At 57.1% G+C, this 47,939-nt stretch carries 43 protein-coding genes; 26 read left to right on the top strand and 17 right to left on the bottom strand.

What is annotated here, in order from left to right; translation table 11 throughout:
* Positions 1–271 precede the first annotated feature (271 nt).
* Positions 272–3,082: a diguanylate cyclase gene (locus tag H6G62_RS13990; RefSeq protein WP_190496148.1), complete on the top strand. Its 2,811-nt coding sequence runs from the start codon at positions 272–274 to the stop codon at positions 3,080–3,082.
* 57 nt (positions 3,083–3,139) lie between these two features.
* On the opposite strand, the gene H6G62_RS13995 is transcribed toward H6G62_RS13990, so the two are convergent.
* The gene (locus tag H6G62_RS13995; protein ID WP_199324976.1) at positions 3,140–4,222 is read right to left on the bottom strand and encodes a formamidase; all 1,083 of its coding nucleotides are present in this window, start codon (positions 4,220–4,222) and stop codon (positions 3,140–3,142) included.
* A gap of 97 nt (positions 4,223–4,319) precedes the next feature.
* On the bottom strand, positions 4,320–5,333 hold the full coding sequence (locus H6G62_RS14000) for a LysR family transcriptional regulator (RefSeq protein WP_190496226.1): 1,014 nt from the start codon (positions 5,331–5,333) through the stop codon (positions 4,320–4,322).
* Positions 5,334–5,446: 113 nt separating this feature from the next.
* Between H6G62_RS14000 and patD the strand changes: the two genes are divergently transcribed.
* On the top strand, positions 5,447–5,839 hold the full coding sequence (gene patD, locus H6G62_RS14005; protein WP_190496150.1) for a heterocyst frequency control protein PatD: 393 nt from the start codon (positions 5,447–5,449) through the stop codon (positions 5,837–5,839).
* A gap of 84 nt (positions 5,840–5,923) precedes the next feature.
* On the opposite strand, the gene H6G62_RS14010 is transcribed toward patD, so the two are convergent.
* From H6G62_RS14010 to H6G62_RS14040, 7 genes are all read right to left on the bottom strand, one after another.
* On the bottom strand, positions 5,924–7,015 hold the full coding sequence (locus H6G62_RS14010; protein ID WP_190496152.1) for an ABC transporter substrate-binding protein: 1,092 nt from the start codon (positions 7,013–7,015) through the stop codon (positions 5,924–5,926).
* A gap of 147 nt (positions 7,016–7,162) precedes the next feature.
* Positions 7,163–7,435 carry a hypothetical protein gene (locus tag H6G62_RS14015; RefSeq protein WP_190496154.1) on the bottom strand — a complete coding sequence of 91 codons (273 nt, stop codon included), beginning with the start codon at positions 7,433–7,435 and terminating at the stop codon, positions 7,163–7,165.
* Positions 7,436–7,595: 160 nt separating this feature from the next.
* Positions 7,596–9,431 carry a serine/threonine-protein kinase gene (locus H6G62_RS14020; protein ID WP_190496156.1) on the bottom strand — a complete coding sequence of 612 codons (1,836 nt, stop codon included), beginning with the start codon at positions 9,429–9,431 and terminating at the stop codon, positions 7,596–7,598.
* Positions 9,432–9,444: 13 nt separating this feature from the next.
* Positions 9,445–10,107, bottom strand: a complete 663-nt coding sequence (locus H6G62_RS14025; RefSeq protein WP_190496158.1) for a V4R domain-containing protein — start codon at positions 10,105–10,107, stop codon at positions 9,445–9,447.
* 98 nt (positions 10,108–10,205) lie between these two features.
* Positions 10,206–10,727 carry a hypothetical protein gene (locus H6G62_RS14030; protein WP_190496160.1) on the bottom strand — a complete coding sequence of 174 codons (522 nt, stop codon included), beginning with the start codon at positions 10,725–10,727 and terminating at the stop codon, positions 10,206–10,208.
* Between the two features lie 97 nt (positions 10,728–10,824).
* Positions 10,825–11,148: a hypothetical protein gene (locus H6G62_RS14035; protein ID WP_190496161.1), complete on the bottom strand. Its 324-nt coding sequence runs from the start codon at positions 11,146–11,148 to the stop codon at positions 10,825–10,827.
* Entirely contained in the window at positions 11,145–11,828 is a 684-nt protein-coding gene (locus tag H6G62_RS14040; RefSeq protein WP_199324977.1) for a V4R domain-containing protein, read from the bottom strand. Before H6G62_RS14040 ends, H6G62_RS14035 begins: the two co-directional genes overlap by 4 nt.
* 515 nt (positions 11,829–12,343) lie before the next feature.
* Between H6G62_RS14040 and H6G62_RS14045 the strand changes: the two genes are divergently transcribed.
* The 7 genes from H6G62_RS14045 (at position 12,344) to H6G62_RS14075 (ending at position 18,537) form a co-directional block, all read left to right on the top strand.
* Positions 12,344–12,547 carry a photosystem I reaction center subunit IV gene (locus H6G62_RS14045; protein ID WP_190496164.1) on the top strand — a complete coding sequence of 68 codons (204 nt, stop codon included), beginning with the start codon at positions 12,344–12,346 and terminating at the stop codon, positions 12,545–12,547.
* 252 nt (positions 12,548–12,799) lie between these two features.
* A complete protein-coding gene (locus H6G62_RS14050; RefSeq protein ID WP_190496167.1) occupies positions 12,800–13,648 on the top strand; it encodes a DNA-formamidopyrimidine glycosylase in 849 nt (282 codons plus the stop codon).
* A 98-nt stretch (positions 13,649–13,746) separates the two neighbouring features.
* Positions 13,747–13,965 (top strand): NAD(P)H-quinone oxidoreductase subunit O, encoded by a 219-nt coding sequence (locus H6G62_RS14055; protein ID WP_190496168.1) that lies wholly within the window; start codon positions 13,747–13,749, stop codon positions 13,963–13,965.
* A 51-nt stretch (positions 13,966–14,016) separates the two neighbouring features.
* Positions 14,017–14,919 (top strand): hypothetical protein, encoded by a 903-nt coding sequence (locus tag H6G62_RS14060; protein WP_190496171.1) that lies wholly within the window; start codon positions 14,017–14,019, stop codon positions 14,917–14,919.
* Between the two features lie 924 nt (positions 14,920–15,843).
* Positions 15,844–16,815: a solanesyl diphosphate synthase gene (sds, locus tag H6G62_RS14065; RefSeq protein ID WP_190496173.1), complete on the top strand. Its 972-nt coding sequence runs from the start codon at positions 15,844–15,846 to the stop codon at positions 16,813–16,815.
* A 31-nt stretch (positions 16,816–16,846) separates the two neighbouring features.
* Positions 16,847–17,827 (top strand): carbohydrate kinase, encoded by a 981-nt coding sequence (locus H6G62_RS14070; RefSeq protein WP_190496175.1) that lies wholly within the window; start codon positions 16,847–16,849, stop codon positions 17,825–17,827.
* 242 nt (positions 17,828–18,069) lie between these two features.
* A complete protein-coding gene (locus H6G62_RS14075; RefSeq protein WP_190496178.1) occupies positions 18,070–18,537 on the top strand; it encodes a CYTH domain-containing protein in 468 nt (155 codons plus the stop codon).
* Positions 18,538–18,570: 33 nt separating this feature from the next.
* Here the strand turns inward: H6G62_RS14075 and cruG are convergent, their stop codons facing one another.
* A complete protein-coding gene (gene cruG / locus H6G62_RS14080) occupies positions 18,571–19,812 on the bottom strand; it encodes a 2'-O-glycosyltransferase CruG (RefSeq protein WP_242052013.1) in 1,242 nt (413 codons plus the stop codon).
* 66 nt (positions 19,813–19,878) lie between these two features.
* Positions 19,879–20,805, bottom strand: coding sequence for a gamma-carotene 1'-hydroxylase CruF (gene cruF, locus H6G62_RS14085; RefSeq protein ID WP_190496180.1), 927 nt, complete (start codon positions 20,803–20,805; stop codon positions 19,879–19,881).
* A 266-nt stretch (positions 20,806–21,071) separates the two neighbouring features.
* On the opposite strand from cruF, the gene H6G62_RS14090 reads away from it, so the two are divergent.
* The 8 genes from H6G62_RS14090 to H6G62_RS14125 all read left to right on the top strand — a co-directional run bounded on the left by H6G62_RS14090 (position 21,072) and on the right by H6G62_RS14125 (position 28,480).
* Positions 21,072–22,283, top strand: a complete 1,212-nt coding sequence (locus H6G62_RS14090; protein WP_190496182.1) for a GNAT family N-acetyltransferase — start codon at positions 21,072–21,074, stop codon at positions 22,281–22,283.
* A 33-nt stretch (positions 22,284–22,316) separates the two neighbouring features.
* Positions 22,317–22,745 carry a Holliday junction resolvase RuvX gene (ruvX, locus tag H6G62_RS14095; protein ID WP_190496184.1) on the top strand — a complete coding sequence of 143 codons (429 nt, stop codon included), beginning with the start codon at positions 22,317–22,319 and terminating at the stop codon, positions 22,743–22,745.
* A 90-nt stretch (positions 22,746–22,835) separates the two neighbouring features.
* A complete protein-coding gene (locus H6G62_RS14100; RefSeq protein ID WP_190496186.1) occupies positions 22,836–23,399 on the top strand; it encodes a DUF3727 domain-containing protein in 564 nt (187 codons plus the stop codon).
* 78 nt (positions 23,400–23,477) lie between these two features.
* Entirely contained in the window at positions 23,478–24,545 is a 1,068-nt protein-coding gene (mltG, locus tag H6G62_RS14105) for an endolytic transglycosylase MltG (RefSeq protein ID WP_190496188.1), read from the top strand.
* A gap of 30 nt (positions 24,546–24,575) precedes the next feature.
* Positions 24,576–25,106: a YqeG family HAD IIIA-type phosphatase gene (locus H6G62_RS14110; protein ID WP_190496191.1), complete on the top strand. Its 531-nt coding sequence runs from the start codon at positions 24,576–24,578 to the stop codon at positions 25,104–25,106.
* A 437-nt stretch (positions 25,107–25,543) separates the two neighbouring features.
* A complete protein-coding gene (gene proB / locus H6G62_RS14115; protein WP_190496192.1) occupies positions 25,544–26,671 on the top strand; it encodes a glutamate 5-kinase in 1,128 nt (375 codons plus the stop codon).
* An 83-nt stretch (positions 26,672–26,754) separates the two neighbouring features.
* Entirely contained in the window at positions 26,755–27,543 is a 789-nt protein-coding gene (locus H6G62_RS14120) for a tryptophan-rich sensory protein (RefSeq protein ID WP_190496194.1), read from the top strand.
* A gap of 76 nt (positions 27,544–27,619) precedes the next feature.
* Positions 27,620–28,480 (top strand): DUF1361 domain-containing protein, encoded by an 861-nt coding sequence (locus H6G62_RS14125; RefSeq protein WP_190496196.1) that lies wholly within the window; start codon positions 27,620–27,622, stop codon positions 28,478–28,480.
* Positions 28,481–28,766: 286 nt separating this feature from the next.
* Here H6G62_RS14125 and H6G62_RS14130 read toward each other — a convergent pair whose 3' ends face one another.
* Positions 28,767–29,990, bottom strand: coding sequence for a YbaY family lipoprotein (locus H6G62_RS14130; RefSeq protein ID WP_190496198.1), 1,224 nt, complete (start codon positions 29,988–29,990; stop codon positions 28,767–28,769).
* A gap of 292 nt (positions 29,991–30,282) precedes the next feature.
* On the opposite strand from H6G62_RS14130, the gene H6G62_RS14135 reads away from it, so the two are divergent.
* Both H6G62_RS14135 and H6G62_RS14140 read left to right on the top strand, forming a co-directional pair.
* Entirely contained in the window at positions 30,283–31,692 is a 1,410-nt protein-coding gene (locus H6G62_RS14135; protein ID WP_190496200.1) for a DICT sensory domain-containing protein, read from the top strand.
* A gap of 114 nt (positions 31,693–31,806) precedes the next feature.
* Positions 31,807–32,457 (top strand): pentapeptide repeat-containing protein, encoded by a 651-nt coding sequence (locus tag H6G62_RS14140; protein ID WP_347239356.1) that lies wholly within the window; start codon positions 31,807–31,809, stop codon positions 32,455–32,457.
* Between the two features lie 140 nt (positions 32,458–32,597).
* On the opposite strand, the gene H6G62_RS14145 is transcribed toward H6G62_RS14140, so the two are convergent.
* On the bottom strand, positions 32,598–33,848 hold the full coding sequence (locus tag H6G62_RS14145; RefSeq protein WP_347239357.1) for a histidine kinase: 1,251 nt from the start codon (positions 33,846–33,848) through the stop codon (positions 32,598–32,600).
* A 532-nt stretch (positions 33,849–34,380) separates the two neighbouring features.
* Between H6G62_RS14145 and H6G62_RS14150 the strand changes: the two genes are divergently transcribed.
* Together H6G62_RS14150 and H6G62_RS14155 are read left to right on the top strand one after the other, a co-directional pair.
* Complete coding sequence (locus H6G62_RS14150; RefSeq protein WP_190496205.1) at positions 34,381–34,959, top strand: hypothetical protein; 579 nt, start codon at positions 34,381–34,383, stop codon at positions 34,957–34,959.
* Positions 34,960–35,083: 124 nt separating this feature from the next.
* Positions 35,084–35,521 carry a hypothetical protein gene (locus H6G62_RS14155; RefSeq protein ID WP_190496207.1) on the top strand — a complete coding sequence of 146 codons (438 nt, stop codon included), beginning with the start codon at positions 35,084–35,086 and terminating at the stop codon, positions 35,519–35,521.
* A 291-nt stretch (positions 35,522–35,812) separates the two neighbouring features.
* Here the strand turns inward: H6G62_RS14155 and nrdJ are convergent, their stop codons facing one another.
* From nrdJ to H6G62_RS14170, 3 genes are all read right to left on the bottom strand, one after another.
* Positions 35,813–40,111 carry a ribonucleoside-triphosphate reductase, adenosylcobalamin-dependent gene (gene nrdJ, locus H6G62_RS14160; protein ID WP_190496209.1) on the bottom strand — a complete coding sequence of 1,433 codons (4,299 nt, stop codon included), beginning with the start codon at positions 40,109–40,111 and terminating at the stop codon, positions 35,813–35,815.
* A 258-nt stretch (positions 40,112–40,369) separates the two neighbouring features.
* Positions 40,370–41,647 (bottom strand): serine--tRNA ligase, encoded by a 1,278-nt coding sequence (serS, locus tag H6G62_RS14165; RefSeq protein WP_190496233.1) that lies wholly within the window; start codon positions 41,645–41,647, stop codon positions 40,370–40,372.
* A gap of 117 nt (positions 41,648–41,764) precedes the next feature.
* Positions 41,765–42,550 carry a hypothetical protein gene (locus tag H6G62_RS14170; protein ID WP_190496211.1) on the bottom strand — a complete coding sequence of 262 codons (786 nt, stop codon included), beginning with the start codon at positions 42,548–42,550 and terminating at the stop codon, positions 41,765–41,767.
* Positions 42,551–42,888: 338 nt separating this feature from the next.
* Between H6G62_RS14170 and H6G62_RS14175 the strand changes: the two genes are divergently transcribed.
* Positions 42,889–43,644, top strand: a complete 756-nt coding sequence (locus H6G62_RS14175; protein ID WP_190496213.1) for a MinD/ParA family protein — start codon at positions 42,889–42,891, stop codon at positions 43,642–43,644.
* A 75-nt stretch (positions 43,645–43,719) separates the two neighbouring features.
* Here H6G62_RS14175 and H6G62_RS14180 read toward each other — a convergent pair whose 3' ends face one another.
* Positions 43,720–44,925 (bottom strand): phosphoglycerate kinase, encoded by a 1,206-nt coding sequence (locus H6G62_RS14180; protein WP_190496215.1) that lies wholly within the window; start codon positions 44,923–44,925, stop codon positions 43,720–43,722.
* A gap of 224 nt (positions 44,926–45,149) precedes the next feature.
* Here H6G62_RS14180 and H6G62_RS14185 point away from each other — a divergent pair, with 224 nt between their 5' ends.
* The 4 genes from H6G62_RS14185 to H6G62_RS14200 form a co-directional block, all read left to right on the top strand.
* A complete protein-coding gene (locus H6G62_RS14185; RefSeq protein ID WP_190496218.1) occupies positions 45,150–45,554 on the top strand; it encodes a universal stress protein in 405 nt (134 codons plus the stop codon).
* Positions 45,555–45,660: 106 nt separating this feature from the next.
* Complete coding sequence (locus H6G62_RS14190) at positions 45,661–46,029, top strand: SH3 domain-containing protein (RefSeq protein WP_199324981.1); 369 nt, start codon at positions 45,661–45,663, stop codon at positions 46,027–46,029.
* Between the two features lie 84 nt (positions 46,030–46,113).
* A complete protein-coding gene (locus H6G62_RS14195) occupies positions 46,114–47,655 on the top strand; it encodes a UvrD-helicase domain-containing protein (protein ID WP_190496220.1) in 1,542 nt (513 codons plus the stop codon).
* Between the two features lie 35 nt (positions 47,656–47,690).
* The coding region (locus tag H6G62_RS14200; RefSeq protein ID WP_190496222.1) for a helix-turn-helix domain-containing protein at positions 47,691–47,939 on the top strand (249 nt) is incomplete at its 3' end.

Raw genomic sequence — 47,939 nt, forward strand, 5'->3', positions numbered from 1 at the left:
GAGCCAACTTTGATTCAATCCCATCCCAACTACCAGACCCTCCTGAACTACGGGGTTATCGCCGCATAGACTGGGATCACAGCCTCCTAAATCTGTCCGGAGTGTTGTCTATGGAGTCTTGCCAAGCACTACAGAGTAATCGCCCCCTAGCTGTAAATTTTACGCAAGCTAGCCATCACAGTTTTTTGATTACATTCAATTAAAGTTTATGAAGACTTATCCGCATAAATGCGTAGGCTTAGCAGTATCCTTTGACAGACATTTACTTAAAATGACCCAAGGTGGAGCTAAAAAATTGCAGGGTGGTCAGCATCTCCATAGCCGGATGCGGCCTTGGAGTTGGGATCAGGCCATTGCCGCCGTGGCCCAACAGATCCATCAATCTCGCGATTTGCCCACCCTTTGGCAGACCATTCTGGAGTCGATGCGGTGGCTTTTGGACTGTGATCGGACCTTGGTCTATCAGCTTTCGCCGGATATGGCGGGCCGGGTGGTTGCGGAGGCGGTGCGGGATCCGCAGTGGTCTATTTTGGATCAGGTGGTGCAGGACACCTGTTTTGAGGCGGACTGGCTGAAGGGTTACACAGATCAGCGGGTGTGGGCGGTCAGCGATGTGGCCCAGGCTCAGCTCACCCCGTGCCACGCCGAGTTTTTGGCGGAATTTCAGGTGAAGGCAAATTTGGCGATTCCGGTGCGGTGCGAGTCGCGGCTGTGGGGCTTGTTGATTGCCCATCACTGCACGACCCCTCGGCCCTGGCCCCAGGAGGACGTGGCGGGCCTGCAACAGATGGCCCTCTATGGCGGCATTGCCGTTCAGCAGGCGAGTTTAGCGGCGCAACTCTATGAGGCCAAGGCCCAGTTGGCAATCCAGGCCCAGGCAGAGCAGGGGCCAAACCGCGATGAACGGCTGCGGCTGGCGGCGATTGTGGATTCTTCCCAGGAGGCCATTCTCAGCAAAACCCTGGCGGGCATCATCACCAGTTGGAATCCGGCGGCGGAGCGGCTCTACGGCTATACCGCCCAGGAAATTATTGGCCAATCGGTAAACCGCCTGATTCCGGTGGATCGCCGCCCTGAGGAGGCCCAAATTACCCAAGCCCTGGCCCAAGGGCAGCGCATCGAACCCTACGAAACCCAACGCCAGCACCGGGATGGTCGCATCCTGGATGTGTCTATGACGCTGTCGCCCATTTTTGATGGGGAGGGACGGGTGATTGGCACCTCGACCATCGCCCGCGACATCACGGATAGTCGGCAGATTGAGCTTGACCTGAAAGCTGCCAAGGAACAAATTGATCTCGTCCTTCAGGCTTCTTCGGAGGGGTTCTCAGATTGGGATTTAGTCACCAACAAGATTTATTTTTCACCTCAGTTTAAGGCCATGCTAGGCTATGCCGATCACGAGTTTGAGAACTCCCTAGAAATGTGGAATTCCGTGATTCTCCCAGAAGATGGCGAAGCGTCCTGGCAACTTTTAGAGGATTATAACAATGGCAAAGTGGATCAGTTTTCTATCACCCAGCGGTATCGTCACAAAAATGGCTCCATTATTCATATTCTGACTCGTGCCATCCATCTTAAAAATGCCCAAGAGCAGATGATTCGAATTGTGGGTAGCTACCTCGATATTACCTCCTTGGTGACCACTCAGGAGGCCTTAAAAAAATCAGAAATACAGCTAGCTAGTGTCCTGAATAGTTCTCTGGATGGCATCATGGCCTTCCGTTCGGTACGTGATTGGCAGGGGAGAATCGTTGACTTTGCATGGCTGCTGAGCAACCCGGCGGCCTGTAATATGGTAGGCCGTTCCGGGGATTATTTAATCGGTAAACGCCTGCTGGAGGAAATGCCAGGAAACCGTGAGGAAGGGTTGTTTGATGGCTATGTTCGCACCGTGGAAACCGGAGAACCCTACCAGCGAGAGTTTTACTATAACTACGATGGCGTTGAGTCTTGGTTTGAGGCGGTGGCCGTTAAATTAGAGGATGGTTTTTCCGTGACCTTTCGTAACGTGACAGCCCTGAAACAATCGGAACAGGTGCTCTGCCAACTCAATGCTGAACTGGAAAATCGGGTGGCAGATTTAGCCCAGCGCCACGCCGAAATGGTGACGCTGAATGAGATTGGCGACTTTCTTCAGGCGGCGGCCACGGTGGAAGAAGCCTGCGGCACGATTGCAAATTTGGTGGAGGATCTGTTTCCCCATTGTGCCGGGGGCATTTTCATTACCCGCGAGTCGAACAATCGCCTAGAGAATATCAGCCGCTTTGGGCCATCTCTGCCTTCCCAAGCAGCCTTTGATCCGCACCATTGCTGGGGGTTGCGGCGAGGCCAAATTCACCATGTGGAGGCAGATCGGGCTAGCCTGCGCTGCCAGCATATTCCTGCCGATGCAGCCCTAGGGGCGACCTTCTGCCTTCCCATGATGGCCCAGGGTGAAACCTTGGGGTTGCTCTACATCGCTGCCGAAACCGCCGCCGCCCTGGATGAATCGAAGCAACAACTAGCCCGCACCCTGGCTGAGCAGGTAGGTATGGCCATTGCGAACCTCAAGCTGAAGGAAACCCTGAAGCACCAGAGCATTCGCGACCCCCTCACCGGGCTGTACAACCGCCGCTACCTGGAGGAGGCTTTAACCCAAGAAATGGCACAGGCCGAGCGCAACTCCCACAGTATCGGCGTAATTATGCTAGATATCGACCATTTCAAACGCTTAAACGACACCTTTGGCCACGATATCGGCGATTTTGTCCTGCAATGGGTGGCCAAGCTGCTGCGAGACAATGTGCGTAAATCCGATATCGTCTGTCGCTACGGCGGCGAAGAAATGACCGTGATTCTACCGGAGGCCACCCTGGCCGAAACCGTTGCCCGTGCTGAGCATCTGCGCCACGTCCTCAGCCAGTTGAATCCCCACCACCGGGGCCAAAGCCTGGGAATGCTCACGGCTTCCTTTGGGGTAGCGGCTTTCCCAATCCACGGCAACACCCCCGCAACCCTGATCAAAGCCGCCGATACGGCCCTCTACCAAGCCAAAGACGCCGGACGGAACCAGGTCTTAGCCGCCCAAGGCATAACCTGACTACCCCGCTATCGACGGTAGGGGCGCGGTTGCCGCGCCCATCCCATGCAATGCCAATCAATCCGAATTGAGCACCAATTCCGGCGGCAGTTCTTCCCCTTTGTACCCACGGGTGGGAACCGGAAAGCCGCAGGAGGTACCGTCGGTGTGGATCACCTGATCCTCCCAGGGCAGGCGATAGGCTCCATCTACCATGTCCTGCATGTAGGTGTAGGGGCAGTCTTGGGCACCGCCTTGCACCGCCACATAGCCCCGGTGGCCAAATTGGTAGATGTTGTTCTCCACGCCCCAGTGGATGCGGGCCTCGCGCACCAGGTCGGGCCGCACTTCAGCGGTGATGATTTCGTCGGGGCGGTGGCTGCCCATCACCAGGGGCACACCGTCAAAGTTGACGATCATGCCTTCGCCCATGGAATCAAAGCTGCCGTCGCTGCCGCACATGCACACCGAAGCTGTCACCATCAGGTTACAGAAGGCATTGGCCTGGTTGGTAATCTGCCAAGAATGGCGAATGGGGGCCGTGTAGCCTGCGGTGCGAATCATGATTTCGGCCCCTTTGTAGGCGCATTCCCGCGCCATTTCCGGGAACATGCCATCGTGGCAGATAATCAGCGCAATCTTGCTGCCGTTGGGGCCATCGCAGACGGGGATGCCTAGATTTCCAGGTTCCCAGGGTTCTACGGGCACCCAGGGATGCAGCTTGCGGTAGTAGAGCTTCAGTTCTCCGGTGTTGTCGATGATGAGGCCGCTGTTGTAGGGGTTGCCGTCGGGGTTGTATTCCATAATCGAAAAACAGCCCCAGATGTCGTTGTCGATGCAGGCTTGGCGAAAAGCGGCGACCTCTGGGCCATCCAGCCGACACATAATCGCTGGGTTGGTGTCCATGGAAAGCCCATGCAGGGAATATTCCGGGAACACCACCAAATCCATGGAGGGCATATTGCGGCGGGCTTTGCCGACCATCTCGCAAATCCGCTGGGTTTGGGCCGCGAGGTCTTCCGGCGTAACCACCGTGGGCAACTGCAACTGCACCATCCCCAGCACCACCCCATTGGGAGATTTGTTGAGACCACCCAGTCCGCTCATGCCTTTGACCTCGAAACGACAGCCTTCATCTTCCACCGGGGCTGATCCCGTCACTGTAGCCAATGCAACGATATTGGGGGCCGTATGCTGCGCTACTGATGGGTTGACTGACCGATTAGGAACGCGAATTCCCAAGGTCTTAGCAGATTCCTTAGCCCTTAACCGTTAGCTTTTCGGGGGTCGCGGCCCCACCGTTGGCGGGGTTGATGACCCCTGAGGCGGTGGCGAGTTGGGCCGAATAGTGGCTAATACCGGGGAGGCATTTTTCCACCATGGCGTGGCTTTCTTCGAGGAGGTAGGTCAAAAAGGCTTGGGAAACCACGGACAGTTGCTTACCCGCCAAACTGGCCACATACCAATGGCGCTCGATGGGGAAATGCTCGATATCAAGGATGGCGAATTCGCCGTTAGTGCCCTCGGAAATGATCGTGTGGAGGGACAGCACAGATACCCCTAATCCTCCGGCAATGGCCTGTTTAATGGCTTCATTGCTGCCCAGCTCCAGGCGCACTTTTACACCGACATCATGCTCGGCGAAGAGTTTTTGTACGGCGTGGCGGGTGCCCGAACCGGGTTCTCGCATGATGAACTGTTCGCCATTGAGGGCTTGGATGGGCACCTTGGTTTTGCCCGCCAGGGGATGGTCCTTTGGCCCAATCACCACCAGGGGATTTTCTAAAAAGGGATGAATGTTCAAGTCGGGCTGCTCTGGCGGCGAACTGATGATGTAGAGATCATCGTCGTTGTTGGCCATGCGCTCCTGGATATTTTGGTGGTTGGTCACCTTGAGGGAAATATCAATGCCGGGGAAGCGTTGGCAGAATGGCCCCAGCAGCCGGGGCACAAAGTATTTCGCAGTGGTGATCACAGCGAGGCGGAGTTGGCCCTGTTTCAGCCCCTTCAGGTCTGAGATGGCCATCTCAAATTGATCGAGGCCACTAAAGATTTCTTGGCAGGTTTCTAACAGTTTTTGGCCCGCTTGGGTGAGATAGAGGCGTTTGCCGATTTGCTCAAAGAGGGGCAGACCTACCGCCTTGGTGAGCTGCTTTACCTGGATAGAAACCGTGGGCTGGGTGAGGTAGAGTTCTTCCGCAGCGCGGGTAAAGCTGCCGTGGCGGGCCGTGGCTTCAAACACTTTGAGCTGGTGTAGCGTGGCATGGATCAACGTTCTGCCTCCCTGGTGGGCCAACGGACTTTTCTATAGAGCTGATTCTATCAAATTATTGGCATATGTCATAAATATTCTATGATTTTACGGTGATCTCCAGTCCTATATCAATGCCTTCACCCAGTCAGACCTTCCAGGCGTACCTCTCTGTCTTGATCGCCCTCTGCCAGGGGACAAACCCCGATGTGAGGGAGTTGCAGGGGAGATTCCTGACGGTTCAGCAATGGTTTCAGCAGCAGATCTTGCCCCTAGCCACCGACAGCCATCCCGCCCTTCAGCCCCTGATCACAGAGATGAACCGCACCCTTCGGTTGGTAGCCATGGATGTGGCCTTTTTGCAAACCGCCCGCCAGCCTATCACTCGCCAGCAGCGGCAGCGGCAGATGTTGACCAAACTTGCGCAGATTGAAACCTTTGCCACCTCGATCCAGCAAGCCCTTGATGGACAAAAAAGCCCCGAACCTTCAGGCCAGGGCTTTGATCAGGCATCCTCTAACGATTAGACGAATCCTCAGTAGGGCCATGCCAAATTCGAGTTGGCAACTTCCGATGACCTACCGAACAAACCGGAGGGGCGAGGGCTCCTCCTAGGGCATCCGATCCGCTTGGGGAGGCAGGAAGCTGGGGTCAAACACGGCCTCAACGCTGGGCGTGGTGGTAAGGCCAAAGCCCTCCGTGACCTGGGCAATGGTGGCTTCTAGACGCTCTGGATCTACGCCACCGAGGCCAATGGTGGCGGTTTCTGGCCCGGTGAACAGGCGCTCTATGGCAATCTGCATCCGCTCAGCCTCGATGGTGGTGTCAAAGAGTTCGTCATCGGCGTACTCAGTCACCACGGCCAAGGCGGCTTCGGGGTCAGCCAGGGTGTCCTTTAAGCCTTTGATGTAGGCAGCCACAAAGCCCCGCACCACCTCCGGGTTGGCTTCCAAGAACTCCTTACGCACAATTAGGGCGTTGCCATAGAGGTCTAGGCCATGGTCGTTGTAGTAGAACACATTGAGGTCTTCCTGGGGCAGACCTAGCTTCTGGTTCAGCACAGGCAGGCAGGAGATGGAGAAGCAGGAGATGCCATCTGCGTTATTTTGGGCCAGCATACTTTCCCGCAGTTGGGGTTCCACATTCGTCCAGGTCACGCTGTCGGCCTCTGCGCCTACTTCCTTAGCCAGCACGGGCCACAGTCGCCGTGGCCCATCCCCCGCCGGAGCCGCCAGATTAGCCCCACCCAGCTTGGCGGGTTCGCTGAACTCAGAATCGGCCTTGGTGACAATCACAAAGGGGGAACGGTTGAACTTAATCGCTACCGCCACCAGTTGTTGATCGGGGTTTTTCTCGTTGAATTCCATCATCGAGTACATATCCCCTTCGCCGATATCGTACTGTCCGGCGGCAACTTTGGTGATCGAATCGGCGGAACCAAAGCCGCGCTCGAAGGTGACATCAAGGCCTTCTTCGGCAAAATATCCCTTCTCTAGGGCAATGGCGAGGGGCGCATCCACCCCCTGAAACAGCCAAGACAGGGTGAACTTAACCGGGGTGAGGTCTTCGGTGCTGGGCGCGGCGGCTTCGGTGGTGGTCTCTGCGGTATCGGTGGTTGTCGCCTCTGGGGTGCCTGCACAGGCAGCCAAGGTCAGAGAAGCGGCCAGCAAAAGCGAACCCAGAAGGGGGCGAAATGGGGTCATTGTTCAACGATCTCCGTTACCAAAACGTGACTAAAAACCTTAACCTAATCTAAATCTGGTTCTAGATATAGAGGCTGTATGCGGAGAAATGAGTAGCCTGGGCTACGGATTCCCCCGCAGGGGTGCGGTGCCTGAGCCCAAACCCTACTAAGGGGCGGGTTGTTCGGGAACACCGATCAGGTTGAAATGGTGCATCACCCACACCACGCCCGTGGCCGTGAGGGCACCGATGATCAGGCCCGTGCCCAGCAAAATGAGGAAGGCCCGCTGAAGGTCGCGCTTCATGCCGGGGCTGGGGGCTTCCGTGGAAGGCTGTTCTGGGTTTTCCGGGCCTTTGGGCAGGCGATCCGCTAGGGGGGTGGGAGGGCGAGACCCATGGGTAGCGTCGTCGGCATCGGGGAACAGGGAGGGATCGGTCATGGGGAGATCCGGTATGGGGGCAGAGGGGAGACTAAATCCGGCTGGTTTATTCCCGGTATCATCAGCGGGCGAGGAGACCTCGCCCCTACGGTGGGTCAGGCCAGAAAGCGGGGTATTCCAGGGGGGAAATGGCCTTTCCCATCACCGCCCTAAAGTAGCCCTAAAAGACTAAATCTAGACCGAGGCGAGCCAAATCTAGGCTGTAGAGGCGGCTGTGATCGCCATCGGGCACCGCCCAGAGAAACTGACTGGGGGATCGCTGCACCATGGCCGTGGGACAGGGCAAGTCGGTGACCCGGTTAATAATTTGCCCTTCCTCGTTCATCAGCGACAGGTGCCCCTCGGTGTCGAGGAGGCCATAGCCCACGGAGGTTTCAAAAATCCAGCGCGGTTGGATGTCGGCTCGGTAGCGCACCATCCGCAGCGGTTTGAGATCGACCACAAGCAGTGACTGGGGCTGATCGACCTCCAGGGCCAAATAGCGGTAGGGACGGCGAGTGGGCACCAGGTTATAGAGGGGCACAGGCAGCGAGACTGGCCCTAGGTAATGCCCCCGCCGAGTGACCAGATAAACAAAGGTCTTTTGCGGTTGCTGCACCACCAGCCCTAGATGACGGGTATCGAGGGCTTGCAGGGCGACAATGCGGCCCTCGGCGATGGGGATAGACACTCGGCAGGCCGCTGAGATTTTAACGGGAGCCTGGGACGGACTGCGCAGATGGCGGATGAGGAGATCGGCGGTGGCGGGCTGGGGCTGTTGGACGGTGGCAAACCAATGCCCGTTGGGGGCCACGGCCACCTGGATGGGGCGGGTTTCCTGGGCGATGCGACCTAACCCGTGGGAAATGGAGAGGAGGTGGAGGGAGGTGGGGGTGGTCAGCATCCCCCCCTGGGGAATGGGGACAAATCGCTGCACTGGCCCAGAGAGCGTAAAGCCCTGGGTGGGGCCAGGGGGGGCAGAAATCCCCTGCTCTGGCCAGTGGTAAAACCAAACGTGATCCTGGTGGGCGGTGATCAGCAGGCGGGGCTGGGTCGTGGACGTATCGTCCGGGGTTGGGGGTTGAGGATCGGGAACGGGCAGGGAGGTCAACCCCATCACCGTGATGGGATGGGGCATGGCCACCCAGGGCAGATCGGGGGCGGGCACCGCATCGGGCAGCACCTTTCCCCCCAGGGGCATGGCCGCAATTTGCCCCGTTTGGCAGGCTTGGTAGACTTGCCCAATGGCTTGGCGCATGGCCTGGGCACTTTGGTAGCGTTTGGGGGCCAGCTTTTGGAGCGATTGGGCCACCACCGCCCGAATCGGGGCAGGCAAATCCTCAGGAATGTCGGGGACTTGGTTCATATGGGCCACCATCAACTCCATGGGCGTACCTGAAAAGGGGCGTTTGCCCAGCAGCATTTCGTAGAGGATAACCCCCACGGCATAGAGGTCGGAGGTGAGGGGGTGCTGGTTGTAGAAGCGCTCTGGGGCCATGTAGGCGGGCGATCCGGAATGGCCCATTTGCGACTCATTCACCTCCTGGCTGAGGCGGGCGATGCCAAAATCAGAAATTCGCGCCACCCAGCCCCGTGGGGTGAGGGTGAGTAGAATGTTTTCGGGCTTGATATCACAGTGCACAATGCCCTGCTGGTGGGCGTGGGCCAGCCCCGATAGAATATCCAGCACCAAGCCCAGCATCTCCTCCCAAGACAGCACAATGTCGCTCTCCAGGATGGATCGCAGGGTGCCCCCCTCGCAGTAGTCCATCACCAGGTAGCGCCCATTGGCGGAATGCTCTAGGGCTTGGCAGGTAACGATATTGGGATGCTCTAGGCTCAGCAAAAACCGTAGTTCCCGCAGAAACTTGTGGGTTGGGAACCGATCCTTATGCAGATACTTGAGAGCCACCATCTCACCCGTTGTGCGGTGGATGGCGCAATAAACCTGACCAAACTGCCCGTGGCCCACCAGCCCAAGCAGTCGATAGTGGGATCGTCGGATGGGGCGGGTCATAGCCACGCGATTCTCAGCCCTGCTGCACTAAGGCTTGCATAATACTTTGGTGGGATTGCCCATTGGCCACCAGGGCGGCGGCGGGTTGTAGGCGCTTTCCTAGCCCCAGCACAAAGCGGTTGGCATCATCGCCTCGGGTGGTGCAGCTCGTTTGCACACAGGTCAGCTCGCGCCCGGTCAGTTGGCTAAAGAAAATTTCTAAAATGCCCCGATCCAGATCGGCGGAGGGGGTTTGGCTGGCGGGGGCGGCGGCGGTAAAGGGGGAGTGGGTAATCTCAATACTCAGAAACCCCTGATCGCGGTAGGTAATATCAAGCTGAATTTGGCCCCAGCCGTGGGTCTTCCAGCACTGCTGAAGGGATTGCAGAAACTCAGCCATAGAGAGGTTGGCGAGGGGTTGGCTGTAGTAGTCGGCCAGTTCTTCGCAGAAGCGGGCATAGAAGTTCTTGCCCCACCAGCGACCACAGTTGTACAGCACCAGCTTTGAGGCTTGGCCCGTTTCCTTTTCCAGTCCGGCATAGATGGCTTGCAGCAGCGGTTCTGGAATGGCGAGGAGGCGATCCCCCCGGCGGTTTTCCAGCAAGCCTAGCTCAGTAGATCCGCGCACATAGAGATCCTGGGCAAAGTAGTTGCCCGGTAGGCGACCATCAACAAGTAGATCGGCAACGGAGACCATAGGATTGATTCCCTCACAGGTATGGTGGACGGGGATGGGGGGACGGGTTCAGACCAGCCTGACTCCCAGGGGAGACCAGAGCAAACGGCCCAGGGAGCCTAGAGCAACCCCGCCAGGGGATCGAGTTCTGGCACCGCCGCCGCTGGCACTGGGGCCGAGGAGGCATGGCCCAGCATCAAATCGCGAGCCTTGGTCATCCCTGGTTTCAGCAAGTTCATCTGGGCCGGGGTCAGCACCTTGGCCAGTTGTTGTTCCAGCAGTTGAAACAATTGCTGATCGAGAGCCTGGGTTTCGTGGGCCTGCACCATCTCCGGTAGCCACCCCTGCAACCGTCCTTCCACAAAGGCGCTGTCGTCGAGCAGCATGGCCATGGCCACGTAGCGCAATGCCATCAGGCCATGGCGCACACTGCGTTCCACCTTGGCCTCCGGTTCCTGGGTGCGCTGCTGAAGGGCGTCGGCAATGGGCTGCATAATGGCGATTTCCTGATCGCGCAGGATGCGATACACCGCAATGCGCTCCGGGATTGAGCTCACGTACTGGCTCAACATCGTCAGGGCGTTGGCATCGAGGTAGGGTTTCTCAGCGCTTTCAAACAGGCTGTCGAGTTTGAACGTCATGGTCCGATCCTTCAATGAGGCGTGAATGAGGCGAGGCGTGAATGAGGCGTGCAGGGCAGAAGACTAGGGACTAAGGGGGCCGATGCGGGCCATGGATCTAGCCAAACAAGCTAGAGAAATCGTCTAAGGTGAGATCGTCACTGGGGGTGTCGGTGGTGGGGGCCGGAGCCTCCATGGGGGCAATGGGCACGCCGATGGTGGGCTTGCCCTCCCAGGACATCATCTCGAAGAACTGGCCGACGGTCATTCTCAGAGGCGAGTCGCCCCCCAGCCCAGAACTGGCCGTGCCGCTAGTGCTATCGGCCCGGTGGGTGATCATGCCGTTCCAGTTCACCCCTTCAAAGAAGGCTTGGACGGTTTCCTTCATCCAGGGGTGGGGGCTATTGTGGCCATTGGTGGCGGTTAGGGTCGCGGAAATCATGCGCCACCTTCCCCGGCCCGTAGGCGCTTCTCAATGTCGCGGGCGTTGGCCCCTTCGTTCATCCAGAAGGCGGCGGCGTCAATGCGTTCGCGGCCCCCCAGCAGGAATTTGCAGTAGGTTTCGCCCATGGAATAGCACTGAATCTCGATGCAACTCAGTTGTTTGCGCACCATTTCGGTGAAAAATCCGGCAAACAGCCCCGCATAGATATGGCAGACGGGCTTACCCACATCTCCTAGGGTACGGGCCACCGCCGAATCGAACAGGTTGATGAACATAAAGCCCTGCTTACGGTCGCTCATGTCTACCTCCCAGCGGCCCCAGCCTTGGGAAATGAAGGGCCACCACCAGGTTTCTAGCAGGAACATCAGGTTGGCTCGCCGGGGGCTCATGGAAAATTCCTTCTCAAACCAGCGCTCAAAGTGCAGGGAGTCCAACTTACCCCACTCCAGGCCCACGGTATACATGATGGCGGCGGAGGCATCTCCCACTTCCTCCTGAAGCCCCTCCAACAGACCAATGATGAAGTCTTCACTGGTCAAGACATTGCGGGTGTCGTTCCAGTCTGTGATGGTGCCTTGATCGGGATTGAACTGGAAAAAATCCTTGAGCGCATAGTGGTTATGCTTCTTCGGAAATTTTTGGTGCAGACGGTGGGCGGTCTCTGGGGTCATAACCATGATCTATCCAGCCTTGAAGGACGGTTCTCACTGCTATAAGTAATGTGCCCACGCAGGGCCAGAATTAACAGGGGTTTTAATCATTATTGATGCTAACGCCCAATCTCCCATTCCGACCAATGCCTCAGAGTGAGGGGTATTTGGCGATCCCAGCCCCTTGCCCGTCCCCAGGTCATCCCCCATCTGACACAAAACTTATCGCGACCTGCCAGACTTAGCCCCCGGATGGCCCCCGCCCCCGCCCACCCCTCACATGGGGCAAACCCTAGTCAGATCACCCCGGATGCATGGGATTGGCCACCCGCTGCGACGACCTAGGGATCCAAACCTTGATGCTGCAACAAAACTTAAACCCCGCTGTCCCACGGGAACTGTGCAGTCGTAGTAATCTGTTGAACGTGGAAGTCAACCCTATTGAGGTTCTCGCTCGGTTCTTGTCGGTAGACCAAGACCAGTCAAGGGTTTGAACCTTAATAGATTGTCATAAATACTTGGTTTTCAAGAGGGCATTATTTATGGTTCAACGCGGTTCTAAGGTTCGGATTCTCCGCAAAGAGTCCTACTGGTATCGGGATGTGGGTACCGTGGCCACCATTGACCAAAGCGGCATCAAGTATCCCGCCGTGGTTCGCTTTAGCAAGGTGAACTACTCTGGCATCAACACTAACAACTTTGCACTCTCTGAACTGGAAGAAGTGGAAGCGCCCAAGGGTAAGTAAGCTTATCCCCGGATGGCGTCCCACGCTCACGATTACCCCATCACCCTTGCAGCCCACGCTCTATCCCACCCTTGGCCGATGGTCTCGGTGGGGCTGAGCTAACGCTGTAGGGGTGTTGTTTTTGAGAGGGGCAACCTGAAGGCGAGCCGATGGGGAACCCTTGCCCCTGCGGGGTTGGGGCAGGAGGGTGGAATTTGGATGGAGCCTAGGGTTAGGATCAACCTGGTTAAACCTTGTCTGCTGGAGAATCCTGTGCCCGAACTGCCGGAAGTTGAAACCGTTCGCCGGGGGCTGAATCGCGTTACCCTGCATCGGTCTATCGTAAGGGGTGATGTGTTGTTGGCCCGCACCCTCGCCTATCCCGACCGCCCAGAGGCATTTTGGGCCGGACTGGTCAACACCCATCTCACCGATTGGCAGCGGCGGGGCAAGTATTTACTAGGGCAGTTGGCTCAGAACGATGGCAAAGCAGCGGGCTACCTGGGGGTGCATCTGCGGATGACCGGACAATTGCTCTGGGTCGATCCGATGGAACCCGTGCCCACCCATTGTCGAGTGCGGTTTTTTTTAGCCGATCACCACGAACTGCGCTACATCGACCAACGTACCTTTGGCCGTCTGTGGTGGGTGCCGCCCGACCAGGAGCCCGCGTCGATCATCACCGGACTGCAAGCCCTGGGGCCAGAACCCTTTGACGAAACTTTTTCCCCCACCTACCTCAAGCAACGCCTTGCCCACAGCCGCCGCCCGATCAAAAACGCCCTGTTGGATCAATCCCTGGTGGCGGGCATCGGCAACATCTACGCCGACGAAGCTCTGTTCCTCAGCGGTCTGCGCCCCACCGTGCTCTCTTGCCAAACTGGCCCCCGCCGCCTTGCCCAACTGCACCAAGCCATCCTAGACGTGCTCACCACCAGCATCGAATCCGGCGGCACCACCTTCAGCGACTACCGCGATATCTACGGCGTCAACGGCAACTACGGCGGCGTTGCCTGGGTCTACGACCGAGAAGGACAACCCTGCCGCCGCTGCCAAACCCCCATCCAGCGCATCAAACTAGCCGGACGGTCGGCCCACTACTGCCCCCAATGCCAGCGGTAGAGGCGATACAATCAGGTAGCGCACTGATTGCGCCGACTGCGTCGATTGCGTCGATGACACCGATTACACTCATTATTCAGAACCATCCAGGACAGACCATGGCAGCCACTCTTAAACGCGGTGATTTAGTCAAAGCCCTGCGAGACAAACTGGAAAACAGTCTCGAAATCCAGGCCAGCGATCCTCGCCTTCCCCCCTACCTGTTTGAAACCAAAGGGGAAATTGTGGACATCAACGACGACTATGCCCTCGTCAAGTTTGGCCATGTGCCCACCCCCAACATCTGGCTGCGGCTCGACCAATTGGAGAAGGCTTAACCCAGTTACCCAACCCCATCGCCCAACCCTAGCTAGGAGTGTGGTCACACCATGCCGACCGATGCGACGTTTCCTCCAGACCTGCTCAAGGGCGACCTTCTGCGCCTAGTGCCCATCGATCTTGATACAGCGGACTCCCTCGGCCCGATCACCGAGGTCTGGGTCGATCCGCGCCGTCATCGGGTGATTGGGGTGGGCTGTGGGGGTGGGTTGGGCCGTCGCAGTACTCGATTCCCGTGGGTTCGGGTGCTGTCGATTGGTCACGATGGCCTGGTGCTGAGGGGATCTATCCCGCAAACACCCGATCCAGAAGACACCGCCCTAGAGGACGGGATAGCCCTCGGCGAGGTCGAAGTGTGGTCTGACCACGGAGATCGCCTGGGGCACCTGATCGACTATCGGTTTTCCCCCAGCGATGGGGCCATTCTGCAATACCACTTCAGCACCACGGCCCCTCAGGACTTAGCCCCCGGTCTCTATGCCATCCCGCCGGAATCCGTGATCAGTCTGGGCCGTCGCCGTATGATGGTGGCCCACACCGCCCTCGCCCAAGCCAACCGTTTAGGCGATCCTGTGTCACCCCATGCCGCCACGTCCCGATCTCCCCTAGAGGCACTGCCCCTCGATCAGGTGATGGATCACCTCCCCGACCCTAAACAAACCTGGGACGCCACCCTCGATAAAACCCGCCAAGCCCGCGCCCAACTGTCCGAGCAGTGGCAGGAACAAGGGCACCGTCTGCAATCGGAGGCCCAGCAGCGCCTAGGGCATTGGCTAGGAGATGTGAAAAAGCGCACCCGCCACCTGCGCCACCAGATTCGGGAAACGGTTTCCGATGTCACCGCTGGTCTGCCTACCCCACCCCAAACGCGGCAGAAAACGCCCCCACCCATTATTGATGTGGATGCCACAGAACTCTGGGAAGATGACGCTCCACCGCCGCCTAGCCACTAGAAACCGCTGCCAGGAAAATTTCAGGCTGCGGAGACTTGGCGATCTACAGGCAGGGATTGGGCGATCTACGGAACCTAGGTGCGACTCGATCCGGTTGAACGCCTAGACCACCACAGCAGCACACCATACACCAAGAGCAAATAGGCTACGGCCAGAACGGGAATCATCAAAGTAGTGGTATTCACGGCGATGACAGTCACAACGGATGAGTGAAATAGGGAGGAGCTAAGCAACAGCACAGAACTCAACTCAGGGAGGTCACCTATGGCCCGTTATCACCGTTATTGCAACGCCCAGAACTTACCGATTTCTCTGCATCGAAAAATCAGCCTGCGAAGATAGCAATGATCACAGGGTTGCCCAAAATCAGCCTCAGGGTCTTGGCAATGAACGCCAGACCTCAGGCTCCCTTGAGCGCATAGCACCTATGAGTTGTAGCGGCATTTATCCATCGCATGAAACACCTGACAACCTAAGGACAGTCTGCACTGCCGCAAATACGGCTGAGACCGACGAGCACTTAGATCGCAACGCTGGCAACCCGTGGCTGAAACACCCAAAAGCTACCCAATATCAGGTTGACGACAATGGAAAAATAAGAAACCTAAGCCGCTTACTTTGGAAAAGTCTTACTTTGTATCCTAACACGCGATTCCCTCACTGGGAGCGACATTGAGGAATTCGATGCCAGGTATTGATCAGGGTTGGATATCCCATTAGATATGGCCTAAATTGAGGGGTGGAACTCTCCACGGATCGTGCTTTTTTCCCATTTTGACGGACTTTAGGGAATAACCCCCGAATCTGGGCAAAATTGCCTCCACTAAAATCGAGGCGCAATCCCACCACATCTCCAGGGGTTAGCTTAAAATAACGGTAGACTATGTTAAAAAACGTAACTATATTCGCCTCCCTCGGCTGTCCATGACTTCAGTAACCTCCCTTTTCGCGCCGGTTGAGACCGATCTTGACCTCCTCACCCACAACCTCAAGGGGTTGGTGGGGGCACGGCATCCGATTCTGTCCGCCGCCGCTGAACATCTCTTTGGGGCCGGGGGCAAGCGTCTTCGTCCGGCCATTGTGCTGCTGTTGGCTAAAGCCACCATGGCCAATCAGGAGATTACGCCGAAACATCGACGACTGGCCGAGATCACCGAGATGATCCACACCGCCAGCCTAGTACACGATGACGTGGTGGACGAGTCTAGCGTGCGGCGGGGGGTGCCTACCGTCCACAGTCGGTTTGGCAATCGCATTGCGGTGCTGGCGGGGGATTTTCTCTTTGCCCAGTCCTCTTGGTACCTGGCCAACCTGGACAACCTGCGAGTGGTAAAACTGCTGTCCCAGGTGATTATGGACTTGGCTGAAGGGGAAATTCAGCAGGGGCTGAACCGCTTTGATACCAGCCTTTCCATTGAGGCTTATCTCGAAAAGAGCTATTTCAAAACAGCCTCATTGCTGGCCAATAGCGCCAAGGCGACGGGGGTGCTCAGCGATATTTCCGAAGTCACCATTAACCAGCTCTATGCCTACGGTCGTCACCTGGGGCTGGCCTTCCAAATTGTGGACGACATCCTCGACTTCACCAGTTCCGACGAGGTGCTGGGCAAACCCGCCTGTTCCGACCTCCGTAGCGGCAACCTCACTGCCCCCGTGCTCTACACCATGGCCGAGCAACCCTTCCTCGCCACCCTGATTGAACGGGAATTTGCCGAGGCTTCAGACTTTGACCAGGCCATTGAGCTAATTCACCAGGGCAACGGCATCCAGAAATCGCGGGATTTGGCGGCAGAGCAGTCCCGTCTGGCGGTGGAATGTTTGGCTTCCCTGCCCCCCTCGGCGGCCAAGCAAGCCCTCCAGGATATTGCCGACTACGTGCTGCGGCGGGTATTCTGAGCCCTAGGGCAACCCTTTACCACCCTGTACCATGGCCCCACAGGTCGTTTGCTTGGGCGAGGCGCTGATTGACCGGATTTTTGACCGTCGCGAGGGTCAAAGTCCTGAGGTTCCCTTTTGGGCCGACCACCCCGGCGGGGCTCCGGCGAATGTGGCGGTGGCCCTAGCTAAGTTGGGCACCCCCTCAGCCTTGGTCGCCTGCCTGGGCACCGACCCCCAGGGGCAGCAGGTGGAAGCGGCTTTGCAGGAAGCTGGGGTGGACTGTGCCGCGTTGCAATGGACATCGGCCCACCCGACCCGTGTGGTGCTGGTGAACCGAGATGCCCAGGGAGAACGCACCTTTGTGGGGTTCAGCCTGCCCGACCCCAGCCGCTTTGCCGATGCCTACCTAGAGGCTGAGCAGATTGACTTCGCCAGCTTTGAATCCGCGCAATACCTCGTCATGGGTACCCTGGGGCTGGCCTACGGAAGCCTGGGACAGAGTATGCGAACCGCCTGGGCCTGGGCCAAGCAGAACGGCGTCATCACCGTGATTGACCTCAATTGGCGACCGATGTTTTGGCCCCAACCAGAGCAGGCGATTCCCCTAATCCAGACCTTTTTAGCTGGGGTAGATATTCTCAAGCTGAACCGGGAGGAGGCAGATACCCTGTTTCAGACCGATCAGGTGGAGGCGGTTCAAGCGCGTCTATCGGCCAAATTGGTACTGCTGACCGATGGGGCCAAAGGGTGCCACTACGCCACCGCCACCCTCAGCGGCTACGTCCCAGCCTATATTGTGGATTGCGAAGACAGCACTGGGGCGGGAGATAGCTTTCTCGCCGGATTTCTCCACCAACTGACCCATCAAGGAATGGATCTCTTGGAAAATGAAGATCCCTTGCGATCCGCCGTGCAGTATGCCAGTGCCGCCGGAGCGCTTACCGCCACCCAGCCCGGAGCCATGACCGCCCAACCCAACGCCAGAGCCGTGGAAGCGTTTCTGTACCTCCACAATCAACTGATGACCTAGGACAATCCAGGAAAGATCGGTTCAGCAATTCTCAGTATGACTAGGCTGGCGAATAAAATACCGCTCAGGCTGAGCTGTGAGCCTGTCGAACAATCGAAGCCTTTTCACCCTTCGACAGGCTCAGGGCGAACGGCCAATTTGCCAAAATGAGAATTGCTGAGATCGGTTAGATCGCCTGGTTTCTCTGCTCAATGGCGGCTACCCACATTCCATAATGGGGGTGAACGCGGTGGAGCAAATCCATGGGACAGGAAATTGAGCGGAAATTTTTAGTCGTCAACCATCACTGGCGTACCGATGACCCCGGCCAGCGACTGCGCCAGGGCTATATTCCCACCCAAGATGCCCGCACCGTCCGGGTTCGGGTGGTGGGAGAACAGGGCTATCTTACCCTAAAGGGGCCATCAGTGGGGATGGTGCGCCCAGAATTTGAGTACCCGATTCCCCTAGAGGATGCCGAGACAATTTTGTCTACCCTCTGCCAGCCGCCGCTGATTGAAAAGCAGCGTTATCGCATTCCCCTGGGCGATGTGGTGTGGGAGGTGGATGAGTTCTTTGGGGCCAACGCAGGGTTAATCGTCGCCGAAGTGGAACTAGCTTCTCCTGATCAGCCCGTGCCCCTGCCCGATTGGATTGGGGAAGAGGTGACCTATGATCTACGCTATAGCAACTCCAACTTGGCCCGCCAGCCCTTTACCGAGTGGAGCTAGCTTAGATCACGAACACGACTCTCCAGATCGTCGCTAGGCCGAGTGATTGGGTGAGGTAGAACGTGAGTCGGAGGCTGGGTATTGCCGTCCACGCCACTGAGTAGGACGTTGCCAGGACGACAGGGCAATGCGATAGACCGCCGCTACATCGGCCAAGGGAGACAGCCAAAAGGCCCATTTCCCGGTGGCGTCATTGAGGTCATAGGCGGATAGAACAGCAGCCTGCATCCCAAAGCGAATGAAGAGTAGAGATGTGTTGATCGCTAACAGCAGTTGCAGAGTCAAAGACCATTCGGTGATCGGTAGTTCCTTCACCGCAATCAATAAAGGTGTCAGCAGCCAAGGAAGCCCTTGCACTAGGGCCAGAAAAGCGACATCCCACCAGGTTTGCTCCGGGGTGGCGGCATCCTTGAGATCGAGGGAGCGACCCCATTCTTGCCAGGTTTCGGCGATTCCTTCGTACATCCGCACCTTCAGCAAGCGGCTACCGTCCCAAAAGCCCACCTTGGCCCCCTGGGCAGCGGCATTTCGGGCTAGGGTCACGTCATCGCAGAAGGAGGCACGGGCGGAACTGTAGCCATCGAGGGATTCCAGCAGGGATCGCCGCACCATGAAGCACTGCCCATTGGCCATCACCCGCTGGGGCTGGGAACCTCGATTTCCGGCGGGGCCAAAGCGATAAATTAGGGTCATCAGCAGGGCGGGTTGCAGCCACATTTCCCCAGCGGTTTTGAGAATGAAACGGGGAGCGAGGGACACCAAATCGTAGCCTTCCCGATCCACGGTCTGCACCAAGGCAGCGATCAAGCCGGGTTGGGGTTGGGTGTCGGCATCAATGCCCAAGACCCAGGTGCTAGCGGGGGAACTGTGGCGAAAACCGTAATCGAGCGCCCAGGGCCGTCCTACCCAGCCCGACGGTAGCGGATCGTCGGTGAGTAGCCGTATCCGTGGATCTTGGCGTTGATAGGTGGTCACCACATCCTGGGTGCCATCGGTGGAACGACTATCCACCACCAGCACCTCCCGCAGTTCGTAGCCTTGGCGAGTCAGTCCCTCCAGGCAGGGGGCAAGGCGATGGGCTTCATTTAAGGTAGGTACGACCACCGAAACCGTTCCCAACTCCTTGAGGGTAGCGGATTGGGGAGCCAAGGGTGGCCTACGCAAAGGGCCAGTCACCAGTCGCGACAGCAAGACCAGCACCATGGGCAGTTGCAAGGCCAGCAGCACTAGGGCCAAACCGCTCAGCCAAGGGAAGGAGAATAATGCATCGAACAACGGACAAAACTCCCATAGGACTTGGAGGGCTTAGGAACCTAGGACTGAGATTGGAGGTTTAGCACCTTACTTGAGGGCCGCATTAGCGGGCGGGGTAATGGACGGATCAAGGGCTGCATCCCCATCGATATCCCCTTGGTTGGCGGTGCGCCAGCAGAGAATGGCCGGAATCAGCCCGGTGATCATCCCCATGGCGATGGGCACATAGAACCCAGCGGCGAGGCTCATCACCATGGCAAAGGTGAAGTTGCCAATGTAGACAATCAGAGGAATTGTTACGGACTTGGGCGGCTCTAACCGCACACCCAAAACCCGCCAGAGGGACAAGCCAACGGAGATAAAGACCACCCCGGTACCCAGCCAACCCGCAAAGTTTTGGTAGGGCATCCCAAAAAAGGCACCGGGTTCATGCCAGTACCAGAAGGGCAGTGCGGTTTGACTCATGGCTGGATCGAGGACAAAATCCCAGGAGGTGAGCAGCACAGAACCCAGGAAAATCGCCCCTAGAGAACGCAGCCAGCCGTAGCTCGACTCGGCCTGGGCGGATTGAGACCCAGTGGCCTTCAAACCACTGCGGGCCAAAAGGTAGGAGGACAGCCCTAGGTAAAACCAGGAAAGGGGAATAGTGAAGGGTACGAGTCCGCCAATCTTGTAGCCTAGGCCGTTGAGGTAGCTGTAGTGGCCGAAGGGAAAGCCCGTGCTGGTACCCAATAGTTCGCTAGATAAAGAGACGCCAATGGCCGCCGCCGCGAAGGCCAAAACCGCCTTCAGCCCCAGGGTGCGATAGCCGTAGAGCGCCATGGCCACGGTGCCCAGCAAAATGTAGCCAACGCCGCCCCCGGCCATACTCCAGCGGAACATCGTTTGTCCGGCGGGTAGGTATTCCAGGATGCCGGGGTGAGGCACGACCCAGAGTAATCCGGCCAGCCCAAAGGCCATGGCCACCAAATGTCCGTAAAGGCAATAGCGTTCAATCGTCAAAAGGCGTGTCATGGTGAATCTCAGATACCGCTTGCAGAATGGGGAAGTGGGCCGTGGAGCGATTGACTAAATACCAACCAATGATGAAATCGTGCCTCAAATTATAAGTTTTGTAAACGGTCGCCTTGGGAAATCGAGCTACTTCGCTCCAGATTCGGTGTGTCCGTAGCCTCCCCTGGAGCCTGGAAACGGGGAGCGGTCGGGGCCATGTGAAAATTTGGAAAAACGGCTAAGATAAGCTCAATAATTGGTCTCCTACGGTCTTGGTTATGGCCCGCATGACGACAACTGGCCCAATGCTCACGGTGCGGCCATTGCAGTACCGCGATCTTGACGATCTCATGCAGTGGCAACCCGAAGACATGGATGCGGGAGACGATAGCTTGTCCTCGGCCTCGGTAGTGTCCTGGCTGGATCATCAGCGCCGATGGTATGCCCCCCTCAAGCTTTTAAGCTGGATGCCCAGTCCAGTTGCTCAATCCTCCCTCACCTTTGTGGCCGAGCGTCAGGGTTGCCTGGTGGGCTTCATTCAGGTGGCTTCCTTCAACCGCACCCGTAGTACCTGGCAGGTGGAACGAGTGGTGGTCAACCGCGCCGTGGCCGCTAAGCTCATGATAACGGGCTATATGGATGTGGGGTCGCGCCTGCTGCGCCACTGCTTTGAGGCGGTGTGGGAAGCACGTACTTGGATGCTGGAGGTCAATATCAACCATAAGACCGCCCTTTCCCTCTATCGCTTCAACGGCTTTCAGCCCCTCGCCCAAACCACCTATTGGTCGCTAATGCCGGAGGCCATTGCCACCCTAGCCCAGCGGGAGCCCGATTTACCGAATCTGCTGCCCGTGAGCAATGCCGATGCCCAACTGCTGTACCAGCTCAATACGGCTTCCATGCCACCCTTGGTGCGTCAGGTGTTTGATCACCAAATCCAGGACTTCAAAAGCGGGGTGATTGGGACTGCCAACGCCACCGTAGATCGGCTGGTAAACAACCTGGAAACGGTCAGCGCTTACGTCTTTGAGCAGCAGCGCAAGGCCGCCATTGGCCAGTTTCAGCTCACCATCTCCCGCGATGGCCGCCAGCCCCACACCGCCGAACTCACGGTGCACCCAGCCTACACCTGGCTCTATCCAGAGCTGATGATTCAGATGGTGAAGATTTTGCAGCCCTTCCCGGCCCAGCCCCTGCATCTCACCTCGCGGGACTACCAGCCGGAGCGGGAAGAATGTCTGGCCCAGATGCAGGCCGTTCCGGAATCCCACACCCTCTTGATGTCGCGGTCGGTGTGGCACAAGGTGCGGGAAAGTAAGCCGATTTCCCTGGAAGGGCTGCAATTGTCTGATGTGCTCACAGGGTTGCAACCCGCCGCGAAGCCTATTCCTGGACGCATGACCTGGGCTGCGGATCTGCCTCCCAATCCCACGACTTCCCCCGACAGTGCCGAGCCTCCGGTCATTCGGCCCCAGCCCCCAGAAACCTCGGAGATGTAGGTTAACAATTGTGGTTGGGCGAGGAACGTTGGCTTGACTCAGGAAATTTCGGCATTGGGCCTCGACATTGGCCGCAAGCGCATCGGTGTGGCGGGTTGTGATCGGTTGGGGTTGATGGCCTCTGGCTTAACAACCCTCTACCGCCAGTCCTTTGATCAGGTGGTGGCGGAACTGGCGGAACTGGTGCAGGAGCGACAGGTGGCGGTATTGGTGATCGGGTTACCTCTGACTGTAGCCGGGGAAGAGGGTGCCCAGGCTAAACAGGTGCGGCGCATGGCCACGGGCCTCTCCAAAGCTCTGAACCTCCCGGTGGTTTACATCGACGAACGATTTACCTCCCTGGAGGCGGAGGAACTGATTCGGAACCAGGGGGGATCGGTTCGGGAGGACAAAGGACTGGTGGATCGCAAGGCGGCGGCGCTGATTTTGCAGCGCTGGCTAGATGAACGGCAACGGACGTAACAGGATGGGATATCCTGATAACACTGTTTTTTAACGCTCCCTGTTCGTTTTTTTGCAATTTGTCCACCCAGAATCTGTAGAGTAGCCTCCATGGCGGACGAGACCCAATCCTTTGACGACTCAGCCGTTGTCCTCACGGATGACACAGGCCGCTTTTTGCCCTGTCAGGTGGAGCAGCGCTTTGACCTAAATGGCCGTGAGTACTTGCTGCTGCTGCCCCTCGATGCCCCCATTGAAATCTTCGTGTGGCAGGAGGAGGACGATGAAGAGGTGCTGATGGACATTGAGGAGGAGGATGTTGATCAACTCTTCCCCACGGCCAAGGCGGTCTTGGCCGAGCAAAACCTGCTACTTCAGCGCACCGCTATCACCCTCACTGCCGCTGGAGAACTGCCCGATGTTGATGAGGAAAACTGCCTCACCCTAGAACTGGACGAGGTGGACGATACCGGGGAGCCCATCACGGAGGAGTTTCAAATCTTGGCTACCTGCTTCCACGATGACCAGGAATACACCCTCTGCACCCCCGTGGAGCCGCTGCTGATCTTTGCCTATCGCACCGCCGCAGGCACTCTGGATATCGTCACCCCAGAGGAGTTTCAGGCCATTCGCGGTAGCCTAGAAGAAAAGCTGTTTGATTTAGATGATGAGTAGATAATCGGGGATGGGTTCGATCTCAGGGTGATTGCTACCCAGGGCACTGATGACGTATAGCAACGTAATCCCAAGGCGATGACGAAAGGTTCAAAGTGGTCAAAGTGGGGCTTTTTGGCGCTGGTGGTGCCCGTGGCAGCGGGGATCGCGGCTTGGCAGGGGTGGGCCTGGTGGAGTTGGGCCACAAGCCCTGTGGTGACGGACGCCACCGAGCAAGGTGCCGATCAAACTGTCCAGATTCAAATTCCCCCCGGCACATCGGGCCAGCAAATTGGCCAAGACCTAGAGGCGGCGGGCTTAATTCGGTCGGCCCTAGCCTGGAAGTGGTGGTCTCGCTGGCAGGTGCGGCAGACCGACGGGGGCGGTTTCCAAGCGGGCACCTACGCCCTAGCCCCCACCAGTTCCATGACCGACATTGCTGAAACCATTTGGACGGGGCAGGTGGTGCAGACATCCTTCACCATTCCCGAAGGCTGGAACCTGCGCCAAATGGCCGCATACTTCGAGCAGGAAGGCTTCTTCTCCGCCGAGGAGTTTCTAGCGGTAACCGAGGAAATTCCCCGTGATCGGTTTCCGTGGCTCCCCGACGGCCTTCCTCACCTGGAGGGCTTTTTGTTCCCCAACACCTACCAACTCCCCGCCGAGGGCATCACCGCCACCCAGGTACGGGACATCATGCTTAAGCAGTTTGAGACCTTGGCTCTGCCCCTCTACGACCCCAGCGCCATCGATCTTTCTCTGCTAGAGTGGGTCACCCTCAGCAGCATTGTGGAAAAAGAATCCGTGGTGGAAGAAGAACGGGGTACGATTGCCGGGGTGTTCACCAATCGGCTGGAGCAAGACATTCCCCTGGGGGCCGATCCCACCGTGGAATACGGCCTCGGCATTACCCAAACCCCAGAGCAACCGTTGACCTGGGCACAGGTAGGCACCCCCTCGCCCTATAACACCTACATCAACCCCGGCTTGCCGCCCACGCCCATTGCCAGCCCCGGTCAGGCTAGCCTGGAGGCCGTGCTCAACCCTGAGGATACCGAGTATCTCTTCTTTGTGGCCCGCTACGATGGCACCCATGTCTTTAGCCGCACCCTGGCGGAGCATGAAGCGGCCAAGAATACCATTCGCGAAACGTTTAATAACAACTAGCGGGATTCAGCCTGATGGTGGGGCTTGGTGATGGTCTGGTCTAGCCTGTTTGAACCGAACCTGGTGCTGGGGGGCAGTGTGTTTGACCTCTCCCCCGATCTCATGCGTCGCCACAATCTTAAGGGGTTGATCCTCGATGTGGACGATACCCTGGTGCCCCTGCGGCAGGCTGAAAGCGACCCCGATCTGGCGGACTGGATGGCCAGTATCAAAGCAGTGGGCGACGTTTGGTTAGTTAGCAACAACGTCAACAGTAGCCGCATTAAGCGCATTGCCACTCCCCTGGAGGTGCCCTATCTCACGAGTGCGGGTAAGCCCTCTCGTCGCAAGCTCAAGCAAGCCCTGGAGGCCATGGCTCTCCCCCCGGAACAGGTGGCGATGGTGGGAGATCGGTTGCTCACCGATGTGTTGGCGGGCAATCGCCTGGGGCTCTTCACCATTTTGGTGGATCCCATGCCGACCCTAGATCAGGATCGCCCGCGCCACTCCTGTCTGCGCACCCTGGAGATCGCGATGCTCAGGCTGGTGGGCGTTTCCCTAGAGATCCCACCGCCGTCCTAGCCTATCTGACGGCCTAAGTTTCCTAGCCAAGCCCGTGGCATCTCAATCCCGTGGCCAATTCGTGGCACCCGCCCTTCGGCTGGACTTCAAATATTTTTGTAACGAAATACCAAGATGCTTCATAACGACGGGGAAAACGTTAGGGAGGAAAACATAAAGAAAAGATTACGGATTCCCCTAGGCCCGAAAAGTGGCGCGATAATTGAGAAAGATAAATAAAGGTCACACCTAATAAAGACCTTTAAGTTCAATAAACCCTTTAATAAACTCCTTCTGGGTGTCGGTTATCTCGGTAACTGGCACCCAAATTTTATTGGAAGCCCTGTTCCCAGGGCAACGGGCATCCTTCAGGGCATTCTCAGGGGCAATCGGCCTGATAGACCAAGCTGGATAGGTGAGGGCGTAGTATCGAAAGGGATCATGAGCAAAAGGAATCTATGACGGTGAGTGCGGCACAAACCCTGGTGGTCAAAATTGGCACGTCCAGCTTGGCGGGGCCGGGGCTGGGGCAATTTGCCCTGTCTACCTTGGCGAGTTTGGTGGAAACCCTGTGCCTGCTGCGGAGCCAGGGGCATCAGGTGGTGCTGGTGTCTTCGGGGGCGGTGGGGATTGGCTGTCGGCGGTTGGCCATGGCCGAACGCCCCAAGACGTTGGCCATGAAGCAGGCCGTGGCGGCGGTGGGCCAAGGGCGGCTGATGCGGATTTATGACGACCTGTTTTCGGCCCTAAACCAACCCATTGCCCAGGTGTTGCTCACTCGCAGCGATTTGGCCCAGCGTTCCCGCTATGTCAACAGCTATCGCACCTTTCGGCAGTTGCTTGCCCTGGGGGTGGTTCCCATCGTCAACGAAAACGACACGGTGGCGGTGGAGGAACTGAAGTTTGGCGATAATGATACGCTCTCGGCCTTGGTGGCCAGCCTGATTGGGGCTGACTGGCTATTTATTCTCACCGATGTGGATCGGATCTACTCCGCCGACCCCCGGTCTAACCCTGATGCCCAGCCCATTTCCCTGATTGAAGACCTCGATACACTAAAAGCCTTGAAGGGGGCGGCGGGGGGCCAAGGCACGACCTGGGGGACGGGGGGCATGGTGACCAAACTGGAGGCGGCCCAAATTGCCACCACGTCGGGGGTACGCACGGTGATCACGAACGGTAAGCAGCCGGGAAATATTCTGCGGGTACTGCAAGGCGAAGCCGTGGGAACTCAGGTGGTGGCCCAACCCCGCCCCAACCGAGGCCGTAAGCGCTGGATTGCCGCCAGTTTGCCCCCCAATGGACGGCTTTATGTGGATGAGGGCGCGGCCAAGGCCATTCTGGGCCGGGGCAAGTCGCTGCTGGCGGCGGGGGTTACCCAGGTGGCGGGGGAGTTCCAACCCCAGGATGCGGTGCAGCTTTGTACCCCCGATGGAGAGGAAATTGCCCGTGGCATCGTCAACTATGGCGATCAGGATCTAAAACGGATTATGGGGCGACATTCCGACGAAATTCCCCAGATTTTGGGCTACGTTGGGGCCGATACCGTCATCCACCGAGATAACCTGGTCGTCCTCAAGCCCTAGGACGATCCTCGTCTAGATTCACCGCGATCCGCCGTCTCCGGTTAACCGTTCCATCCCAGGTCTGTTCCTATTCCCCATCCCCTATGAACGCCATCCCCTCCTCCCCAAAGTCTGGTCTTGGCTGGGCCATCGGCACCATCGTCGCCATTGTCGCCACCCTGGCCGTCAACACCCTCTCCAACCTGTACCCACCAGGGGGGCAAAACGTGGGGGAAATTTCCAACACCGTCCTCGCTGGAGTGCTGATTACCCCGGCTAACTATGCTTTCATCATCTGGGGCGTGATTTACCTGGGGTTAATCGCCTACGCCGTCTATCAATTTCATCCAGGGCGGCGCACCGACCCCAAAATTCAGCGGGTCAACCAATGGCTGATCCTCGCCTGTGTGGCCCAGGTGGTTTGGATTTTCCTGTTTACCTTCCAGTGGTTCGCGGCATCTATCCTGGCCATGCTGGTCATTTTGGGATCGCTGATTCAGATCTACCTCACCCTCGCCATGGGCCGATCCCGAACCTCCCGCCAGCGGCGATGGATGGCCCACATTCCCTTCAGCCTCTATCTAGGCTGGATTGCTGTCGCCACCATCGTCAACATTGCCGCCACCCTCTACGCCGCCAACTGGGGCGGCCTAGGCCTCAATCCCCTGCTGTGGACAATCGTGATGATGGGCGTCGCAATTCTGTTGGGGGCGGTGGTGCTGTGGCAGCGGCGGGATGTCACCTTTGCCCTGGTCTTCATCTGGGCACTGGGGGCCATCGCTCAACGTCACGCAGATCAGCCCGCCCTGTGGATGACGGCCCTGGGGGGAATGGTCATTTTGGCCCTAGGCAGCTTGTGGAGCCTAGGCCGTCCCCGTCTGGGGAAATCCTAGCCTAGGGTAGGATCGTCAACCCTTAGGTCCCTGATCGGTTGTCAATAGGTCTACGCTCCTGGGAGGAAAGCATCGGATGGGATCACGACTCGCCGCCATTGCCACCGCCTTCGACAATGTCTACAGCGGCTGGATTTTGTGGAATTTGTTCCTCGCCTTTGTACCGTTGCTGCTCAGCTTTTGGCTGTTTCGCCCCCGTGCCCTTCCCCGCCGTTGGTTTCAGCTATTGATAGGAGTTGTGACCGCCATCGGGGTCATCGGGCTTTGGACTAGGGTGCCCAATGTGCTACGAACCTGGGGCCAAACCCTCGGCAATGCCCTGATAGGAGACATCAGTGCTCTCCTGCGATTGAGTTGGCTAGCGGTAGTGCTGCTGCTGGTGATAGGGCTGTGGCAGTGGGGGCTAAGTCCGAGGGATACGCGCCGTCCTTGGCTGTGGTGGCTGGGGGTAGTGGTGTTCATCGCCTTTTTGCCCAATGCCCCCTACGTCCTCACCGACATCATCCACCTCATTCGCGGCACTCGCACTGGCGCTAGCCCGACCTGGGTGATTGCCCTTGTCTTTGTACCCATCCACATCACGGCGATTGTTCTAGGGTTTGAAGCCTACGTGATTTCCATCCTCAACGTGGCCTACTACCTAAAACAACAAGGGGCCAAAGCCTTCATTTTGCCCATGGAACTCACGATGCACGCCCTCTCCGCCATTGGCATTTACCTAGGCCGCTTCATCCGGTTCAATAGCTGGGACTTGGTGACCGGGCCTCTCGATGTCCTCACCGATACCCTGAATATTCTCACCTCTAAGCGACCCCTGGCCGTCGTCATCGTCACCGTTGTGATTTTGACCGTACTGTATTGGCTGATGAAGCAAATCACCCTAGGGCTAAAGCTACGCATCCACTACGCCCGCCAAGGCATTGATGCCCTCAGCTAGACCTTCAGGCACTTTAACGGCTCTCAGGTTCCTAGTTATAGGCGTTTTTGATCAGAACGAGACCGCTTAAGCGTCTACAGCCCTAGCCCAGCAGATCCTGAATTGTCTCAAAGTTAGTCGGAATGACTATAACTGCCAAAACGAATCGGCAACGTAGTCCCAGGGTGGGCTCGGTGCATCCTTTCATGCCAACTCCGAGCCAGAAGACTCCGATTCCCAGGCCGACAAACCTGAGGGGTGAGGAGGTTTCGCCCCTGCGATGGGATGGAACTTGGGGTGCCCAGGCTTAGCGGCGGACGGGATCTACGACGACTTCTACTTGGTTGGGGTTACCTTGGCTAATGACCGGGAAACGGCGGGTGTTGATGAATTGTAGTTCGCCATCGATGGTGATGCGGGCCTGCACGGCGTAGGTCATGCGGGGATCGATTTGGTCGGGGTTGTAGATCAGTTCAAAGGGGATGGGCACTTGCCGTCCGCCGGTGACGATACTTTGGCTGGCCAGGGTGATGGCGGGGGCATCGGCGCGGCTAACGTCCACCAATTGCACCTCTAGGATGGCATTGGGGGGCAGGGCGATGCGGGGGCGATAGGTTACCGTGCCTGTAACTGTGGCCAGATCGGTTTGCTCCACATTGTTCACCTCAAAGGTTTGAGCACCATTGGGGGCGATGCTAATCTGCACCGAGGAGACTTCCCCGGTGCCGCTGTATCGGTATTGGATGCCGCCTACAGAGGAAATGGCCACCGCCCGTCCGCCATCTACCGCTAGGCGACCCGTTCTGCGATTAAACACATTGATGTAGGGCTGGCTCTCTTGGGTGAACACCCGCACGGCATAGGTGGAGGTGTTGGTGAAAACAAGGGTGCCGTCAGGAACGCCGCCAGGAACCCGCTCTGGAGTAGGCAGTTGGGCTAGTTCGCTGAGAATGCCGCCATCGGCCACAAAGGTGCGGTTAATCACCTCGGTTTGGGTGAGCTGGGACAGGAAAAGGCGTTGGTCACCAATGGCCATGGGACCGTTCATCATAATCCGTTCCCCCAGCGGCACTGGGTTGAGCGCTTGAGCCGATCCATCAATATCCATCAGGGCGACCACATAGGTGGAGAGGGATGTACCGTCCTCGGAGATCACGCCCAGAATCACCGCTGCATCATCCTTGTCGTCGCCATTGAGATCCCCAAAGGCCATCCAGCCCGGTTCGTTGGCCAGGGCCACGCCCCAACCCTCTTCGGCCCCATACTGGCCGTTTGTCAGGGTAATCTCGGTATACATAGCGTCTTGTACCCCGGTGGTGGGTACCAGGTAAGTCCCATTTTGGACGGTTTCCCAGCGATGACACCAGGCTCGTTTGGCTGGGCTAAACACCTCACGGGTGAGGCAGTTGTGCCATTCTGCCTCCATTTGGGCGCGGGCGAGTTGGCCAAAGTCCATCGCGCCGAGGCCAAGCCCTAGGGCCAGTAGCCCCAGTCCTGGTTTAATCCCACGGATTAGCGTATGTTTTGTCATGGGGTCACCTCACATCCACAGCATCAAGGGCGGTCTCATTTCTTTGCGGTCATCCCCACTGTACTGAGTGGGAGCCTCCCGGCGACGGAAGTTACGGTTTTAGTAACGATTTCATGGGAAGGGGGCGCACCTGATGGTTGGGCTATTCAGGAGGACGAAGGCCAGACCAAGGATCACGATCAGGGCTGCTGGGGTCGGAACGCATCGACGGACACACAAGATTATGGTGTGGCCCCGCAAGCTGCGTTATCATCCAGATTACATAGACTGATAGGCTATATCGAGGATTGCAATGCTGGAGGGGTCAATACTGCAACGGTTGGTAAAGGGCCGCACCGAGCCTGAGACCACTCCCCTCAATTATGGGGTGTACTACAAAAATACCCTGGTAGCCCTATGCCACGCCCTCGAAGACTTCATTTTGACCGCTGATTCTGGCAATGCCGCCCCCCTCGTGATCACAGCGTTTCAGCGGGGAAAGTGGTATCTCGAAGAAGCCGAACGCTATGCCGACCTTGCCGATCGGTCTGAGCAGATTGTGATTATGGCCTCCCCGGAGGCAGGGTTCCACGAACACCCTACCAGCCAGCGCCCCAATGTGGCCCTAGTAGACTTGGCCGATAGTGACCCGGTGGCCCAGGAATGGCATCTGATGATCCTGTCGCCCACCTACAGCGCCATGGTGCTGTGCCAAGAGCTTTCCGAGGCCGACTATGGCAAGGCTGGAACTCCCAGCAACGACCTAGAGCGCAAATTCTACGGCTTTTGGACCTTCGATGCGGCCCTGGTCTGTCAAACGGTGGAATTGGCCCTTGATCACATCGGTCAATACAATCCTGTCCTCCAGGCTCAGATCACCGAGCAACTGACCACCCTTCGCCAGCGCACCCCCACCCAGGCTTGCCCCGACGCCGCCACTGTGGGCCGCACCGTCACCCAGGTGGTGCAATATCTGCAAACCAGCCGCGATGACCTCAAGGGAAGCTTGGCGTTTAGGCTGGCGGATGACCTGGATCAAAATTTGGTCTCCAACGAGCTTCAGGCGTTTCTGCGCATGGCCCAACTGGTGGATCTGATCGACCCGATCAACCCCCTAGCGGCCAGCGAAGTGGTGGCCCTGATCGATATGATGGGCCAATTGCTGGATCTTCCGGCTTGGCAAATTCAACGCCTCCGTCTGGCCGGGATGCTGCACCGCATTGCCCCCATGGCGGATACCTCCACCCTGGTCAGCGAAGCCCCCAGTTGTCCTCTGGTGGCCGAAGTCCAAGCCCTGCGACTGATGCCCCGGATGCGGGCTGTCGCCGCCATCATTACCCACCAAAACGAGCGCTGGGATGGCCAGGGCTATCCCGCTGGGCTGGCCGGAGATAGCATTCCCCTAGAGTCCCGTCTGCTGGCCCTGGTGGCGGAGTTTCAGCGCCAGGTAGCCCTGACTCGACACCGCCAATCCACCGCCGAAGTCGATCCTGATCCCGACGCGACCCTAGTTTCTCTCTCCGAGGTGTTGGCCCGTTTCCAGCAGGAGGCAGGGCAGCGCTGGGATCCTAAACTGGTGGAAATGCTAGGTCTGATGGTGATGGGGTTGCAGCAGGGCATGAGTCTGCCCTCCATTCCCACTAGAATTACCCTGGGGGCTGGCTTGCTGAACCCCGAAGTCGCAGACGCGGCGACGGTCTTTACTGCGCCTGTGCTGTCCTAGCCTTGGCACCGTTACTGGGGTGGGTGCATCCCGGTCATCCGGCTGGTTTAATGTTGTCAATCTGCCTTCTGCCTCACTGTTCTTTCTGCCCCCTCCTGCTGAGTGATGTCCCCTGTGCCTACCGACTCTCTTGACCTAGCGGCCCTCAAGGCCGGAAAGCTGCGCCATCTGCCAGGGGCGGACTTGGCGGATGAGGATCTGGCTGGGGCGGATCTAGCCGGGGTTCAGTTGCCGGGGGCGAATTTAGTCGGGGCCAACCTTAGCCGTGCCAACCTGGCCAAGGCTCACCTGGAGGGGGCGAACCTGATGGGGGCCAGTCTGGTCGGGGCCGATCTACGGGCCAGCCTGTGGGGGGCGAACCTGATGCAGTGTGATCTATCGGGGGCCGACTTGCGGGGAGCCAATCTCCGGGGGGCGAACCTGATGGGGGCGCGTTTTGGCGGCGGCAGCTTGGCCGGGGCTTTCCTGAATGGCTGCACCCTCACCGGGATAAACCTGCAAGGGGTGGATCTGCGCGGGGCCGATCTGCGCGGGGCCAACCTCAGCGAGGTCAACCTGAAGGGGGCGGATTTATCAGGGGCCGACCTGCAAGGGGCCAGACTGGCCAATGCCAACCTGGAGGAGGCCGACCTGCGCCAAGCGAACCTGTCTGGAGCCGCTTTGACCGGAGCGAATTTGCTCTGTGCCGATCTCAGCCAAACCCGCCTAGAGGGGGCCAGCATGACTGGAGCTTGCCTAATTGGCACTGTCCTGGATGGGGCTTAGCCCTTTCTCGTCACCCAGAATCATTAGATCGAAAAGACGACGGTAGGGTAGGCATCCTGCCTGCCAGGGGACAGCCAAGATGGCTGTTCTACAATGGGGTTGGTGATGGGTTTGTGCTCTACTGAGGATTCGGTGTTCCCCTAGGCTCGATAGACAGGCAGGGTGAAGTAGAAGGCGCTTCCCTCGCCGGGGACAGAATCTACCCAAATTTGGCCATAGTGGGCGCGAACGATGCGCTGACACAGGGCCAGCCCTAGCCCGTAGCCCTCCTGGGTGGCGTCGCGCTGGAGCCGAAAGCTTTCCTCAAAGATGGTGTCGCGGTTTTCCACGGGAATCCCTGGCCCCGTATCGATTACCCCCACCTGTACCTTTTGGGTGGTGCGATGCAGGGCGGTTAGGGAGACATTGCCGCGTTCTGGAGTGTATTTAATCGCGTTGTCGAGCAGATTACTGATCACCCGTTTCACCTGGCTGCTGTCGGCATAGACGGGGGGCAGATCCTTGGGCAATTCGGTGGTGAGGTGGAGGGACTTCGCCTGAAGCCGATCCTGCGCCTCTTCCAGCACATCGTCACAAAGGGCCACTAGGTTGATCTCCTGGGGATGGATTTGCAGATCCATGGAGGCTCCCCTGGCGGTTTTGAGAATGTCGGTGATCATCCGGTTGATGGCCCGCACTTGGGTTTTGGCGTGTTTCAGCAGTTGGCCTGTCAACTCAGGACTGAGGCTGAGCTTGCGCCGCTGGTTGGGGGCATAGCCCAGTTCTAGGGTTTCAATGGCAATGGAGGCGGCGGTGAGGGGGTTGCGCAGATCGTGGGCCATCATGGCAATAATCCGATCCTTGAAGCGCAATTGGGCCTCTAGCTCTTCTTTAATTTGGTTGAGGCGAAAGATTTCGTCGGACAGTTTAATCAGCTCCGCAGAGTGGGTTAGTTGGCCGTTAATGTCCGCCAACTCCAGATCGAGGGCATGATTCTCCAGGGAAGGCTCCACCTCATACCCTATGGGCTGGTGTTCTTGCTGCCAGCGAGGCCACCAATGCTCTAGCTGGCTGACAATATCACTGCCCGCTAGGAGTTGCTGCGGCAAAGGCGAGACCTTCACCAAGGACGGGCTAGCCACCAGCTTATAGTGCTCGGCGAGGTAGGGCTGTTCGCCAATATCCACCACATCGAGGTGGAGCTGAAACCGATCCTCCAGGGTTTTCAGGTATTGCCGGATTTGCTGCACCTGCTTAGCCAAACTAGGGCGCTTGTCGATAAACAGTAAGAGCTTCAGCGGCACCCGACCCTGTTCTAACCTATCGGAGGCAATTTCCATCGCGTCTCCCTTCCCTGGACTGCGCCACTCATCCTGACTGAAGAATAGGCTATTGTGAGCCCATAACGCCATACATAGCCTAGCCTGAGCGGGTGGGGCGAAATGGTTCAAGGTCAGCATTTCTACCGTTCCCACGAATCTCACCTAGGGCTGGGGCCTGGGCGAGGTTTCTCTCCCAGGTATGACGCCAAACCTCCCTAGGGGAAGATGGACTGCGGTGGAACTTCCCTGACAATTTAGGAGGTGGCACCCTAGCCCTTTAGGAGCCTAGCCACTGCCCCTATAACAAAACCATGCCCAGGGAATAACCCCAGAGGCGCTGAGTATTCAGCTCGTAAATGTAGGCAATAGCGGGTTCAACGTCCTTGCTCAGAGCCCTTATTCAAAGAGTTGTTACGGTCAGGACGGATTCTCCCATGGGGATCAAGCGGGTCTACTACATTGAATTTAGGGGCTTTAAACTTAGGATTCTTTGAGGATTCTTGAGCTGGGAAGCTTCAATCTGGAGGCTAAAGTTAGCACCGCCTAGGCCAAAACGGGCCGAATATCAGCCTACTTTATAAAACTCAACAATCAGGCTTAACCATTTAAGGAGGGACATCAAATGATCGCACCCATCACCCTAACCAGATCATTGTTGTCTCCGCTCCATTGGCTGAAGACCAGCCCCCGCGTTTTGGCTGGCACGATGGCCGCCTCTGCCCTTGCCCTAGGGCTTAGCCTAGAGGCCCAGGCCCACTACGACCAATGGGTATCCCAGGCCCAATCCCCATCGGTGGCCGCACCCGCCTTGGCCCAGCAAGCTCCTCGTCCGTTCCCGGCTCCGGGGCAATATCTCTTTGGGCAGGCCTCCCAGCCCGACCAGCTTGGCCATGGCTACATTGTGCTGGAAAGCAACGGCCAGGATATCTATGGAGCCCTCTATTTTCCGGGTTCCTCCTTCGACTGCTTCCAGGGACGGGTGGAGAACAACGCCCTCGCGATGACCATCACCGACAGCTATAGCCAAGAGATCTACCCTTACGCCATTGCCCTAGTGCCCCAAAGCGCCATTGCCACGGAGCAGATGGGCCATACGACCGTCCCCCTTAATCTCGACGGCTTCCATGCCCTCGATCACCTCACGGAGAACGACCTGCGCATGCTGAATACCTGCAAGGCTGACCTGATGCCCGAATCCTAAGCCTCAGCCTCGGTTGGCAGGACAGGGGAAGCCCCCTGGGTTAAGCCATTTGGTTAACCAGTTAACTGTTGTAAACCAAGCGCTATCCTATTCTGAAAGCCAACCCACTTTTGTCGCAGGCAGCGTGAACGCATCAGAACAGGCCAACAGCATCGAATTCGCCAGCAAAATCGCCACCGTGGTCGGGTTATTTAAGGGCGAATTTCCAGACCTGCGGGTCGATCTCAAACCCTGGGCCAATGATCGCGAAACTCGCGACTTGGTCGATCCCGATTCTATTGATCTGGGATTTCACTTTCCGGGGGTGAGCCGTCTCTTTCGCTGCCGTAGCCTGTTGGTGCAAATTCGCCTCCATCCCGACCCCGACACCGACGAACGGCGCGTAATCGGCCTAGAGGTGGCTGGATTTGACCATCGCGGCAAACAATGGACTCTCTCCACCATCGACAATTGGGCCTTTGCGGGGCAAGCTGCCCCCGATCCCACCTGTGGCGAGCGACTGAAGCAATGCTGTCGCCAAACCCTAGCCCTCTTTTCTAACCCCACCCAGGGGGCTAACTAGCCTCTTCCCTATCGGTGACAGACCGCCGCTGAAGACACCCGAAATAGGCCCTAGCGATCTTCCATGGCCTACTCCATCCATAGCGGTTCTCTGATGGATGAGATTTATCTCTCCGCCTACAAACAAGGGGCTTAATACTAAATCCGGCTTACCTTACCCACGGTATCAGCGGGCGAGGAGACCTCGCTCCTACGGTTTGTCGGCCTGGGAATCGGGATCTTCTGGCTCGGAGTTGGTATAAGCCCCTTGTTTGTGTCGCATCGGCTTGAAATCCGCGATATCCCCCGTGAATTACTCCGGCTTTTGCTCCGGCATCATGCACTTGTCGGAGTCGCAACCAGCGGGGCCAGCTTCGATCAGATCTCCGGCATCGTACATCGCCAAGGCCGAGTGAAAGTCTGCCGTGCCACGACGGGCTTCGACCTTCTGACTTTCGGCCTCGTAGGTGGCCTTGTCAATCGGCTCGAAGGGCAAACGGGGGAAGGTTTGCAGGTCGTCGAACCGAGCCAGCAGCGCCGCCGAAATGTAGCCCTCGTCGTTTTGGATAGCCTGGTAGATCCGCTCGCCCAGGGCTTCCAGTTCCGGCTCTCGGAACTCGATGGTGGCCGAGGTGTTGTGGGTGGTGTAGTGCTTCTGCACCTGCATGTAGAAGTCGAACTGGGCCGCCGCCGTGAATTTTTCGATGGCGATTTCGTCCGCACCGGGCAGGTTGGCCCAGGGCACTTCTACCGGAATTTCCACCAGCCACTCGGTACAGCGCGGGTCGAAGGGATCGTTCAGCAGGTTGCCGTTCTCATCCTTGTCGGACTGGGAGGGCACCACGGAATAGCCGTAGTCAATGCAGGCCATGGCTACAGGGTCATTCTTGCGGAAGGTGATCCGCCGCAAAAAGCGCTGGGCCTTGGGCGGGTGCCAGCCAGGGGAGGCCCCCGTCAGCAGCGATTTCGTCCCCGCAGGCTGCACGGTGGTACAACGGTTGGGCCGCTTCAGCCCGTGGCGGTCGCAGTAGTCCCACACCACCCAATGGACGATGTCCTTCCAGCGGGTCAGGTAGTCCTGCTCCTTTTGCTTGAACTCTAGCCCCTGCATGGTGTCGGGCCGTCCTGCCTCCCACCAGCGCAGCCAGTCTACGCCGAAAGCCTGTACAAAGAAGTCGAACAGCCCGGTGAAGGACACGCCCACGATGGGGTCTTCCAAACGCGACTTTTGGTAACGCGGCTCGTTGAATTGGTGATTCAACAGCACCGCCACCGACAGCGCCGCCGAGGTAAAGGCATCCTCTTGATCCTGAAGATTGCCAGGATCAAGCTGGTTGAGATGGACTTCGGACAAATTGCACTGCCCCGTGAGGGTGCCACCAAACACGCCCTTGTGGAATTCTGACTCGTTGAAGCAGAAGCTATCGTGCTGTCCGGGCAGGGGCTCCACGGAACGAATCACCTGCCACTTACCCTTGGCCTTGGGGGCATGGCCTTTGGAGGTATCCACCCGCTGGCAGGGAATGGCAGCACAATCAGTAATTTGCAGATACCACAGATCCTTTTGCCGTACTCCCAGGTTGGTTTTGCTGCCAGCCTTGGCCGCGAGGTTAATGGAGGAACGGATGCCACACTTCAGCAGCAGCAGGTACAGGCGATAGGCCCGATCATAGTCGGAAACGTAGAGCCGCACGCCACCGGAGGAAGTTTCCGAGCCATCGGCATCAATCAACCCAGCGACGAAGTGCAGAATGCCCTCGCGATTCCAGCCCGCCAGCACATCTAGAGCTTGGGCTTCAGCCTTGAGGGCGCGTACCTGTTCAGGGTCAAAGTTGTCCTGGAAGCCCGTGTAGAGCAAGCAAGGGGTTTCGGGATTTTCGGCGTAGTAGCGCAGCTTGCCAGAGGTGCGTCCAGCCAGGGCTAGGCTTTGGTAGCTCTTGGCTCCATAGAGGCGCAACTGAAGCTGGGGCTTACCGTTAGACTGGCACAGGGAACCATCCCCCACCAGTTGTCCCAGGGTGTAGGCCCAGGTGGGATCGACAAATTCGCCGTCGCGGTAGTCAATCTGGAACGGCTCCGTGTGTAGGGCATAGGGATGGCTGTCGAGGCGATCACTCAGTTCCTCGGTGGTCAGTTCGGTGTAGGTGCTGCTAAAGCGATCTCCCACAAAGAAGCGGTGCTTGCCCGTCACATCCAGCCAAGTACCATCGCCAAAGGTAACGCGATACATCTGGCGATTTTGCCCCGTTTGCACAGGTACTACCGGGCTCCAGCGACGACCGTTCCACACCTCCACCGTCTGCCCCACGAGGGACTGAATCGGGTGGAGTCCGTCACGGGTGATCATCAGGGTAGAACCCGCTACACAGTGGAAATTGGATCCTAAAATTTCTCCACAATTGTGAGCCACTAGGCCGTTAGCATCGAACCGGGCGGGGCCAGGAACCGTACAGTCGTAGACCGCTTCTACACCATCGGGCACAACGCTGGACACCGTAGCCGTAAACCGTTCTCGGTTGGGGCGGCGCTTGTATTGCCCCAAAACCTCAGCCAACTTTGCGGCCTTAGCAGGTTCTTGGAAACCGATTAGCTCGGCAAAAACCTGAAGGTTATCGTTGGCGATCACCAATTCATGCTGGGTTTGGCAGAAATAGGGGGCAGGTTCCCGATTGGCATCGGGCAGTTCACGATAGCCCTCTGAGCGCCGCTCTTGGTAAATCGTCGCCACAATCCCCAAACGACCTAGCATCCGCTGTACCGCTTGCAAGTTCGCTAGGTTGCTTTGGGCCAGCCGCACGCTAATCCCCTTAGCCTGACTGCCCTGGACGCTGCCATCGGCATCAAACAACCCTTGCAAAAAGCCCTGATAGAATTCGTAGCTGCCCTGTTCAATGGCGGCGGTGATCACCTTATGGCCAGGAGTGATGCCAAATTCTGCCGCGAGACTGGCCAATCCGGCTGAGTTCACCACCCGATGCTTGAGCTGGCGATGGTAATGGGCCGCTGCGGTGCGACGTTCGTAACCTACGGCAGTTTGCAAGAGGGCAATGGCGTGTTCACTCATTTCCTCCTGGGATTCGCCCCAGAAGCGCAGCAGAGCCGAATCGTTCCACTGGGTTTTGGTTAAGCTGCCATCGCCTACCAGGTTCCCGATTAACCAGCCCGCTTCCTGGGTGCCCTTTCCATCCCAGGGTTGTAGCCCCCGGTGGTTGTGCAGCAGGATACGATCTCCGGGTTGTAGAGTTTCGGCCTCCACCCATTCGGTGTATTGAGCCTTTTGGGTTTGCGCCGTCACTTTCAGAACTTTGTGGTTCCCGGTCAAACGCAGGCTGTGCCCCTCGGTAGTGCTGAGTTTGAGGACAGGCTTGGTGCCGGAATAAAAGAAACCCTCAGCGGTGGTGCTGAACAGTTCCCCGTTGACGTAGGTACTGTGCTGCTGACCGATCAGATCCTTGACCTGACGGGGGCCATCACCCGTAGGCACCCAGGTATCTACCGTCACACAGGGGTTCAGGCCGTAGCGGTCATCCGCCCCTGCCCGACGTTTGGCCTCCCCAGCCCACTGAATTGCGCCCTCGCCAGAATAAAACTGTTTCCGCACCGAGTCTACACAGTCCTGAAGGCTGGGCTTTTCGTGGAAGACGCGGGTGTGGTTGGCCATCCGCAACACGTCCCGTTCGGGGTCGATGCGCCAGTTGCCCTCGGCGTCTTGCTGCCAGAGATTGTCCTTGGCACCCGCCGCTAGTTCGTCGTTGCTGTCGAATTGGCGCATTCCGGCACTGCGTCTGATGTTCCCAGCCACCACACAGGCCGCAGCTTCGTCGATGAGCAGACAGCACTCGACGGAATTGAGTTGGCGACCGAGGGCTTTGTTGAGGATATTGGCGCAGCGGTCGTAGAGCAGCGATAGGCGGATGGGGTTGGCGACGCCGCCGAAGCCCTTGAGTTTTTCCCCGGCGGGGCGCACGTCGCTGAGGTCGATGGTGACTTCGACGGTATCGGTGAAGCGCTCATCGGTGGAGAGTTCCAGCAGGGTTTGGTAGGACTGCACCCAGCCCTGGCGGCTGTCGCCTACTCGGATGTTGACCTGGTTGCCGTCGATGGAAATTTCGGTGATTTCGCGACGGTCGGCGGCGGGGGTGGTGCCAATGTCGCCGCCCATGGTGACGTTGAGGCGGTTACGGATGGCGGGAATTTGGTTGATGTATTTGGGTTCCAGAATTGCCCCGGTGCCGCAGCCCATCATGGCCAAGTCCATCATGAGGCCAAAGGCGCGCCAGTCTACGACGTTGGTGCTGGTGCAGTTGTAGGCTCCCGAAAAATTCTCAGGCTGTTTGCTCCAGGCAGTGCCGCCCACCCATAGCCAACGACCGGAGGGCAGGGCTTTTACCTGGCGCTGCATTCGGCTCAGGAGGGCCATCTCTTCATCGGTGAGGTTGCCCAGTTCCTTCAGCCCCTCCAGGGTGCGATCACAGACTTGATCCCAGGTTTCCCGTTGTCCCGGCACTACCTCGCCTCGACGGCTATAGGTGCGGTAAAACACCGGAAACGCGGCAGGAGCGGCGTCGGGAAACGGCCCTTGCTGCCGAGTACGGGGGACTTCTTGAACCATGGGAGTAGCCTTTCGCGCAGGGATGATTGACCAGTCAACTATGATAGCGAAGATCGTCCACCGGGGCGATATAGTGTGCTACCGCCCGTATGGAACCCTGCATGACGCTACATCTAGCCCCGGTGGGCAGCACTGTACGGGCGCACGGTCATATGCCCAAACCCCAATGCCTTATACCGTTATTTGGGTGGATGAACTAATCTGCCCGTTGGGAACCGGGACGATGGGATTCGGGTTTGATATTGCAAACGGTGGGTCTTAGAGATACTCGCGGCCCAGGTAGGGCTGTAGCACCTCCGGCACCCGCACGGATCCGTTAGCCTCCTGGTAGTTTTCCAAAATCGCGGCCATGGTGCGGCCAATAGCCAAACCAGACCCATTGAGGGTATGGAGATACTGGGTGCCCTTTTGCCCTGCGGACTTAAACCGAATGTTGGCCCGCCGTGCCTGAAAATCTAGACAGTTGGAGCAGCTTGAAATTTCCCGGTAGCGGTTGGCGGAGGGCATCCACACCTCTAGGTCGTAGGTTTTGCCGCTTGAGAAGCCGAGATCCCCGGTGCAGAGGGCCAGCACGCGGTAGGGCAATTTCAACTTTTGCAGAATGTCTTCGGCATCGGCTACCAGGGCTTCTAGTTCGTCGAAGGAGGTGTCGGGGTGGACGAATTTGTACATCTCCACCTTGTTGAATTGGTGCAGACGAATCAGCCCACGGGTATCCTTGCCGTAGCTACCTGCCTCGCGGCGAAAGCAGGGGGTATAGGCACAGTAATGGATGGGCAGTTGATCGTCGGTGAGAATGTCGTCGCGGTGCAGGTTGGTGAGGGGCACCTCGGCAGTGGGGGTAAGCCACAGATCATCCTCACGGCATTGGAAGCTTTCCTCGGCAAATTTCGGCAGTTGCCCCGATGCCGTCAGCGCGGCTGAATTGACTAGGTAGGGCGGCATAATTTCCTGATAGCCTGCCTGGGTATGGCGATCCAGCATGAAGGAAATCAAGGCTCGCTCTAGGGCCGCACCAGCCCCGATTAACGTCACAAAACGGCTCTGGGCAATTTTTTCGGCGGCGCGTTTAAAGTCCAAAATACCGAGGGTTTCGCCAATCTCCCAGTGGGGCTGAATGGTGTGCTGGGGCTGATAGTCCTCACCCCAACGGCGCACCTCCACATTCTCGGTTTCGTCAGCACCTACGGGGGTGGTGTCGCTGGGTACGTTGGGCAGGGTCAGCAAAAAGGCTTCAATCTGGGCCTTCAGTTCCCGCTCCTGGGGTTCCAAGGTTTGCAGTTCCGCCTTCACCCGGTTGCCCGACTCCTTCAGTGCCGCCACCTCCGGGCCATTGGGGGCTGCCCCCGCCTTGATCGCCAGCCCCACCTGTTTGCCAATGTCGTTGCTGCGGGCCTGAAGCTGAGACCGCACCGTTTCAATCTGGCGCTGCTGCCGATCCAACGCCAACAGTGGAGCCAGATCGTAGGTACCGCGCTTGGCCAAGGCCGTCTGTACCTGATCGGAATTTTCCCGTATTTGCCTTAAATCCAGCACCGCCATTCCTTAGAATTCGCCCACTAGCGCCCCCTGGGCCTAGCCAATAGTTCAGAATATCAGGAAACGTAAAAGGCGTGAGAACGGGAATAGCCGTTGCAGCGGGACGGCGCTCAGTTACTTAGGCCACCACTGGCGGTAGGGAACGGGAGACTGGGCCACTAACCGTTCGACCTGGAACCGAAAGGGCAGCAGTAGCACCAAAGGCCGTGCCCCCCGCCCAATCACCGGGGTAATGGTGAGGGCCAGATCGAGTGCATAGACCCGAACTGGAGGAGGCACACTGAGTAAACGGTTGGGGTCAACTAGGGGCATGGCCACTTGGAGCAGTTGGGTGTCGGGATTGAGGCTAAAGCAGTCTTCGCTGGTGGCCACGGCGCTCAGCAGTTGATTGGGGTTCACCACGCTGACCACCTGGGGCAGGCCCAAATCCATCCGGGTGCCGGGGGTGTGGCGAATCACGCGGCGGGCCTGGTTGTTCATTTGGGTAAAGGAACTGCGATCCCAATCCACCGCGACCTGAAAGGCTTGGGTTTGGTTCAACACCTGCACCGTTAGCCCTAGCAACGGTTTGAGGGGCTGCGGCCCCTGGGGAAGCACCTGTACGGCAATCAGGCCATCGGCCTCTGAAGGCAATCGGGCCTCTGGGCGTCGGGCGGGCGGGGTGAGGGTCATCCCCATCTGGGGTTTAAGGGGGGGCGGCAACGCTGTCTCCACTTGGCCCAAATCTGCCGAAAGCCCCTGGCGCGTAAGCTGATCCGCCAAGGCACGGCCTAGGGAATCGGGATCGGGGATAAAGGCCACCCGATCCTCTAGGTCAGCCTCGACGGCCAGTACCATTTGGTAAACCAGGTAGCCAATACAGATGAAGTAAATGGTGAGTAATACAATATCGAGTCCCATCACACCCCGGATCGGCAACGCCCTTGACACCTCCCAGGCCAGTCATCGGTGGCGATCCCAACCCTTGGCTCCTAGGTTTCCCCGCTGACCTAGGCTAGGGTTCCAGCGGTCGCAACAATCAGCGTTATTCTGAAGAAGGTCAGTTCAGCCTAGATTAGTTTGAGAGGAACGTCCTGAGGGAACCTACTGTACACTGAAAAGCCGGGAAATACAGAGGTTCCTAGGATATTGAGGCCCGTAGAAGGCGTTTGAAAAGCGTTTGCTACAGCCCCTAGGGCTTTTCAAATATCCTCTCAAGGTTAGGTCGTCGTTAACAAGGCAAGGGGAACGCTATTTCTATGGCGCAAATTATTTCGGTTCACTCCTATCGAGGCGGCACGGGTAAATCGAATACGGTATCCAACTTGGCCGTGATTCTAGCCCAAAAGGGCTATCGAGTTGCGGTGGTGGATACGGATATTCAGTCCCCTGGGGTGCATGTCCTGTTTGGGTTTAGCCAAGACAGCATTCAGTCCTCCTTGAACGATTATCTCTGGGGCAAGATCGATGTCAAAGACGCCGTTTACGATATTTCCCATCTGCTGACCAGCGGCCAAGGAGGGGGGCTGTTTCTGCTGCCCTCCAGCATTAAAACTAGCGACATCGCCCGCGTCCTACGAGAGGGCTACGATGTCAACCGACTCAACGACGGCTATCGTAAGGTGATTCGAGACTTTAAGCTCGATTATTTGATCATTGATACCCACCCTGGGCTCAACGAAGAGACCTTGCTGTCCATCACCATTTCTAACGTGCTGCTGTTGTTGCTGCGGCCCGACCAGCAAGACTACCAGGGCACCGCCGTCACCGTGGATGTGGCCCGCAAACTCCAGGTGGAAAAGCTGCTGATTGCGGTGAATAAAGCCCCCGACGTGTTCGACTTTGATGAACTCAAGGCCAAGGTGGAGGCCACCTATCAGGCCACGGTAGCGGGCATCATTCCCCACTCCGATGACTTGATGATCCTGGCCAGCGGCGGCATCTTTGCCCTCAACTACCCCGACCACCCCGTTACCCACGTCTTGGAATCGGTTGCTGAAGCACTGATTCAGTAGCCCATTCCGAAAAAGAGGGCTTTGGGCATTCAGAAGCCCAGTTTTCCATGGAAACCGGGCTTCTGGGGTTGATCCCTAGGCTTCGTCTAGGGCCGCAATGCCGGGGAGTTCCTTGCCTTCCAGCAGTTCCAGGCTGGCACCGCCTCCGGTGGAAATGTGGCTCATTTGCTCGGCCACGCCCACTTTTTCCACCGCCGCCACAGAGTCGCCGCCGCCGATGATGGTGGTGACGCCTTGGGGGGTGAGTTCAGCGAGGGTATGGGCGATGGCTTCGGTGCCCGCCGCAAACTTATCGAACTCGAACACGCCCATGGGGCCATTCCAGATCACAGACTTGCACTGCTTCAGGGCGTCTTGGAACACCTTCACCGAGTCGGGGCCGATGTCCAGACCCATCCAGCCGTCGGGGATGGCATCCACGCTGACGGTTTGAGAGTCGGCATCGGCAGCGAACTTGTTAGCCACCACGACATCGGTGGGCAGCAGTAGGTCAACGCCCTTTTCCTTAGCCTTAGCTTCTAGGGCTTTGGCCAGTTCCAGCTTGTCTTCTTCCACCAGGGAGCCGCCGACACTGAGGCCACGGGCTTTGTAGAAGGTGAAGATCATGCCGCCGCCGATCAGTAGCTTGTCTACCTTATCCAGCAGGGTTTCGATCACGCCGATTTTGCTGGACACCTTAGAACCGCCGATAATCGCCGCCAGGGGCCGCTGGGGGTTTTCGATAGCCGCTTGCAGGTATTGCAGTTCCTTCTCGATCAAATACCCGGCCACGGAGGGACTGAGGTACTGGGTCACACCTTCGGTGGAGGCGTGGGCACGGTGGGCGGTACCAAAGGCATCGTTCACGTAGAGGTCGGCGTTGGCGGCGAGAGCCTTAGCGAAGTCAGGATCGTTGGCCTCTTCCCCGGCGTAGAAGCGCACGTTTTCTAGCAGGGCCACTTGGCCGTTGCTCATGCCATTCACGGCGGCGGCTACGTCGTCACCAATGCAGTCGTCGCACTTGATCACATCTTGGCCCAGCAGTTCACCTAGGCGCTTTGCCACGGGGGTGAGGCGCATGCTGTCTACCACCTGGGCCTTGGGACGACCAAAGTGGCTGGTCAAAATCACCTTGGCCCCTTTGCCCGTCAGGTCTTGGATGGTGGGCAGCGCAGCCCGAATGCGGGTGTCGTCGGTGATGTTGCCTTGGTCATCCAGAGGGACGTTGAAATCCGCTCGTACCAACACCCGCTTCCCTTCGAGATCGGCAGCGGTTAGACTGGCCACAGATTTTTTGACCATAAGAAGAAACCTCCCAAAAACGGCGTAAGAGCTTTGTTAGCGTTGTTTATTACGTTATGCGGCGGGATGGCAAAAGCGGGCTAAACCTTGTCTAAGGTAGAACTTAGCAGGCTAGGACTGCCTAACCAACCTCCGGTGTCTGTCGTAATATTTACCTAATCGACGCCATTATTCTACCGGAGTCCGAGTTCCCTTTTGATGTTGATCTGACCTAGGGATTGGCCATGTTTAAGATCGTTCTCTTCCCCATCGACATGAGTGCCGAGGCGCAGCAGGCAAGCCCCAAGGTGGCCGAACTGGTGAAGTTCCACCAAAGCCGCCTAGTGCTGCTCTCGGTGGTAGAACCCGTGGCCCCCGATGCCACTGGCGATCAGCAAACCTCCCCGGAGGCCGTCGCGGCGCTGCTGGGTCAGGCCAAGGATGTGTTTGCCCAGCAGGGCATCGACTCTGAAGTGATTGAACGGGAGGGCCAACCCGCCTTTGTGATCTGCGACGTGGCCGACGAACTCAATGCCGACCTGATTGTGATGGGCTGTCGCGGCGTGGGCCTGATCGAAGACATCCAGGCCGAAAGCGTCACCACCCGCGTTATCAACCTCTCCCCCTGCCCCGTGCTGATTGTGCCCTAGGGATTTCCTAGCGGGTGCCATCCAATCAGCTCAAACGCTCGTTTTCTCATCTGTTAATTTTTTGGGGCGGTGGGTATCCTAAGACTGCAAGCAACCATTGCGGCCCATGAAAATCCTTCTCCTATCAACGGCCATCGCCCTAGCTGTGGCTCAACCTGCCTACAGTCAATCTGTGATGACCTGCCAGGTGATTGACGATTACATCCCTGTCGGTCGAACCTTTCCGATAGACAATGACCCCGCCTACCTTGATGGATCTACCCCTGGAAGTCGGGTTAACGTTAGAACTGGGCCAGGAACCGAGTACGAGGCTATTGCCTACGGTCTGGTGGGCGATGCTGTCCAGGTCATCGGCCAAGCCTTCAGCACCACCTGCGATACCTGGGTGAGGGTAAGATTCCCAATCTCAGGCCAGATCGGTTGGATACGCAGTGACTTTATTCGACTTCACTACCAGAGAGGTTGGTGGACTTAGCCTGCCTTTGTTCCGTGACCACGATTATTTTTGACAAGGTCGTCAAAATCATTCTCGCAATTACTGATTAAGGTGCAAACCAGAATGCCATACGAAATAGCTGTAAAGAGTTCCTTCTGGCATGATTTATTCGGCCTTCAACAGGGGATTTTAAAGACTGCATCTAAAAAAATAAAAGTCTTAGAAAGAGATCCAATTTCAGCAAATGGAGATGCAAAAAAACTAGAAGGATTCTCCAATATTTATCGTGTCAAAGTCGGAGATAACTATCGTATAGTTTACGGTGTAAGCAAGAGAATTGTTCAGCTTTATGGAATAGGTCATCGCAATAAAATATATAACAACCTAAGTATACCTGAGAAATTTATTCCGCTAGAAGATCGCGATATTGAGGATGCGGAAGGAATCTTGGCATCTAACGAACAAGTAGTCAGCAAACCAATGCCCAGTCAAGATTCTACTCCACAAGACACTATAGAAATCTCTGAAAACATACTGAAACAAATCAACATTTCAGAAGAACACTGGGCAGTTTTGACTGCTATTAAAGATGAAGATGAATTAATGGACGCGCCAGTTCCAGTTCCTGTCCTGCAAAGACTTATAGAAAGGTTATATCCTAGGTCAATCGATCAAGTTCTCGAACAACCTAGCTACATATTGCATGACATAGATGATCTTAGTCAATACTGCGATAAAGATGTGATTGATCTTTTACTGTGGCTCGACCCAGAACAGGAAAGGCTTTTAGATGTTGACATAGATGAGCCTATTTTAGTTCGTGGTGGCCCCGGCACTGGAAAATCAATCATGGCTATTTATCATATCAAGAGACTGGTTGATCAAGGAAAGTGTCCAATTTTACTTGCAACACATAGTAGTTCATTTAGTGCCTATGCGAAACAGCTTACCGAACGTTTACTAGGGCAGTCTGTCGAAAAGCTTGGGATAGAAATAAAGACTATAGAATCTCTCGTTTGTGAGTATTTTTATCAGTATCGGGAAAACCCAGATTGTCCGAGTAATGAAATGGAGATGAATCTCTTAAAAGAAGCCATATCCATTTGCAAGTCTCAGATTCTCAGGAATGTTGGAGCCTTAAAGTGGAATATCAGTCACGATAAAGTCAAAAGACTAGGATACGATTATATTCTTGAAGAAATACAGGAAGTCATAGAGTCATGTTGTTTAGAGAGGGCGGATTATCTGACTCTAGATCGACGAGGACGCAGAATATCTATTGGTCTGAGAGAGCGTAATTTCCTTTGGGATTTGACTCAGGTATGGCATTCTCTTTTAAGAGAGAAGTCCTATTTTACCAAGGGATTAATCAATGCAAAAGCACTGGAATTAGCGCAAGGAAATGATCACAAGAAATATCAGTATCTTGTTATAGACGAAGCACAGGATCTCTCACCTGTAAGATTTAAATTCTTATTGGAATTAATCGAATCAAAAAAGAATGTATATGTAACTGCCGATGAAGCACAGGCAATTTATACAAAAGGATTCAGCTGGCGAGAGATATATAATACTTTGAACACGAAAAAGATACTTAACTTAAATTGCAACTTCCGTAATACTGAGCAAATATCTTCTGCTTGTTCTAAGCTGTTAGTCATCTAAACTGCGTATAATACATTAAAATTCTGGAATAAGCCATGGGAGTCAGAAACTATCTAACGTCAGAGGAAAAGCAAGAGCTTCAGAAGCAGTTGAAGTTCCATGAACACCCTGACATTCGAGAGCGCATTCTAATACTACTACTGCGCAATGACGGCAGGACTCAACAAGAGATCGCGGACTTAATCGGATGCTCCTTGCGGAAGGTGGCCTACTGGAGCACCCATGGAGATCCGAGCAAGTTAGATAGTTTGATCGATGACCGAATGAAAGGCAACTATCATAAG

The sequence above is a fragment of the Phormidium sp. FACHB-1136 genome, assembly GCF_014697375.1.
Lineage (GTDB): Bacteria > Cyanobacteriota > Cyanobacteriia > Phormidesmidales > Phormidesmidaceae > Nodosilinea.

Bases quoted from the DNA above. Each gene is read 5' to 3' on its own strand.
- H6G62_RS14075 (WP_190496178.1), top strand. From the start codon at position 18,070: ATGGGACAGGAAATTGAGCGGAAATTTTTAGTCGTCAACCATCACTGG.
- H6G62_RS13990 (WP_190496148.1), top strand. From the start codon at position 272: ATGACCCAAGGTGGAGCTAAAAAATTGCAGGGTGGTCAGCATCTCCAT.
- H6G62_RS14145 (WP_347239357.1), bottom strand. From the start codon at position 33,848: ATGGCGTTATGGGCTCACAATAGCCTATTCTTCAGTCAGGATGAGTGG.
- H6G62_RS14110 (WP_190496191.1), top strand. From the start codon at position 24,576: ATGGTCTGGTCTAGCCTGTTTGAACCGAACCTGGTGCTGGGGGGCAGT.
- H6G62_RS14060 (WP_190496171.1), top strand. From the start codon at position 14,017: ATGCCGACCGATGCGACGTTTCCTCCAGACCTGCTCAAGGGCGACCTT.
- H6G62_RS14130 (WP_190496198.1), bottom strand. From the start codon at position 29,990: ATGACAAAACATACGCTAATCCGTGGGATTAAACCAGGACTGGGGCTA.
- H6G62_RS14070 (WP_190496175.1), top strand. From the start codon at position 16,847: ATGGCCCCACAGGTCGTTTGCTTGGGCGAGGCGCTGATTGACCGGATT.
- H6G62_RS14055 (WP_190496168.1), top strand. From the start codon at position 13,747: ATGGCAGCCACTCTTAAACGCGGTGATTTAGTCAAAGCCCTGCGAGAC.
- H6G62_RS14040 (WP_199324977.1), bottom strand. From the start codon at position 11,828: ATGGTTATGACCCCAGAGACCGCCCACCGTCTGCACCAAAAATTTCCG.
- sds (WP_190496173.1), top strand. From the start codon at position 15,844: ATGACTTCAGTAACCTCCCTTTTCGCGCCGGTTGAGACCGATCTTGAC.
- mltG (WP_190496188.1), top strand. From the start codon at position 23,478: ATGACGAAAGGTTCAAAGTGGTCAAAGTGGGGCTTTTTGGCGCTGGTG.
- proB (WP_190496192.1), top strand. From the start codon at position 25,544: ATGACGGTGAGTGCGGCACAAACCCTGGTGGTCAAAATTGGCACGTCC.
- H6G62_RS14135 (WP_190496200.1), top strand. From the start codon at position 30,283: ATGCTGGAGGGGTCAATACTGCAACGGTTGGTAAAGGGCCGCACCGAG.
- nrdJ (WP_190496209.1), bottom strand. From the start codon at position 40,111: ATGGTTCAAGAAGTCCCCCGTACTCGGCAGCAAGGGCCGTTTCCCGAC.
- cruF (WP_190496180.1), bottom strand. From the start codon at position 20,805: ATGACACGCCTTTTGACGATTGAACGCTATTGCCTTTACGGACATTTG.
- H6G62_RS14020 (WP_190496156.1), bottom strand. From the start codon at position 9,431: ATGACCCGCCCCATCCGACGATCCCACTATCGACTGCTTGGGCTGGTG.
- H6G62_RS14030 (WP_190496160.1), bottom strand. From the start codon at position 10,727: ATGACGTTCAAACTCGACAGCCTGTTTGAAAGCGCTGAGAAACCCTAC.
- H6G62_RS14150 (WP_190496205.1), top strand. From the start codon at position 34,381: ATGATCGCACCCATCACCCTAACCAGATCATTGTTGTCTCCGCTCCAT.
- H6G62_RS14125 (WP_190496196.1), top strand. From the start codon at position 27,620: ATGGGATCACGACTCGCCGCCATTGCCACCGCCTTCGACAATGTCTAC.
- H6G62_RS14015 (WP_190496154.1), bottom strand. From the start codon at position 7,435: ATGACCGATCCCTCCCTGTTCCCCGATGCCGACGACGCTACCCATGGG.
- H6G62_RS14170 (WP_190496211.1), bottom strand. From the start codon at position 42,550: ATGGGACTCGATATTGTATTACTCACCATTTACTTCATCTGTATTGGC.
- H6G62_RS14100 (WP_190496186.1), top strand. From the start codon at position 22,836: ATGGCGGACGAGACCCAATCCTTTGACGACTCAGCCGTTGTCCTCACG.
- H6G62_RS14180 (WP_190496215.1), bottom strand. From the start codon at position 44,925: ATGGTCAAAAAATCTGTGGCCAGTCTAACCGCTGCCGATCTCGAAGGG.
- H6G62_RS14025 (WP_190496158.1), bottom strand. From the start codon at position 10,107: ATGGTCTCCGTTGCCGATCTACTTGTTGATGGTCGCCTACCGGGCAAC.
- H6G62_RS14185 (WP_190496218.1), top strand. From the start codon at position 45,150: ATGTTTAAGATCGTTCTCTTCCCCATCGACATGAGTGCCGAGGCGCAG.
- H6G62_RS14195 (WP_190496220.1), top strand. From the start codon at position 46,114: ATGCCATACGAAATAGCTGTAAAGAGTTCCTTCTGGCATGATTTATTC.
- H6G62_RS14045 (WP_190496164.1), top strand. From the start codon at position 12,344: ATGGTTCAACGCGGTTCTAAGGTTCGGATTCTCCGCAAAGAGTCCTAC.
- H6G62_RS14090 (WP_190496182.1), top strand. From the start codon at position 21,072: ATGACGACAACTGGCCCAATGCTCACGGTGCGGCCATTGCAGTACCGC.
- H6G62_RS14010 (WP_190496152.1), bottom strand. From the start codon at position 7,015: ATGACCCCATTTCGCCCCCTTCTGGGTTCGCTTTTGCTGGCCGCTTCT.
- H6G62_RS14175 (WP_190496213.1), top strand. From the start codon at position 42,889: ATGGCGCAAATTATTTCGGTTCACTCCTATCGAGGCGGCACGGGTAAA.
- H6G62_RS14190 (WP_199324981.1), top strand. From the start codon at position 45,661: ATGAAAATCCTTCTCCTATCAACGGCCATCGCCCTAGCTGTGGCTCAA.
- patD (WP_190496150.1), top strand. From the start codon at position 5,447: ATGCCTTCACCCAGTCAGACCTTCCAGGCGTACCTCTCTGTCTTGATC.
- H6G62_RS14035 (WP_190496161.1), bottom strand. From the start codon at position 11,148: ATGATTTCCGCGACCCTAACCGCCACCAATGGCCACAATAGCCCCCAC.
- H6G62_RS14120 (WP_190496194.1), top strand. From the start codon at position 26,755: ATGAACGCCATCCCCTCCTCCCCAAAGTCTGGTCTTGGCTGGGCCATC.